Below are 55,817 nucleotides of genomic sequence, written 5' to 3' on the forward strand. Positions count from 1 at the left end.
GTGCAGCATGTTTGAATTTGTGGATGTCTTGGAGAAAGCGAAGATTGCACCCCATGATGTTAATGTAATCCTACATTCACCCCGTCATGCAGATATGTTGACGCTCATGCCCTCTTTGGTGCGGACGCGTCGTTTGTCAAAGCGACCAAGGATCGGGTGGGCGCACAGAGTAAGATGCTATTCATTGGTCTGTATCGCAATGAGGGAAGCGTTATGCGGACCCACGCTGATATTATGGATGAGCCTGAGGTTCAGTGGCTTTATCGTAGTTTTGGCGCATTTGATGATATGGCGGAGGCCTCGCCTGAGCGAACGCACCGCTGGTTTCATCTGGTGAGTGATGATCGGTTGGTGGACTTGCAGGGGAGATTGCTCATCGCTGCGCGTTTGACCCAGAATTATATCCGTCTTGCAGAAAATCTGGACGCTCCGGTCCTTGCGATACATGAAACGGGTGCATTTGATGCACCACCACCTGATTGGCGGGAAATGCAGCTTTCGGCAGCGGTAATACAAGAGCTTCCGCAGGGATGGGCCGCGCGCCTTCGTGAGTGGCGCGGCATATACCTGATAACGGATACTGTGGATGGTGCGCGCTATGTTGGGTCAGCCTATGGGGCGGACAACCTGCTCGGACGTTGGCAGCAACATGTGGCGGGGGCGCGCGGTGTGACTGTGGGGCTGGCGACGCGTGCGTCCAATGGGTTCCGGTTTTCGATCCTAGAGCGCCTGTCGCCGGATATGGAGCCAGAAGAGGTTGTCCGGCGAGAGCACACATGGATCAGAAGGCTTGATACGGTGGCGCATGGCTTGAACGTGTCGGATGATTTACAAGTGGATAATGGGTGACGCTACCACTGGAAGAACCCCCCGCCCTGCGGCATAGAGATGTATATGGAAGAGCCTGACCCAACCCTGCGCCCCGAGCGCCGACCCGAGGATGCGGACCGTGCGTTGCGTCCGCAAGGCTTGGACGAGTTTATTGGCCAAGCCGAGGCGCGCTCGAACCTGCGGGTGTTCATCGAGAGCGCCAAACAGCGCGGCGAAGCGATGGATCACACGTTGTTTCATGGCCCGCCCGGTTTGGGCAAAACCACGCTGGCGCAGATCATGGCGCGCGAATTAGGCGTCAACTTTCGCATGACCTCTGGTCCGGTCTTGGCCAAGGCGGGCGATTTGGCGGCGATTCTGACCAATCTGGAAGCCCGTGATGTGCTGTTCATCGACGAAATTCACCGGCTGAACCCCGTGGTTGAGGAAATTCTCTACCCCGCGCTGGAGGACTTCGAGCTGGATCTTGTGATTGGCGAAGGTCCGGCGGCGCGCACCGTGCGCATCGAGTTGCAGCCGTTCACCTTGGTGGGGGCCACGACGCGGCTGGGCCTGCTGACCACACCCTTGCGCGACCGTTTTGGCATCCCGACGCGGCTGCAATTCTATACCACAGACGAATTGCACGAGATCGTGCGCCGTGGTGCGCGCTTGCTGGGCATCCCCACGGCGGATGACGGCGCGTATGAGATTGCCAAGCGTGCGCGTGGCACGCCCCGGATTGCGGGGCGGTTGCTGCGCCGTGTGGTGGATTTTGCGGTTGTTGAAGGCGGGGGCAAAATCACGCGGGCACTGGCCGATAGCTCTTTGACGCGGCTAGGCGTGGATCATTTGGGGCTGGATGGCGCGGACCGGCGGTATCTGCGATTGATTGCCGAAAACTACCAAGGTGGCCCGGTCGGTATCGAGACAATGTCGGCGGCGCTATCGGAAAGCCGTGATGCGCTGGAGGAGGTGATCGAGCCTTACCTGCTGCAACAAGGCCTGATACAGCGGACCCCGCGCGGGCGGATGCTGGCGCAAAAGGCATGGGCGCATCTTGGGATGGCCGCGCCTAAAGGTAGAGATGACTTATTTGAAGGATGAGCTAGCCGTGGTTTTCGAGGTAACAGCGCAAAGCGTGGAGCGGATGTTTAGCCGCTCGGATGGAACCTATCAGTTTGCCCGTTGGGGCCGCCCGATTGCGCCTGTGGTGTTCGGGGTTGAGGACGCCACGGTTTCGGTGCTGAAAGGCGCGATCGAGGCCGTCTGCCGCTTGGCAAGCCATGAGATGGCCGAGACGGACCCGGAGCTAGGCGCCAACTTCATGGTGTTCTTCGTGCGCGACTGGCAGGAGTTGGTCGATACGCCAAACCTGGACCGGATGATCCCCGAGATGGGGCCGCTTGTGGAGCGGCTCAAGGCGGCGAATGCCAACCAGTACCGGTTGTTTCGATTCGGTGATGACGGGGCAATCAAGGCCTGTTTCGTGTTCTTGCGCATGGATGACGCCATGGCCGAAATCGCGGCGGATACCTTGTGCTTGGGGCAGGTGGTGCAATCCATGCTGCTTTGGTCTGACACGGCCTTTGCCGAGGCTTCGCCGCTGGCGATGACCGGGGATAATGTGGCGATCTTGAAGCCTGACGTCGCCAATGTGATCCGCGCGGGCTACGATCCGGTGATGCCTGTGGCGGCTGATGATGCATCGCATGCTTTGCGCATGGCGGCGCGGGTCGGGGCTTTGGTCTCGTGAGTGTGGGGACGCAATGAGAGGCAGCCTCAGGCGCAAAGCAATCGCCGTTTGCACAGACAAAATTTCTAAGAAGGGCGAGGGCGTCGGGCTGTCGTTTTATGCCTTCTTTGCCAACAAGAATGATGCGCCTGATGAGTTGCTGGAAGTCGCAACATGGTGGATCAAAACCCATAGGCTTGACCACTTTGAGAAGGCTGTCAAAATTCGGGCCATGATCGAGGCGGAGAAGTAAGATGAGCCATGTGTTCCAGCTGCGAGTTTACTATGAGGACACCGACCTTGCGGGCATTGTCTACTACGCCAACTACCTAAAATTTATTGAGCGTGCCCGCAGTGAATGGGTGCGCGGGATTGGCGTGGATCAAGTGGCCCTGAAAGCCGAGCAGGGGATCGTGTTCGCCGTGCGCCGCGTCGAGGCGGATTACCTGTCTCCGGGCAGGTTTGATGACCTCTTGGATGTGGTCACGCAGGTGCAAAGCCTCTCGGGGGCGCGGATCGTGCTCACGCAAAATGTCAGTCGGGGCGACGCAGTTTTGTTTAAATCGCTTGTTACACTGGTTTGTGTGGGCAGTGATGGCCGCCCAACGCGACTTCCGGCGGATATTCGCCAGTTGATGCAACGGTAACGGGAATTTTCCTGCCCCTGACACGTCCCGTATAGCAAAATGCGGGCGTTGCGGTTATTCTACCTCTAATCAAGCCGCACAAAGCGGTAATAACAAGGCGAGCAGGTTATATGGAAGCTGAGGCAATAGGCCTCGCCAGCGACGTGGACTTTTCAGTTACGGCGCTTTTTTGGCGGGCAACTTTTATCGTTAAAATGGTGATGATGCTGTTGATCGGGGCATCGTTCTGGAGCTGGGGCATCGCGGTGCAGAAGTTTATTAACTTCCGCGCGGCGCGCCGTGAAGCAGATGAGTTTGATCATGCGTTTTGGTCCGGCGAGCCGCTGGACGAGCTGTTTGACAAGGTGGGCGCGGACCCAGATGGCGCATCACAGAAGATTTTCGCGGCAGGCATGTTGGAGTGGCAACGCTCGCACAAAGAAGACGGCCAGCTGATTGCCGGGGCCTCTGCACGCATCGACCGTGCGATGGATATGGCGATTTCCAAGCAAGAAGAAAAGTTGAACTCGGGACTGACGTTTTTGGCCACAACGGGCTCCACCGCGCCGTTTGTCGGGCTGTTTGGGACCGTTTGGGGTATCAAAAACGCGTTTGAAGAGATCGCTATCGCCCAAAGCACCAATTTGGCAGTTGTTGCGCCCGGTATCGCGGAGGCGCTGGTCGCCACCGCTTTGGGGTTGGTCGCGGCTATTCCTGCGGTTATTTTCTACAACAAGCTGTCGGGGGACGCGGATAAGATCATGTCCAGCCACGAGGCATTCGCCGACGAGTTCACCACGATCTTGTCGCGCCAGTTGGACGCCTGATCCATGGCGGGCGGAACCATTCAAGGCGCAGCGTCAGGTGGGCGCAGAGGCAGGCGGCGCAAAGGGCGCGCCAAGCCGATGTCGGAGATCAACGTCACGCCATTTGTGGACGTGATGCTCGTGTTGCTGATTATCTTTATGGTGGCGGCACCGCTGCTTACCGTCGGTGTGCCCGTTGAATTGCCTAAAACGGCGGCTTCTGCATTGCCGACCGAGCAGGAAGAACCGTTGACGATCACAGTGGCGCTGGATGGGCAATTGTCGATCCAGAACACCGAGATCGCAGATGAAGACTTAGTCGGGCGGCTGCGCGCCATCGCAGCAGAGCGCGACAATGATAAGGTTTTTCTGCGTGCCGATGGCGCGATCCCGTACGAGCGCGTGATCCAAGTGATGGGCGCGCTTAATAAGGGCGGGTTCTCCAACATTGGCTTGGTGACAGATACGGGTGGCCCGACGCTTGATGGGTCTGCCTCTGCCGGGCAGGGCGGGTAGCGCGCCCATGCGCTTGCCTCCAAATACCGGACTTTATGTGTCGGGCGCGGGCCATGCGGCCTTTATCCTCTACCTAATTGTAGGGGGGCTGTTTGTCGCGCGCGAAACGGATTTGGACGTGGTTGTTAGCACTGTGTCGATCCTCTCGGGAGAGGAATTTGCCGCGATGCAGCCGCAATCTCCGGGCGAGATAGACGCGCCGCCTGCGCCAGAAGTGGCCGCCGAGGTGGACCAGCCTGCACCTGCGGTAGAACCGGATACCCCCCCCGAACCAGCCCCCACACCGGAGCCGATCGAGCAAGTCCAGCCAGAACCGGAACCCGTTATAGACGAGCCAGTTGCGCCGGAGCCAGAACCGGTGCAACCAGAAACGCCCGAAGCTCCAGACGTGGATGGCGACCCGGGGGCTACATTGATTTCCCCGGATGCGCGTCCGATCCCGCGTCCGGCGCAGCGCGTGGCCGAGGAGGTGGTAGACGCGCCTGAGCCGGACGTGACGATTGCCGAGGTGGATCAGGCCGCGACTGCGCCCGCGCCGGAGGCAACTCCGGTGGAGGAGGCGCAAGAGGAAACGGCCCGCGAAGAGGCCACGACCGAGATCGTGACCGAGGCCGACGAGCCATCCGCCTCCGCGCCGAGCAAGTCTTTGCGGCCGGGGCGTAAACCCAAGCCGCCCGCCCGGCCTGCGGCCCCAAGCCTTGCCGATAGCATTAATAACGCGGTGAATGAGGCGAATACGCAGACCGCCGCCTCTGATAATGTCAATCCGGGCGGCGGGACGGCTTCGCCGATTACCCGGCAGGAAAAAGGCACCTTTATTTTGGGGATCCAGAAATGCTGGAATGTTGGTGTTTTGGGCACGGATGCGCTGGCGGTTTCGGTCGTTGTGGGCTTCCAAATGGATAAGAGCGCAAAACCCGTCGCAGACTCGGTGCAGATGATTTCGGCCAAGGGGGGCAGTGGCTCGGCGGTTGATCGGGCCTATGGTGCTGCGCGCCGTGCGATCCTGCGTTGCGGGGCCAAAGGCTACAACCTTCCCCTCGACAAATATGACCAATGGCGTGAAGTGGAAGTCAGCTTTAATGCCACGAATAAAGAGATCCGATGATAAAAACGGCGCAAATCTGCTCGCAGGCAGCACGATCAGGCATTGGTTGCTTGCAAATGGCGGTCTGCGCGAAAAGGATACGACTATGATTAAGATGTTCCTCACCTGTCTGGCTTTTGTAGCACTTCTAGGTGCGGCTCAGGCCGAGCCGTTGCGTATCGAGTTGGACAGCCCCAACATTGAGCCATTGCCATTTGCCGCGCCTGCTTTCGTGCCGGAAGGTGGCGGGGCGGAGCAATATGCGCGCGATCTGGCCTCGGTGGTGGCGGCGGATTTGCAAGGCTCTGGCCTGTTTCGCGCGATCAGCCAAGACGCGTTCATCAGCCAGATCACCAGCTTTGACAGCCCCGTGCAATATGCTGACTGGAAGGCGATCAACGCGCAGGCTTTGATCACCGGTGCTGTCAGCGTGACGGGGGACGGGCAGGTTGTGGTGAAGTTCCGCCTGTTTGATGTCTTTTCCGAGGATCAATTGGGCGAGGGGCTGCAATTTGTAGGCTCCACCAAAGGGTGGCGGCGTATGGCGCATAAGGTGGCCGATGCTGTCTATTCACGCATCACCGGCGAGGGCGGCTATTTCGACAGCCGCGTTGTGTTTGTCTCCGAGACCGGGCCGAAAAATGCCCGCCTGAAACGGCTGGGTATTATGGATTATGATGGTGCGAACCAACAGTTCCTGACCGATGCGCAGGCGATTGTGTTGGCCCCGCGCTTCTCGCCGAATGGCGACCGGGTTTTGTACACGTCGTATGAGAGTGGCTTCCCGAAAATTTATGTGCTGGATGTTGCCTCTGTTGGGCGTCGGGTGTTGCAAGATCAGAAAGGCACGATGAGTTTCGCACCACGCTTTGCGCCGAACGGGCAAGATGTGGTCTACTCGCTGAGCACCGGGGCGAATACGGACATCTACAAGCTGAATTTGGCCTCCGGGGCGCGCACGCAATTGACGTTCAGCCCTGCGATTGAGACCGCGCCCAGCTATTCCCCCGACGGCACGCAAATTGTGTTCGAGAGCGACCGCTCCGGCACTCAGCAGCTATATGTGATGAGTGCGAGCGGTGGGGAGCCGACGCGGATTTCCTTTGGGCAGGGGCGTTACGGGACGCCGGTTTGGTCACCGCGCGGTGATCTCGTGGCGTTTACCAAACAAAACCGCGGCCGGTTTCATATTGGCGTGATGCGCACTGATGGCTCGGGGGAGCGGCTGCTTACCGCGTCATTCCTGGACGAGGGCCCAACCTGGTCGCCGAATGGCCGCGTGATCATGTTCACCCGAGAGACGGCAGGGTCCGGTGGGTCTTCGACGCTGTATTCGGTGGATATTTCCGGGCGCAACTTGAAGGCGGTGCAAGCCAATGCCTCTGACCCAAGCTGGTCGCCTTTACTGAAATAAACCGTGCGATTCCCTTTGGCGGGAAGCCATGCTAGACTTGCTCTAATCGAGCCAATAATGACCCATAAGGATCACATCATGAAAACGCTTACCAAGGTTGCTTTGCTGACCGCTTCACTGGCGCTGGCAGCCTGTGCCAAAAGCCCGTTTGACCGCAGTGGAAACGGGGTGGACACTGGCGCTGGGGGAGTTGGAAACGGTGGGGTCTCGACCTCTGCCCTAGACCCGTCCAGCCCGGCATATTTCAATCAAACCATTGGCGATAAAGTGCTTTTCGATGTGGATCAGTCCACGCTAAATGACACCGCTCGCACCACTTTGGGTCAGCAGGCTGGCTGGCTGAAAACCAACACGAGCTATACTGCGATCATCGAGGGCCATGCTGATGAGCAAGGCACCCGTGAATATAACCTTGCTTTGGGCGCGCGTCGTGCGGCTGCGGCACGCGATTATTTGGTGGCCAATGGGGTCGCTGATAACCGGTTGCGCACGGTGACATTCGGCAAGGAACGGCCATTAGAAGTGTGCTCGACCGAGGCGTGCTATGCGAAAAACCGCCGCTCCGTGAGTGTGATTTCCGCCGGCGTCGGCAGTTGATAGGCTAAGAATATGCGCAAGGTTCTACTGGTTTTAAGTTTCGTTTTATCTGTGGGGCCAGTGGCCGCGCAAGACACGAGCCTTGCGGATATTCGCGCAGAACTGGGGCAGCTAAATACGGCGATCCTCAGCCTGCGTAGTGATGTGTCTTCGGGCAATACTGGCGGGCTGGTGATCACGGGCGATACGTTGCAACGCATTGATGCAATTGAGGCTGGTTTGTCGCGGCTTACCTCCAAGACCGAGGGTCTGGAAAACCGGATCAACCGGGTGGTGACAGATGGCACTAACCGGATCGGCGATCTGGAATTTCGCTTGGTCGAGCTGGAAGGTGGCGATCTGGGAAGCCTCGGTGAGACACCGACCTTAGGTGGTGATACAGGGGCCGCGGTGCCGGGAGGCGGCGTGCCTGCCGCGACACCTGATATTGGTGGCGGCGCAGAGTTGGCTATCTCCGAGAAGGCAGATTTTGAGCGGGCGCAGGAGGCGCTCGCATCCGGTGACTTTCGCGGCGCCGCGCAGCAGTTTACGGCCTTTAATGAATCCTACCCGGGGGGGCCTCTAGCCTCTGATGCGTTCTTTCTGGCGGGGCAATCTTTGGCCAAGCTTGGCGACTGGAATAATGCGGCGCGGTCATACTTAGAAAGCTTCTCCGGCTCGCCAGAGGCCCCGCGTGCGCCTGAGGCACTGTTTCGCTTGGGGCTGGCTTTATACGAGTTGGGTCAGGCGGAAGAGGCCTGCCTGATGTTGCAGGAGGTCGGGGTGCGCTACCCTGCATCGGATCAGGTTTTACCGGCCAATTCGTCGATGCGTAACCTCGGGTGCCAGTGACCACGCCACAGCTACCTAACCACTTTTTCGAGCAGATTGCGGCCGGGCAGACGCTGGGCGTTGCTGTCTCGGGGGGCAGCGACAGTATGGGGCTTTTGCACCTCTTGTTGCAGGCAGGTGCGAGTGTGACTGTCGCAACAGTGAACCACCATTTACGCGAGGAAGCTTGTGATGAGGCCGAGGCAGTGGCTCAATTTTGTGCGCGGCACGGGGTTGAGCATGATGTGCTCGACTGGCGTTGGAGTGGTACTGGGAACTTGCAAAGTGAAGCGCGCAGTGGTCGCTATGATCTGCTGGCGCATTGGGCCGCGCAGAATGATATTGCACATATCGCGCTTGGCCACACGGCGGATGACAATATCGAGACCTTTGTGATGGGCCTCTCGCGCGGTGCAGGGCTGGACGGGTTGTCGGGCATGCGGCACAAATTTACGCGGCATGGCGTGACGTTTCACCGCCCCTTGCTACGCGCACGGCGAGAGCAGATTCGCGATATGCTTCGGGGTGCAAACGTAACCTGGAGCGATGATCCCGGTAATGACAACCCCAACTACCAACGTGTTCAGGTACGCCAAAGCATGGCGGCTTTTGCTGCGGCGGGTGTCGACCCTGAGATGATCTTGACGTCTGTGGGGCATCTGCATTCTGCGCGTCACGATTTTGAGATTGATCTGACTGAAAAGTTGGCGGGGCGGTTTCGGCTGGATCACGGAGATTTATGTTTTGATCTGCACTGGTTGGAAAATTTACCTCAAGGGGCACTTCGCCGTGTCTTAAATGCGGCTTTGCGGTTCATCTCTGGGCAGGATTATCCGCCGCGCGCGGAAAAACTTAACCGATTTATGGCGGGTTTGCGCCGAAAGTCGGTGGTCCATGGCTGCGTGCTCACTGTCAAAGATGAGGGCCTTCGGATTGCGCGTGAACATGCAGCGGTGGCGCTACTTCGTGTACCAAGTGAAGCCAAGTGGGATCGTCGTTGGCAGGTCGTTGGAAAGCACGGAAAGACAACTGAAATTAGGGCCTTGGGTGAAGATGGTATTGCGCAGTGCCCGAATGGGTGGCGTGAGTTGAACTTGCCTAGATCAACGGTTTTAAGTTCTCCGTCGGTTTGGGACGGGGCGAAATTATTGAGCGCTCCATTGGCTGGATGGGGTAATGGTTGGGGGCTAAGTTTGTGCCAAAGTGAAAATGACTTCAGTGAGTCCATTTTATCGCATTGAATATGCGCAACTTATCCCTATTTTAACGATAACTGCGGTAAGTGGCGTAAGTGTTTGCGCTAGAGCCGGTCTGATTTAGGAGAATACCCTTGGGCAACGCGAGAAATTTCGCTTTTTGGATCGTGCTACTTTTGCTGATCCTCGCTCTTTTTAACCTGTTTAACGGCGGGCAGTCGACGGCAACCTCGCTTACTATCCCGTATTCGGACTTCATTTCGAGGGTTGAGTCCGGTGATGTGAGCGAAGTGACGCTAGATGGTGAAAAGATTTTGATTCGCTCTGGCACTGAGCAGTTTGTGACCGTTAAGCCTCAGGGTGTGGATGTCACTCCTGTTCTGCTAAATAACAATGTTGCGATTGAGGCTAAGCCTCAGGAGCAAAATGGTATTCTCGCCTATGCGGGGACGTTGCTGCCGTTTCTTGTGATCATCGGTATTTGGATTTTCTTCATGAACCGGATGCAAGGTGGCGGTAAAGGCGGGGCGATGGGCTTCGGCAAGTCGCGCGCCAAATTGCTGACAGAAAAGCAAGGTCGTGTGACCTTTGATGATGTTGCGGGCATTGATGAAGCCAAAGACGAGCTTGAAGAGATCGTCGAATTCTTGCGCAACCCGCAAAAATTCTCGCGGTTGGGCGGTAAAATCCCTAAAGGTGCGCTGTTAGTGGGGCCTCCGGGTACTGGTAAAACGCTGCTGGCGCGTGCGATTGCAGGCGAGGCTGGCGTGCCATTTTTTACCATTTCCGGTTCTGATTTTGTAGAAATGTTCGTTGGTGTTGGTGCCTCGCGTGTTCGTGACATGTTTGAACAGGCCAAGAAAAATGCGCCTTGCATTGTGTTTATTGACGAAATTGATGCCGTTGGACGATCTCGTGGTGCCGGATACGGTGGCGGGAACGATGAGCGCGAGCAAACGCTTAACCAATTGCTGGTAGAGATGGATGGATTTGAGGCCAATGAGGGTATCATTATTGTTGCCGCGACGAACCGGCCGGATGTTCTAGACCCGGCTTTGCTGCGTCCGGGGCGTTTTGACCGGCAAGTTCAAGTGCCCAATCCTGATATCAAGGGTCGTGAGAAAATCTTGCGAGTTCATGCGCGTAAAGTGCCGCTGGGCCCTGATGTGGACCTTCGCATTATCGCGCGTGGCTCTCCTGGGTTTTCTGGGGCTGACTTGGCGAACTTAGTCAATGAGTCGGCTCTTCTTGCAGCCCGCTTGGGGCGGCGGTTTGTGACGATGGAAGATTTTGAAAGCGCCAAAGACAAGGTTATGATGGGAGCGGAGCGCCGTTCCATGGTGATGACTGAGGATGAGAAAAAACTGACAGCCTACCATGAAGCCGGACATGCGGTTGTGGGGCTGAATGTGCCACAACACGATCCCATCCATAAGGCGACAATTATCCCGCGCGGACGCGCATTAGGGTTGGTGATGAGCCTGCCGGAGCGCGACCAACTGTCGGTCTCTTTCACTAAGTATAAGTCCAAGATCGCGATGGCGATGGGTGGTAAAGTTGCGGAAGAATTGATTTTTGGCAAAGAGAACGTCACTTCTGGGGCCTCATCAGACATTCAACAAGTGTCTAAAATCGCACGGGCAATGGTCACACAATTCGGGTTTACTGAGGAATTGGGGCATGTGGACTACGCCAATGAGCAGCAAGGTTATCTTGGAAATTATGGCGGTGGCGCCAATCACTCTGCCGCGACGCAAAAGCTGATTGATGACAAGGTTCGTGAGATCGTTGACGAAGGTTATGAAACGGCTAAGCGAATTTTGACCGAGCAATCCGTGGATTTGGAACGCCTTGCACAAGGTTTGTTGGAATATGAAACCCTGACCGGGGCCGAGATTTCAAAGGTTATCGCAGGGAAACCTTTGAACCGGGGGGACGATGAAGAGGACGACACGCCGGAAGGTGGATCAACCTCAGTTGCTGCGATCCCAAAAACGCGAAAACCTAAAACGCCTAAATCTGATGGCGGAATGGAACCTGAACCTTCTGCCTAATTACATTAGATTTTAAAAGGCCCCGCAGATTATGCGGGGCTTTTTTGTGCGAGTAATAGCTTCTGATCTCGATTGAAGGTTAGTGCCGCACATGGTTGACTTGCGCTGATGATTTGTATGGGACTGACCAATGCCAGCACTGATAAAAACGGAATTCCACGGAGTGATTAGATGGCTTGGAGTGGTCAAAACCCGCTCCGAGGCTTTGCGATCTGAGCCGGTTACGGAGGCCCTACTGGCATTTGAAGGTATGGCTGGTGAAGATCACGGCGGGCTGTCGCGGGCATCGTGTAGCCGTGTCGTTACGCAATACGAAATAGGAACGCAAATCCGGAATGTGCGACAGCTTTGCATTGTTTCAGCAGAAGAAATGGCAACTGTTGCCGAGGAAATCGGGGTGGATGCCTTTAACCCCGCTTGGTGTGGCGCGAACATTGTGATCGAGGGTATCCCAGATTTTTCGCACATTCCCCCTTCCTCTAGATTGCAATCATCAAGTGGAGCCACATTGACGGTTGATATGCAAAACCGCCCTTGTAATTTGCCTGCTCCGGTTATCAATGAAGACGCGCCGGGCCACGGAAATGGGTTTAAGGCGGCGGCTAAAGGGCGGCGTGGTATCACCGCGTGGGTAGAGCGCGAGGGGGTGTTACGGGTTGGTGACACGATAGTTTTGCACATCCCAGATCAACGTGAATGGCCCCCTATGGCGGGGCTTCACGCTGCGACTGAACCGCAAACTTAGGCCGGATGTTTCCTATTATAACCTGTATAATCGGTTGAGGCCGATTCCAGCTCCATAAATGTCGGAAACGCAGGATGCCTACAGGCCAGACCCCGATATAGGCGGAGTATAAACATTGCGCCGCAGCGTGAATGCGCGGGCTTAGGGGAGAGATGCTATGAGTTTCAAGACCGATATCGAGATTGCCCGCGAGGCCTCCAAACGCCCGATTCAAGAGATTGGGGCCAAGTTAGGCATCCCTGAAGCTGACCTATTGCCGTTCGGTCATGATAAGGCAAAAATTTCCGCTGAGTTCATTGCAGCCCAGAAGGGAAAAAAGGACGGGAAACTGATCCTTGTGACCGCGATTAACCCGACGCCTGCTGGCGAGGGGAAGACCACCACGACCGTGGGTCTTGGGGATGGCTTGAATGCTATTGGTAAAAAAGCGGCTATTTGCATCCGTGAGGCATCGCTTGGGCCTTGCTTTGGGATGAAGGGGGGCGCGGCTGGCGGTGGATACGCTCAGGTCGTGCCAATGGAGGAAATGAACCTGCATTTCACGGGTGATTTTCACGCAATTACCAGTGCGCACAACCTGTTGTCGGCAATGATTGATAACCACATTTACTGGGGTAATGAGCTGGAAATTGACGAGCGTCGGGTGGTCTGGAAGCGTGTTCTTGATATGAATGACCGTGCGTTGCGTGATTGTGTCACGTCGCTTGGCGGCGTTGCGAATGGATTCCCGCGTCAGACTGGGTTTGACATCACGGTGGCCTCGGAAGTCATGGCGATTTTGTGCCTGTCCAACGATCTCGATGACCTGAAGAAGCGTCTGGGCGACATTATCGTGGCCTATCGCCGTGATCGCTCACCAATTTACTGTCGTGATATTAAGGCTGATGGAGCAATGACGGTACTGTTGCAGCAAGCAATGCAACCTAACCTCGTGCAGACATTAGAGAACAACCCGGCGTTCGTGCACGGGGGGCCTTTCGCAAATATTGCGCATGGCTGTAATTCGGTTATTGCGACAACGACAGCGTTAAAGCTGGCCGATTATGTTGTGACCGAGGCAGGGTTTGGGGCCGATTTAGGGGCTGAAAAATTCATGAACATTAAGTGCCGCAAAGCGGGGCTTGCACCGGATTGCGTGGTTCTGGTTGCGACGGTGCGCGCAATGAAGATGAATGGCGGTGTCCTGAAAGCTGATCTGGCTGCGGAAAATGTTGAAGCGGTTAATGCTGGATGCTCCAACCTCGGACGCCACATTGAGAATATCAAATCCTTTGGTGTGCCTGTTGTTGTGGGTATTAATCACTTCTCTGGGGATACCGATGCCGAGATTGCTGCGGTTAAATCTTATGTCGAGAGCCAAGGGGCGGAAGCCATTGTGTGTAAGCACTGGGCGCATGGGTCTGAAGGCATTCAGGAAATGGCAATTCGAGTGGCAGAGATAGCCGATAGTGGCGCGTCCCAATTTGCCCCGCTGTATAGTGATGAGCTGAGCTTGATGGAGAAGGTCGAGACAATTGCCAAGCGTATTTATCGCGCGGATGAAGTCTTGGCCGATAAGAAAATTCGCAGTCAACTGAAGCAGTGGGAAGATGCTGGTTATGGCCACTTGCCGGTTTGTATGGCGAAAACGCAGTACTCTTTTTCGACAGATCCAAACTTGCGCGGCGCACCGGTGGGACATTCTTTGCCGGTCCGTGAGGTTCGCCTGTCGGCAGGGGCCGGATTTGTTGTTGTCGTCTGTGGTGAAATTATGACTATGCCGGGCTTGCCACGGGTTCCTTCTGCCGAAGCTATTATGCTGAATGATGCTGGTGACATTGAAGGCTTGTTCTAAGATATGATGCGCGGGGGGAGGGGCATTTGCCCTATCCCCCGCGCCGCTGCCGTCTGTGGCGGTAGACAGTTTAATATGGATGGAGACGGGTGAGATGAGCGCACAAATAATTGACGGAAAAATCTTCTCGGCCAAAATTCGGGCGCGAGTTGCCAACCACGTAACCAAACTAAAGGCGGACCATGACCTAATTCCGGGACTGGCGGTTGTGCTGGTAGGGGAAGATCCGGCCAGCCAAGTGTACGTGCGCTCCAAGGGGAAGATGACAGTCGAGGTGGGCATGAAATCGGTCGAGCATCGCCTCGATGTGGATACCTCTGAGGAAGACCTTCTGGCATTGATTAAGTCTTTGAATGAAGATGCCAGTATCCATGGTATTTTGGTGCAACTCCCTTTGCCTAAACATTTGAACGAAGATCTTGTTATCACTTCGGTTGACCCTGCAAAGGATGTCGATGGGTTTCATATCTCAAATGTTGGGCTCTTGGGAACGGGGCAAAAATCAATGGTGCCGTGCACGCCTTTGGGCTGCTTGATGATGCTACGTGACTTTCACGGATCTTTGTCGGGGCTGGATGCGGTTGTGATTGGGCGCTCAAATATTGTGGGGAAACCAATGGCGCAGCTGTTGCTTGGCGATAGTTGCACCGTGACGATTGCCCATTCGCGGACCAAAGATTTGGCAGGTGTCGTTGGCCGTGCGGATATTGTTGTCGCGGCTGTTGGACGCCCCGAGATGGTGCCCGGGAGCTGGATCAAACCGGGGGCCACGGTGATTGATGTTGGCATCAACCGCCTAGACGCGCCTGAAAAGGGCGAAGGAAAGACCCGTTTGGTGGGGGATGTGGACTTCGATAGTTGCGCAGCAGTTGCTGGCGCGATCACCCCTGTTCCGGGCGGGGTTGGGCCGATGACGATTGCGTGTTTGCTGGCAAATACGGTTACGGCGTGTTGCCGTGCCAATGGTCTGGCAGAGCCAGAGGGGCTGACGGTTTAACATTTGCGCGGCGCTGCCTAAAGGCGCTTTGGGTGAGTGGCCGGATCAGTGTTTGATCTCTTCGTCTTTCACATACATGTTCGCCCAAGCACGGTCGATAAGCTCCGGAGTCATCTGGAGCGGGATGCCGTCGTATTCACATACAGCAATCATCTGATCGATTAGAAAGTTTGCATGGTAGTTGGCGTAGACGTTGTCGATGCCGGGGTATCTGACCTTTAACAAGTGGATCAGTGCCGCTTCGTTGAGCGGCATTTTCTTTTTCTTGGCAACCATGGCGAAGACCTTCAGAAATTCCTCCTGAGTAGGGCCATCAATTTTGATCTTGAAGAAAATCCGACGCAAAGCCGCGCCATCGAACATTTCATTGGGATGGAAGTTGGTCGAGAAAATCACAAGGGTATCAAAGGGAACCTCAAACTTTTCGCCAGATTGCAGCGTCAAGATATCGTACTCGGCCTCCATCGGAACGATCCACCGGTTGATCAAGGCCTGCGGCGGCTCTTCTTGGCGTCCAAGGTCATCCACGATGAACACGCCGCCGGTGGCTTTCAGCTGTAGGGAGGCTTGGTAAGTGCGCGAGGTTGCGTTGTAGTTCAGGTCAAGCATGCTTAGCATCAACTCCCCCCCCGTCATAACAGTGGGGCGCTCGCACATCAGGTAGCGTTTGTCGTAGCGATTGTCGGTGCGGCGCAACGACGTGGTTTGCGCGGCTTCATCCTCTATTGGGGTGTGCACAATCGGGTCATAGAGCGTCACGACCTGTCCCGCGTATTCAATGCATTGCGGGATGTAGATGACGTCGCCCAAAGCGTCGCGGATGCCGTTTGAGATGGCAGATTTACCGTTGCCGGGAGGACCGTAGAGAAGGATAGAGCGCCCTGAACTTACCGCCGGGCCAAGATTGTCAAGCAAGTCCGAGGGCAAGATCAGATGCCCCATGGAGCCTAGCAATTTTTCGCGTGTAATCTGGATGTCGCGTACCGATTGCCGCTTCACTTGTTCTCTGTACATGGTCAAAGGTACAGGCAGGGCGCCATAATATTCGGACTGTGAAAGGGCGTCGAGAGCACGGGATTTCCCGGCGTCGGACAATTGAAATGCCATCTCAGACCCGGATCCCGCATGAAGCGTGCCCTGCGCCTCGATAAGCTTTTGCTCACGGGCAATTTCGACCAACTGTTGTGTCAGGGGCAGTGATAGGCAAATCGCCTCGGACATGTCGGATACATGTTCCAAGTTTTTGCGGAACACGGTTTTCAACAAAATATCGCGCATCATAACGATGCTCAAACCGGTGTCGCTCAAAGACTTCGGGGACGCCGGGGCCTGAACGCCGGGGGTTGTGTGCATGTTCATCTGCTTTGCCTCATATGCCGATTTTTCGGCTTCTTTTCACAACTTTACCAATTTTGCGGCGCTCAAACAACAAAAACCGAAGCGGCTTCAAATAGCACGCTACCTGAGTTAGCCTTTCAGAGTAATGAATGCCGCCACAAGAGCGGAATACGAGGATATTGGGCATGGATGATGGTGTGGGACGAGCTGGAGCAAGGCTTTTTATCGTTTACCTTCTAGGGCTTGTTGCTCTGTTAGGCGGCTTGGCGCTGGCCAAGGGGGGGCTGTACGTCGATCGCCATGAGGGTGACACCTTGCACTTGATCGAAATCGTTTTGCGCATGGCGGACGGGCAATGGCCACATTTGGATTTCGTTACCCCGTTGGGTATATTGGCTTTCTTACCGATTGTTGCGTTCGTCTGGATTGGGTTTGGCGTTGGAACTGCCATCATATTGAGCCAAATTGCAGTCGCAATATTGCTGGTTCCAATGGTGTGGTGGCTTGGCCGTAGCCGCCTGACGAGTGGGATGGCTTACGGGCTTGGTGCGCTGGTCATGGTGATGACCTTGGCGATGATCCATGGGGAATCTGCGGCCTCTATTTCGCTTTCGATGCACTATAATCGTTGGGCTTGGGCCTTTGCTTTCATCGCCATTTTGATCGCCGTTCTAGAGCCAAAAAGAGCAACGAACCAATGGGTGGATGGGGTAATCCTTGGGGTGGCGTTTAGCTTTTTCGTGATGGGTAAAATTACGTATGGCGTGGCTTTTGCACCCGGTGTGGCGGTGGCACTTGTTTTGCGGGGGCAATGGAAGGTTATTGCGGTCGCCTTGGGGGGTGTTGCGATATTTGCCGGGGCGGTGACTGCTTTGGCGGGGGTGGGCATTTGGGCCGCTTACCTTGGCGATTTGGCCTTGGTGGCCAGCACAGATATTCGCCCGCGTGCGGGGGTGGACATAGGGACGCTGCTGACCGCACCGCAATATGTTTTAGGCAACGCAATTTTGGTGTTGTCGATCGTTGTTCTCCGGCGTGGGGTGGACCCGCGCATGGGGTTGATTTTGATCTTGCTTGGACCGGGAATGGTCTACGTCACCTTCCAAAACTATGGAAATGATCCCAAGTGGTTAGCACTTTTGCCTATGATGATCTTATCGGTGTCGAGGGCCCCTCAGGTTATCGCTTTGGCAGTGATTTCATGTGCATTGATCGGGCCGTCATTCCTGAATATGGCAGTCAGCCCGGCACGCCACCTTGCTACAAAACCGGATACTTACGCGCCCTTGTTCGAGGCCACGCCGTTTGCGGACCGCCACACAGATTTATACACGAAATCAGAGCGGGCAAACCGCATATTGGTGCGCAAACCTATGCAGTTTGAAAGTGCGAACCTAGCATATTTGAACGATTTGGCGGACCACACCCCGGCGGCCCAGTTCCTTGGGGAAGAGTTGGCACCATGTGCACAGACGCTTGGGTTGATCGGGGTTGCCAAAGCCATGGCGCGCGATTTGGATGAGGCGGGTCTGTCGGAAGGGCGCTCAATATTCGTGGCTGATACTTTCGGGAACTTGTGGATGTTTGGCGGCTTGGAACCAACTCAAGGCGCGGCGCCTTGGTACTATGGTCACCTGACTGGGTATGATGCGGCTGACTACTTTTTGATCCCGACCTGCCCGACGACGCCACTCGCCTACCGATCTATACTAAGCGAAGTCGAGGCGCGCGGAGAGGTGCTCAAAGAAGTTCGGCGGACAGAGCTTTATACGCTCTACGCGCGACCTTAAAATAGGGCGGTACGGGCGAGATATAGGATCAAAGTCGCGGCCAAAGGGAGGCCCATTGGAAAGTCTCGTGTCCGCTCCCAGCTTTCCCAGTTTGGGGCAAGTTTGCGCAGGGGGGTGATGCGAGCGACGCGATGCAAGATGAAGGCAACGATAGTGGTGAGGGCAAAGAAAGCCGCGACCACCGTGATATCGGCAACGGCCACAAAGGGGGCCATCGCGGCAGCAAATTTGGCATCTCCCGCGCCGACAACACCCGTTACAGTCATCAGAAATCCAACCGCCAGTACAACAGCGAAATGCGAGAAGCGCCAGCCGTAGTCGGCCAGGGGCAAAGTCGCGACACCTACAATTGCAAAGACAACAAGCAAAGCTAGGACGGCTTTGTTTGGGATTTTCATGCGTGCCAAATCGCTCCACGCGACCCATAAGCAGATGAGTGTCGCAAAGGGCAGGGCCCAAAGAGCGAAGGTTGTCATAGTGTTAGCTTTCCAGCGTACGTAGGGTGCGTATGGCTGCTTCGAAGTGTTGCGGGTGGATTTCGATAGCTTCCTCTAGCAAGGTTTTACCGGTTTCTACGTCACCTTGCTTGATGGCAGTTAAACCCATGGTGTGAAGCAGCTGAGCGCGTTCAACCTGTGTGAGCTGAATCAGGGGAAGCGTGTAATTTTTGCGTGCACCACGCGCCAGAACCATGTTGTTCTTGGCGGTGAATAAACCAGGATCATAGGTGATTGCTTCGCCAAACAAGCGCTCGGCGTCATCATAGTCACCTCTGGTCAACTTGGAGAACCCCCAATTGTTCAACACAGCGCCGGGGGTCGTAGTCAGACCGACCGCAGTCTCGTAAAAGCTATCGGCCTTTTTCCAGTCTTTGTTGGTATCAGCGATAATAGCTTCAAGGCGATAGCGCTCAAATGTCTCAAAAGTCGGTGGCACCACATTCAGTGCTTTTTCGGCTTTTTTCCATTGGCCTTGGCGGATTAGGGCGCTGGCGTAGTTGATGTGGTCATCGTTGGTCACTTCGGGGTGTTTGACGATTTTCCCCCAAATCACACCGGCCTCTGTTGCGCGTTTGGCGCGCAGGAGAGATTTGCCAAGCCCGCGTTGCAGGTCAATCCGGTCGGGATCTTCTCGGCTGGCTTTTTGAAAGTAGACCACGGCCTCGTTCGGGTCGGCGACCGTCAACATAATGTCGTTGAGGTTGCTTTCATCAATAACATTAACGTTTTTGAGGGTTTTACTGTAGGCACCTTTTTCGGCTTTTTCACAAGCGGTCAAGGCTACGATGCTGATAAGACACAGCATTCCTGTCTTCATGTGGCGCATTGGGCGTCCTCTACTCTGCTCTCAAGTGCCTTTTAGATCATGGGGCCTGCAAAAGCAGGTAGCGACCGTTTCCACGCCGCACCAAGTCGAAGGCTTTATCTTCTTTTTTAGAAGTATACGCAGGGTTTTCAATTTTTGCGAGCGCGCGGCGCAGGTTTTCACGGATTTCGTCCGAATTGCCACTATCCAGCGCGAAAGCGGTTTTGAATACACGGCTGGCTTCGCCAATGCGACCGGTCTCCATCAAGATAACGCCTAGGTTGTTCCAAGCGGGAACGAAGGTTTCATCCTTCTTTATGGCGCGGCGTAGAAGTTGCTCAGACTGACCAAGACGGCCGAGACGCAGGTTCGCGGAGCCTAGTGCGCTCAGAACGTCTACTGTGGTGCCTTGCTCGCCCGCAGCACGAAAGTAGGATTTCAAAGCCAACTCATATTGCCCCGCGGCCATAAGCGTATGTCCTACGCTTAGCCCATCAACTCCATTTAACCGGGTGACATCGCCACTTGGTGGAAAAGGACTAGCCCCCTCGCCAAGCAAGGGGGCCTGTTTCTCGCAACCTGCGAGACATAGTCCAAGTACAATTGAGCCCACCCAATACCGCATAATTACCCACCGCCACCATTTAGGTTTTTATATATGTCGTAGATCGACGGGCCGATCAAAATAATCAAAAGTGGTGGCAAACAGAACATCATAGTTCCCAGCGTGAGCTTGGTAGGCAACACGTTGGCTTTCTCTTCTGCCCGCATGACGCGTTTATCACGCATCTCTGAAGCATAGACGCGAAGGGCGTCGGCGATGGATGTACCAAAACTGGTTGACTGGATTAGCACGGTCACAAAGCTTGAAACATCCGGCACGCCTGCGCGCTCCGCCATATCGCGAAGTACTGTGATGCGATCTTTGCCGGCTTTCATCTCGTTGGAGACGATTTGGAACTCATCGGCCAAAGCTGGGTAGCCTGCGCGAATTTCTGCCGCGACCCGAATGATCGACTGATCAAGGGCTTGGCCCGCTTCAACACAAACAAGCATCAGGTCAAGGCTATCAGGAAAGCCACTTTCGATCTCTTCTTGACGTTCTTGGCGGCGGCGTTCGATCCAGTATTTCGGCAGATAATACCCCGCGCCACCAGGGATCACGATTGCCAAGATTAAGTTGCGTGTCGACATGTCGTCGCCAGCAAGAAATAGGACGTAAAACAAGCCTAAGGTGAGAAAGAGCAGCCCCAATGCAAATTGAGCAAAGTGAAATGTCCGTACAGCTGTTTTCTGTTTGTACCCGGCTTGAAGCAGTTTGAGCTTCATGCCAGCAAGCTCTTCGACGTCTTGGGGCTCCAAAAAGGTCGCGTATTTGTCGAGCTTGTCGGTGCCGTTGTCGGTGCGCAGTGACGTGGCACCCGACTTGGAGGCGCGCCCGTTTGCGCGCGCGACTTCTGCGCGGATACTGTCTAGCGGATCTTTGCGTTTTTTAAGCATGATCGGCAGGGTCACGAGTATCATGACAACCCCAAGGAGACCAACGATAAGCAGCGGGCCTAACTCGCCAAACATCTCGATGAGTTTGTTGTTGATGACTTCAAAATATTCCATCTCATTATACCTTGATGTTGACCATGATGCGCATGAAAACCACGTTTACCACGAGGAATATGCCCACCACGATACAGGCCGGAATGAAGAATTCGGTCTCTTTTACTTCGGTGTAGTAGTCCGGCTCCATGATGTTAATTGCGATCAATGCCATAAGCGGGAACGCAGAGAGGAACATGCCAGACCACTTCGCTTCAGCGGTAATTGCCTTCACGCGGCGAAAGAGTTTGAAGCGGGCACGGATCACCTGAGACAATCCGTGTAAAATCTCGGCCAAGTTACCACCTGATGTTTGCTGAATGGTCACGGCCACTGCGAGGAATCGTAAATCTTGCATATCCATCCGCTCGGCCAAGTGTTTCAAGCTCTCAGAGACGTCACGGCCATAGGCGCTTTCATCTGCGATGAGGCCGAACTCGGTTCCCAATGGGTCGGCAACCTCTTTGGCAACGATGTTAATGGCAGATGCAAACGGGTGACCAACGCGCAAGCTGCGCACCATGAGTTCAATCGCGTCGGGCAACTGTTCTTCCATTAATTCAAGGCGTTTTTTGCATTTGTTATTGACCCAAACATAGACGGCACCAACGCCCATCGCGAGCGAGATCAGGCCGCGAACCGGAGCCGCAGCTTCGGTCATTTGGCTCAAAACCACAAAGATTACGATTGCGAGACCGAACATCATGCCGATCAGCGCCATTGGCGTGAAGGCGATGTTGGCGCGCAGGGCCTTGTCGGCAAGCATTGAATAAAGCGGAATACCGCCCGAATTCATGTGCTGGTTCATCTCCTTGCGGAGTTGTTCGAGGACCTTTTCGCGTGATCCGCCCTTCGAGATCATATCGAGACGGCGGTTAACCTTGTTGTTCAGGCTGATCGATTTGCCAAAGACAACAAGGTAGACACCCTCGATCAACATCAGAACGGCAACAAAAATTATACCGTAGAGAATTGGTTCAAAACTGATTTCCATGCCTAATTACTCCGCTGCTATCGGTTCGTAGATCGAGGCAGGTAGGTCGTAGCCCCATTGTTTGAACCGATCAGAATAGTGCGAGCGCACACCGGTAGGCGTGAACTGGCCAATGATTTTGCCATCAGGTTGCAGGCCCAAACGCTGAAAGCGGAAGACCTCTTGCATCGAGATAACATCGCCTTCCATGCCGGTGATCTCGGTGATTGAAACCATGCGGCGCGAGCCGTCTTGCAAGCGCGAGGCCTGCACGATCAAGTTCACGGCAGAGGAAATTTGCGCGCGCACGGCTTTAATCGGCATCTCAATGCCGGCCATGGCGATCATGTTTTCTAGGCGCGACACACTATCGCGCGCCGAGTTGGCGTGGATCGTGGTCATGGACCCATCGTGGCCAGTGTTCATCGCTTGAAGCATGTCGATAACTTCTTCGCCACGCGTCTCCCCCACGATAATGCGGTCTGGCCGCATACGAAGGGCGTTCTTCAAGCAGTCGCGTTGCGATACTGCGCCTTTGCCTTCGACGTTGGCCGGGCGGCTTTCCATACGGCCGACGTGGACCTGTTGGAGTTGCAGCTCTGCCGTGTCTTCGATCGTTAGAATGCGCTCGGAATCGTCGATGAATGAAGACAGTGCATTCAGCGTTGTTGTTTTACCAGAACCAGTACCGCCCGAGACGATAATGTTCAGGCGGCAGGCAACGGCGGCCTGCAAAAAGACTGCCATTTCCTCAGAAAAGGCGCCGAATTTTACGAGGTCGTCAATGCCGAGTTTTTCTTTTTTAAACTTACGGATAGAGACGAGAGATCCATCCACCGCGATGGGTGGAACCATGGCGTTGAACCGTGAGCCATCTTTCAGGCGCGCATCCACATAAGGGTTTGATTCATCAACGCGCCGACCTACGGCGGATACGATTTTGTCGATGATGCGTAGCAGGTGTTTTTCATCTTTAAATCGTGTGTTGGTTAGGGTCAGCTTACCGTCGCGCTCTACAAACACGCGGTTGGGGCCATTCACCAAAATATCGTTGACCGTTTCGTCTTTTAACAGAGGTTCAAGCGGGCCAAGGCCGGTGACCTCGTCATATAACTCTGCGTGAAGTGTTTGACGTTCTTCGCGCGTTAAAATGACGGATAATTCTTCCAGACCCTCGGCGCAGATCGCGACGATTTCTGCCTTAAGGTCCGCTTCCGGCGCGTTTTCCAATGCGGCAAGGTTCAAGTTGTCGAGCAGGCGGTGGTGCAACTCAGAGCGCACTTCTTCCAACCGCTGGCGGCGTTTAAGTTCTTTGTCTTGCGCGATAACCTCTGCTGGGGCCACCGGAGGCTTTTCCTCGGGCTTACGCATGGACTTTGAAGGGGCCACAGCCGCTTTTGCTGGGGCAGGAGCCGCTGAGGGAGCCGATTTTACTTGAGAATCGGACGCGCTGTTGGATTTTTTATATCGTGAAAACATACTCGTAACCCTTTTATTATCCTGTGGCTTCAGCTTGATTTACGCTGTGCAAAGACTGAGCCAACTTCGCGATCTCTTTGCGAAGGGGGTTCTTTGTAGCGGTCTCGACTAAAGGCAATCCATGGTCGCAGCTTTGGGCTACTTGTTTGCCGCCATCGGGCATGTGCAACTCAATATCAATGTCCAAGCTTTCGGCCATGCGTTTGGCACGGCTTTTGCCGGATAAATCGGTGAATTTTGGGGCCCGATTTAAGACATAGCGGATCTTTTCATATGGCAAATCTTCGGCCTTGAGGGCACGGATCATGCGCAATGTGTTTTGGGCCGACCGCAAATCAAGTTCCAACATGCCAAAATAAACATGGGCCATGCCTAATACGGTCTCGGTCCATTGCACCAAGGTCGAGGGCATGTCGATAATGACATAGTCAAAATTGCGTTGCGCGGTGCGAACTAGTTTCTCGATATCTTCCGGGCTAACCATATCAAGCGGGATCATATCGGCAGGGGCCGTCAGAACATGCAACTTGTCATTGAAGGCCAGAAGCGTTGCCTTAAAGGCATCATCATCCATGCTGTCGATATCGGATAGCATCTCCAGGACAGCTTCGCGTCGTGGAAGATCTAGATAGGTTGAGGCTGACCCGAATTGGAAGTCGAGGTCCAACAAGCAGACGCTTACATCAGCTTTTTTGTCGACGGTTGCCAATTCCCAAGCGAGGTTGATTGCAAAAGTAGATGCACCACTGCCGCCGGCGAGGCCATGCACTGGCAAAATCACACCGTCATGAGTGCCTGTTTGGCCGGTGGGCGTCTGCGGGGATGCGGGCGCACTGGTTTCGGCTGGAATTTCAGCCACCAAGGCAGGCGTATTGATCCGCTCTATCGAGTCGTGCAACGCACCTTCGGGAAGCGGGTAGGGAACGAAATCATCGGCTCCAAGTTTTAGCAGTTGATGCAACGCGATAGGCGAGACATCCTCTGCGATGAGGATCACTTTGATTTCAAGTTCTTTAGCCTGCTGGATGATGTCACCAACTCTTGTCAGGTTATCTTCATCAGAGGTGTCAACGGCGACGGCGATGAACTGAAGTTCAGATGCGTCGGGTTGGGCTAGATATGTGTGAGCGTCGTCGAAACTTAGGTCACCCCAAGCTTCGCCAAGCTCTGTCTCCATATCCTCGATCAAAAGATCGAAGTTTTGCACGTCGCGGGCGACGGTACAGGCCGTAATCGGGGCCGGTTCGGTTTTTAATGCTACACTGCTCGTCATGCCTACAATCCCATGTGACCAAATTCGGCCGGGTTCGTGTTACCGGAGGCATTTTCGTTAAAGTAATTGCCCCCGCCAACTGTTTGCGGAATTTACACCAACATGCCGTCTTAGCGCGGATTGTGGCTTATCTCATAACAAGGAATGCTTAGGAAAAGGGGCAAGAATACGGCGAAATTAGCGAAAAACTGAGGTATTATTTCCGTTATTGCACTATTCGTTCGCGAGCCAGTGTTTCGTCGCTTTTGCCAGACTGTACATATTCGCGGTAAACAACGATCCCGTACTTCCCGTTTAACACCATTGGGTGGTTTGCAACGAAGCCGGAAACCTGCGTGATAGTGCGACGATTCCGACGTTCTGCGTTCTCGGTGACGACCAGAGGGCGTGTTTCACCGAAAGAGGCCACTGCGTCTAAGCGGCTTCGGCTAATACCCTGAGATGTAAGAAAGTTAACAGCTGCTTTGGCGCGTCGTAGCCCCAAAGATTTATTGGCAGCATTAGAGCCAACCAAATCAGTATGTCCGAAGACGCGGAAGGTAACCTCAGGAAATTGGCGAATCCAATTTGCCTGATCCAGCAAAGCGGCGCGCGCATTTGCATCAAGGTGGGACGAGTTGAACTCGAAATTCACTTGGGTATTTACTTCGGCGGTAAACCGGCGACCAAGGCTTTCCGCAACGGAGATTGATCCGTTTTGAATGAGCGTATTGGTCATGGTTGGATTGCCAAAGCCACCTTCGTCCAAAAAGCCACCCGCCTCGCCGTCAAAGACAGCTTGCGATGAAGAGCAGGCGGTTACGCCGAGTGAGAGCGCGGCGAGTAAAGCAAGAGATGAGGAAGTTCTAAGCATCTGATATTACTCCAAAACATAGCCGTAAGAGCCGGAAAAGTCTTGACGCGCGACTTCACCAACGGTTGAGCGGCGCGTACGTATTTCGCGTGCTACTTTGCCTCTTAGAAAGAAATCGCGTTCGGACGGGGGACGGATGCGGTCGGTTGAAACGACCAAACCGTCGCCGCGTGTGGGCGAAACAAGGTGAGCCGTAATGATGACCACAAGCTCTGATTGACGACGCTCATAATTGGCGCTGCGAAACAATGCGCCCAAAACGGGGATGTCACCCAGCCATGGCACTTGGCCTGCAACGTCGCGGAAGTCGTCCTCTAATAGGCCCGCAATTGCAAAGCTTTCACCGTCACGCAGCTCAACCGTGGTGGAAGAGGCTCGTTTCGAGAAGGCGTTGACTGTGAAACCGTCATTTTGGACCACAACTGTCGGGTCGATCCCGGATACAGCAGTGTCGAGTTTGAGGCGGATGATATCTTCATCCAGAACTGTTGGTGTGAAATTCAACTCCACCCCGAACGGTTTGTAGCTGATGCTCACCGAGCCATCGTCAGATACAGGGATAGGATATTCGCCACCAGCAAGGAATGTCGCTTCCTGACCCGATAGTGCTGTCAGGTTTGGCTCGGCCAAAGTGCGAACCAGCCCTTTTTGCTCTAGCGCTTCCAGAACAACCATGGCGCGCAAGCTGCCGCTGCCAAAGCCAAAGGAAAACACGCCGTTGCGTTCGCGGGTTGAGGCAACAGAGCCAGCAACTGCCCCGGTTCCGAGCGCGGCCCCAAGGTTGGCAGAACTTTGAAGTGTATTGGTAAAGCCATTCGCGCCGAAACTGCCGCCAGCAGTTTGAAAGCCGAGGCTGGCCGACAAATCTTTGGAGACAGAGCGACGCATCTCGGCGAACCGGACTTTTAGCATAACTTGTTGCGTGCCGCCGACGCTCATTAAGTTAGATACGGCCTCGGGCGCGTAACGCTCGGCCAAATCAAGGGCGCGGTCCAGTTTCGCAATGCTGGAGACAGTGCCAGATAATACAAGGCCGTCATTTGCCGTGCGGACTTCGATTTTCTCACCTGGTAAGATTTCACGCAGGCGCTCTTTGAATTCCGATAGATCGGGGGCCACGCGAACAGATACGTTGGTGATCAAACGACCATCAGGCCCAAGCAAAGTAAGGGTCGTGCGTCCGGGAGATTTACCAAGTACGTAAATCGTGCGGTCAGACAGGGTAGCTATGTCCGCGATTGCCGGGTTGGCGACGGAAAGCTCTGCAAATGGTACGTCACTTTCGACAACAACGGCGCTGTTAATTGCGACGTTAAGTTTGCGCGCTGCGGATTGGCTGGTCACTGTTAGGTTTTGTGCAAACCCAGCTTCCGGAACGAAAGATGCCAATGCGAGGCCAAATAAGCCTGCGCAGATAAACTGCTCAATTTTCATTGTGATCTGCCTCTCTGATCACTAAGGGGAACGGGTCTTTTGCCCATTTTGTAGACACCATGCGCGAAATCGATTTTTATTGCAAGAATCAGGTGTTTACCGCGCGTCTTTTATGTGGACCTGTCGCAACACCACGCAATTTATGGTGGTCGAATAGGGAACGGCACCCATATAGGGTGCCGTAAAGGGAGCTTGGGTGCCGCGCTTTAGTTTGAGCACGCAATAGGCACTTCAATCACGTCAGCCCCTTTGCGGGTTTTGATCGTGCAGACTTTTTCAGCCTTAGCCGTGATTGCCGTTTCTTCCTGAATGCCCAAAAGCTGGTTTTGATCAACCTCGACAGAGGCAACTTCCGCCACATCTCCTGCGCCAACTAGGGATAAGGACAAACGACCCGTTGATTGCGCTTGTGCCAAAACGCCAACCTTAGAAGGGGTCGTGGCAACTGTAACTGTCCGTGCGATTGTCGGTGCGGAGCGGTCGCCGTCGGCGATTTGATCAACTGCCAAGAGTTTCAACCGGGTCTCGATGAGCTTGGTGACCTCGCGGCCACGGCTGTCGCCAGTCCAGTAGACGTCTACATGGTCGCCGGGGCGTAGAAAGCCGGACACGCCGGAAGAGACGTCCACACGTAATGCAAAAGCGCGCATACCTTTGGCAAGGCGCGAAGATACACCTGCGTCCTCGCCTGGGGCGGTGACTTTTAAAGCCAAAACAGCTTCGTCTTTTTCCATCACACGCAGAACAGTGCGCAATGCACCTGATGGAGGGAACAGATCTTCACCTTTTTGGAACGCACCTTCAGGGATAGCGTTGTTTGGCCAAGCGATGATTTGCACGTCTTCTTTGGTGAGGGCCTCGCCATAAGCCATTTGGCGTTTGACCGTGAAAACGGCCTCTAGGGGAACATGGCTTTTCAGTAATTTCTCTTGAGCCGCGTTTTTCGCCTGATATTGGTCGAAGCGGTTTTTGGCCATGAATGCGGCAAAGCCCGCCAAAGCGATCCCGACCACTAGCACTAACCCAAATAACATCCGCATGGTTTGCCCCTTTATAATAGCTACGGTCCTGCCATTTGCTGACAGGTTTACTCGTCTTGGGGCTAGTATTGTTGCCAAATACGGCAAAATGGTGGAGCGCGCATGGATTTACTGCGGCAAACAGGGGAGGGTGCCAATCAGAACGAGGTGCTTATCAGCTGGCTACTCAGGGTTGTATCTACGTCCCCGGTCAGATCCTCGGTTCCGTCGATCACGACCCCCATAGAAGCCAATGCGAGACCAATTACCCCTGCTGACAAGATGACCCAATCCACGGTCACCGCACCAGATTCATCTGATAAGAAATGGGGTACTTGATAAAACATGAATATCTCCGCGGGTAAGGATTGGCTGGACGTGCTGTTGGGTGTAACTTTTTGCACTCAATTAAGGTTAAATTTAGAAGAAATAAGGCATTCCCGCCTTAATTCAGTGCTATTCGGGAAACGGATCGTTTCCGAAGGTTACTCACTTCTTGTCTGTTAGGTTTAGTTCTTCCCATGAAAAAGGCCGCACTCCGAAGAGCGCGACCCAATCTTGAAATAGCCGGTTGGCTACGACTGACTTAGAAAGTAGTCGCGATACCTTGGCTAGTCAGTTGGTTTTCGATGTCGCCGGACAGGTCTTCCAGACCGTCGGAAACAGAAGCCATAACGGCGATGCCCAAACCAACGATGGCTGCGGTCAAAACAACCCAGTCAACGGTTACGGCGCCAGATTCGTCAGCTGCGAAATTTTTGATCATTGCGTTAAGTGTCATGTTGTATCCCTCCAAGGATATAAGTTTTAGTTTCCAAGTTAACCTTGACGTTTGAGTGATCCGGCCAGCCTCTGTTCTAGACCGTGTCACCGTCTTGGTATGCAGTCTGTATCCCCCTCAATCTGGGCAGGAATTGGGCATAAATGGTGCGATTTTTAGTAACTTTTATTTTATTTTTGAGAGTCTTAAGGGGATTTTAGGGCTGAACGAAAAAAGGCCGCACTCCGAAGAGCGCGACCCAATCTTGAAATAGCCGGTTGGCTACGACTGACTTAGAAAGTAGTCGCGATACCTTGGCTAGTCAGCTGGTTTTCGATGTCGCCGGACAGGTCTTCCAGACCGTCGGAAACAGAAGCCATAACGGCGATGCCCAAACCAACGATGGCTGCGGTCAAAACAACCCAGTCAACGGTTACGGCGCCAGATTCGTCAGCTGCGAAATTTTTGATCATTGCGTTAAGTGTCATGTTGTATCCCTCCAAGGATATAAGTTTTAGTTTCCAAGTTAACCTTGACGTTTGAGTGATCCGGCCAGCCTCTGTTCTAGACCGTGTCACCGTCTTGGTATGCAGTCTGTATCCCCCTCAATCTGGGCAGGAATTGGGCATAAATGGTGCGATTTTGAAGCACGTCCTAAAATCTGCATAAAACTTTCAAGTCTTTGATTTTAAAGATATAATTTAGAATATTTTAATATTCATGCAGAAGGTTGTTGCCTGTGTTGCGACAATGGCGGCACGGTCCGTATTATTGTCTTCACCTGCCAGTAGTATCGCCCTTATTTTTCTGCAAGACTACGAGGAATAATAACAACAACGACAGGTCGGGCAGGCTCATGTCGCTATCAATTCGAGGACTTCTCCTCCTGATGTGCCTAGGCATCGGGCTTCCTGCGCAAGCTGCGGAGTTGAAACCGGCGTTTGGTGGAAGCTTTACCTTCAAGAAAATCAAACCTCCGTCGAAGGCCTCTAAAAAGCGGATCACAATTCAAATAGAGCCAAAGGCGGTTGTGGCTAGAAAGCCCACCTCTTCAAAAGATGCGGATAAAGCGCCGGCACCCTCGCAAGTGGATTGGTTCTGGGCCGCAGTTTCACCGTCGGTCGAGGCAAGCGGGCCGGGGCGCTTCAGCAAAGCGGTGGCCAGCCTTGGCAAGGCACCTAAAGGTAAGGGCGTCGCTGCCCCGCGTTTGGAGACCATGCAGGCCATCGCAAAGGCGCATGGGACGGCTATACTTATAGAGACGTTAAATAAGAAAATTTCTCCGGCCTTCGTTTTGGCGCTGATCTCGGTTGAATCGGGCGGGCGGGCCAGTGTCGAGAGTAACAAGGGCGCGCAGGGGTTGATGCAATTGATCCCAGCAACCGCCGCGCGCTTTGGCGTGACTGACAGCACGGATCCTGCGCAAAACATCAAAGGCGGGGTGGCCTATCTGGAATGGCTTATGAACGAGTTTAAAGGCGACCCGATTTTGGCGCTGGCTGGCTATAACGCCGGAGAGAACGCTGTGAAGAAACACGGTGGTGTTCCTCCTTACGCCGAGACGCGGAATTACGTGCCGAAGGTTCTTGCGGCGTGGAAGGTTGCTAGGGGGATGTGTCTGACACCGCCGGAGCTTGTTTCTGACGGCTGTGTGTTCCGAACGAAAGGTTAACCTGTGATGGACGACAAACCCTTGGTCCTTGATGTGGACGGCACGTTTTTGCGCACTGACATGTTGTTGGAATGCTTTTGGTCTGCCATGGGACGGGCCCCTTTGCGCACGCTACGCGTCGCTGTGACCCATTTTAAGGACCGTGCGCGGCTGAAATCTGAGCTGGCAAGCCTGGCGAATTGCCGTGTAGATTTGATGCCGGTTGATGCCAATTTGGCAGAATTGGCACGCGAGGCGACAGCGCAGGGGCATGAGGTCATCTTGGCCTCGGCCTCGGACATCTCACTGGTCAAGGACCTTGCGCAGCATCACGGCCTGTCGGAGCAGGTCTTCGCCTCTGATGGTGTGACCAACCTGAAAGGTGCAGCAAAGTCAAAGGCTTTGGTCGCGGCCCTTGGCGAGCGTGGTTTCCATTATGCGGGCAATGAAGCCACCGATCTAGAGGTTTGGCGTCAAGCGGATGAGGCGATTATCGTGGGGAATGTCTACGGTGCCGCCGATGAATTGGGCCAAGCGGGGCATTCGGTCACGCAACTTCCCTCAGGCTGGTCTTGGGCCAGCTTGATGAAAGCCATGCGGCCGCACCAATATGTAAAGAACGTGTTGTTACTGTTGCCGATCATTGCGGCCCATAATTTTGGCTGGTCGGCGTTTTGGCCTGTGCTGTTGGCAATGGTGGCCTTTTCGGCCGCCGCCTCGTGCATCTATTTGGTTAACGACTTGCTGGATTTGGATGCGGACCGTTTGCACCCCACCAAATGTCGCCGCCCGTTCGCCAGCGGGGCTTTGCCGCTGATGGTGGGGATGAAGGCGGTGATCGGGCTGGCGGTTGTGGCGCTGGGCGTTGCGGCTGCGTTGAATGTGGCGTTTTTGGGCGTTGTGGTGCTCTATATGGTCTTGTCGTTGGCCTATTCGCTAAAACTCAAGCGGATGCGCTGGGTCGATATCGCGACGTTGGCTTCTCTATATACTCTGCGCGTTGTTGCGGGGGCAGCGGCGGCGGAGGTCTATGTGACCGGCTATATGTTGGTGTTCATCTTCCCGGTCTTCGTCACCTTGGGCTGCGTGAAGCGCTTAACAGAGTTAACGCTGGCCACGTCAGACGCGCGGTTGCCGGGGCGCGGCTACGGGCGGCCTGACCGCTCTGACCTGCTTAACGTGGCGGGTCTGGGGATGTTTGGCGCGCTTTTGGTGTTCTTCTTGTATTCGTTCACCGATCAGGCGCGCTCGCTATACCCGACGCAATGGTTGCTATGGGTGGCCTTGCTGCCCATCGGCGGGTGGCTGTTTCGGATGGTCTCGCTTGGCTATAAGGGCAAGCAAGACTACGACCCGATTGTTTTCGCCATGCGGGACCGCCACGGTATTTCGCTGATCTTGTTCACCCTGACACTGATGTTTTACGCGGCAGGGCTGTTTCACAAGGCGTTTGGCTTCTAGACGCTTAGTTTTTTGAACACGCGTTCAGGGATCCTTGTTATGATCCCCATAATCAGCCGCCAGAACCCCGGCGCGTAGATCACATCCTTGCGTTTCTCGACCGCGCTCAGGATATCGCCTGCAATTTTATCGGGGGTGGCGACAAGGAACATCCCCTCGATCCCCCACGTCATTGCGGTGTCCACAAAGCCGGGCTTTACCGTGACCACATGCCCGCCGGAGCGTGTCAGGCGGTTTCGCAGGCCACTTAGGTAGGTGTGAAATCCGGCCTTGGCCGAGCCGTAGACATAGTTGCCAATGCGGCCTCGGTCCCCCGCGACGGAGCCGACGCCTACGACAGTGCCGCAACCGCGGTCTTCCAATGTTGGGGCGATGGCTTGCAGGAAGGCCGCGGGGCCTGCGTAATTATCCGTGACCACGCCCGCGATCAGGGACGGATCGGCGTCGATGGCGTCTTGCGTTGGCATGGAGCCGATGAAAACGGCAACATTGATGGTGCCTTCAAGCGTTGTTGCTTGGTCGATAAGGGCTGTGAATGTCGTCGCGTCGCGCGCATCAAAATGCACGGCTTGGGCCAGCGGCGCGCCGCGCAACGCGCAATCCGTAGCACTGGCTTCCAGATCAGTCATGTCGCGTCCCGCAAGCAAGACCTGCGCGCCATTCTCAGAGACAGCACGGGCAAAGGCGCGCGCCATGGAGGACGTTGCGCCCAAGATTATCCAAGTATCGGTCATGCGTGGCTCCGGATTTTCAGGCGGCGGGTTTGGTCGGTCTCATAGGCGCCGTCGGGGTCTTGTTTGTTGGCGATGGTGGCGAACTTAGTGACCTCTGGGTACATCGCTGCGAGGCGCTCGGCTTTCAGGGTCGCGTCTTTGGCCAGATACACGCGGCCGCCGGATTTCTCGGTCATTTCTTCCAGCTCGGCAATCAATGTCTCGACGCGACCGCGGTTGGGGAAGTCCACGGCAAGGGTATATCCTTCCATCGGGAAGGACATCAGCCCGGCGCGCCCTGACCCCATGCGCTTTATCACGGCCAAAGGCGAGGCGAGGCCCGCGTGGGCGATTTTATCGAGCATGGCGCGCAATATGGCAACTTGCGCCACGGGAACGACGCATTGAAACTGGTGAAACCCGCGCTTGCCGTAAAGGCGGTTCCACGCGTTCAATTTGTCCAACGGGAAGAAAAATTCGGTGATTGGCTTCACGCTGGTGCGGCCTTGTTCCGGCACGCGGCGAAAATACAGGCCGTTGAAAGCCCGCACGATCGGGCCGGAGAGCGCCCATTTTGGCGCGTCGAACGGCACGGATTTGGACCGCTTGGCATCAGGGACCAGACCGTATCCGGTTTCGGCCTCTTCTAAAATGCCACGCCCCAAGGCGTCACCCTGCGCGGTCGCGTCAATCCAGCCGACGGTGTAGGTGGACTGCGAGGCGTCCAGCGCCTCGATGAATTGCTCGAACCCGTCGATCCGGCGCTCGGTCACCATGATCACGTCGCCCTTGCAGGGCAGCAGCTGGATTTTGGCGGAGACGATGACGCCAGTTTGCCCCATGCCACCGATGGTCGCGCGAAACAGGTTTGCCCCTTTGGTCAGGCTGATTTTCTGGGTCTTGCCACGGTTCATCAAGGTGATCTCGGTCACATGTTGCCCAAAAGATCCCGCGCCATGGTGATTTTTGCCGTGAACATCATGGGCAATGCAGCCGCCGATTGTCGCAAATCCGGTGCCGGGCATAACACTTGGTAGCCAGCCGTCCGGGGCAAAGCGGCGGGCGATGTCGCCAATGCGTGCGCCTGCTTCGACCTCTAGAATTCCGGTCTCGGGGTCGAAGTTCAACAAGCGATCCAAGCGGGTCATATCAATAGCGTCACCGCCGTTATTGAGGCATGAATCCCCGTAAGAGCGGCACATGCCGATTGCGGGGGCAGGGGTGTCAGCCTGTGTGGTGGCCAGTGCGGACACCCGCTCGGGGCGGGCAACACGACCTGTAGATTTCAAAACGCGGCCCCAGCCGGAGTAACTTAGGTTGTTCCAGATCATATCGTTTTCATCTTACGTGAAAGGGTTTCGGCGAATGGGAAGGTCAGCATCCCAAGGGCGATAGCATACCAAAGCGTGGTGATGCGAATGACTGTGGTGGCGGCCAAAGCGACATGTAGCGGCACGCCGTTCATGGATAACATGACCATCATGGTGGCCTCGGCCCCGCCCAAGCCGCCCGGCGCACCTGTTAGGCCGCCAGCCAGTGTCGAGAATAGAAAAATGACGGTGGCGGTTGCAAAGCCCACATCGGCGTTCATCCAATGCAGCAGCAGGAATAGGGCAAGCCCTTCGGCGGCCCAGCCAATAGCGCTAAGTATCATGGCGGGACCAGAAACCTGGAGGGCGCTAAACAACCCCATGGAGCGCGCGGCTTGGCGCAAGCGGGCGAACGGGCGCGGCCAACGGCGCAGGGTGCCAAAAGCGGCCTCAACAAGTTTCACCAAAAGGGTCGGGCGCGTCACGATAACAGCAGCCCCAATTGCGATGATCGCCACGGGAGCTGCGCTAAAGATGCCCTTGCCCGATACAAGAACCGCGATCCCCAAGACCCCCCCCATGGAGGCCAGATCAAAGGCGCGGTCGGCGAGTGTCAGGGGCGAGACCCGCTCGAAGCTCCAGCCGGTCATTCGGGTGATCCAGCGCAGGCGCACCAACTCGCCAACGCGGCCGGGCGTTATCGTCATGGCAAAGCCGCCAACGAAGTGCAAAACTGAATACCGTAGGGGTAATGGCAGGCCAAGGCGGCGAGCCAGAAGATGCCAGCGTGCCCCGCGGATTAGGTAGTTGATGAGCGAGAGCGCTAGAAGGGCGGCGACCTGCGCAAGGCTTAGTTTGCGGAACTCGGCCATCGTTTCCTGCCAACCCGTTGCGCTGATCAATCCGGCTAATCCGGCAGTGAAAAGCGCCAGTAGCCCCCACAATACCAACCGGTCACGCCAAGAGCGTGTGGGCGCACCCGCCATTGGGGTGATGGGAGGTAAGTTATTTTCAACCATAATCATTACCCCCGTGCGCTAGCGACAAAATGGGGCAAGAATATGAAACTGTTTCCAAATTGAAAACACCAGTGAAACTTGCGTTACCTAATCCGTTCAAACTTCGACACGTCGGTTCTGTTGTCAAAGAAAGGCACGCTTTCGGGCGGGGTGTTTGTGGTGGCTAGGGCCTCGACCTCGGCCAGCACAACCTCGGTAATGAACGGCAGGTTTAGGGCGCGTGCTTGTGTCAGGGGAACCCAATGCAGGTGGCGCAACTCGTCGCTGGCGTGGGAAAAGTCATCGAGGTCGGATGCTATGGCATGATCCGCATTGGCCAGAAAAAACCGCGCGTCAAACCGGCGCGGGCGACCGGGTGGGGTAATTGCGCGGAAAAAGTAGCGCAGCCCTTGTGCGGTGTTTAGCGTCAGGCCGGTTTCTTCCCATGTCTCGCGAAGGGCGGCTGCCAGCAGGGCGGGGCCAAGCGCGCCCAACCGGGTCAGGCATTGCGGCGACGGGTCACCCGGGAGTTTGAACGTCGCGTCCTCTGGATCTACGGCCCCGCCGGGGAAGACGTATTTATTTGGCATGAAGGCCGCGTTCTTGCCGCGCTGGCCCATGAGAACCTTCGGCGAGTGCTCTACGTCACGCAGTAAAATGACGCTGGCGGCGTCTCTGATTGGGATGTCGGTCATGGGGGCACTGTGGCGCGTGCTGCCCATGGATTCAACACATATCGCGTTTGGTGTTTAAGTGGTGTCAGTGCCGCCAAAACCATGCATGCGCTTGGCCCATTGCAAGGCCACAAGCCCCCCCTTGAGGCGCGGGAGCAAATATAAAGACAAAGCGACGCAGCCGACACCGAAGATGGCAATCACAACCAACGGCTCAGGCTCAAACGTGAAGAATGTCCACAGCAACGTCGGTGCCATGATGTGGCCGACGATCAGAATGGTTAGATAGGCGGGACCGTCGTCGGCGCGGTGGTGGCTCATGCGCTCTTGGCAGATCGGGCATTCGTCACGCACCTTTAGGTAACTCGAAAACATCGGGCCTTGCCCACATGACGGGCAGCGGCGACGCCAGCCGCGTAACAGTGCCGGTTTGACGCTGCGTTCCGGTGCCGTTGTCTCTTGTGTCATGTGTTTGCGCCTTTTGGGGATGCACCAATCTTGAGAGGCACAGAGTAATTCACATGGTGACTGGATGTCTTGCGTCGGGTTGTCGCAACTCTTTTTTTCAATTTGGTGCGACGGAATGCGCAGGGCGGTTCGTTAAAGGTGCATAACGCGGCTCAAACAGGGCAGCGAATGAAACAAAACCGGAGATTAAAACATGGCTATCATGGCAGGTAACTTGAAATTCAAATTGGCCCTTGCTGGGCTTGGTGTGGCTTTGGCGATGGCCCCGGTTATGGCGCAAGCAAAGGGTGGCGAAGGCCGCGGCCACGGCCCGCGCATTAGCTTCGAGCAGTTTGATGCCAATGGCGACGGCAGTGTGACGCAGGCCGAGATGGAGGCGCATCGCGCGGCTCGTTTCACGGATGCGGATGCAAACGGCGATGGCCAGATTTCGCAAGCCGAGCTGGAGACCCACATGGAAGCCGAGAAGAGCAAGCGGATGTCTAACCGAGCCGCCAAGATAATCGAGCGGCTGGACACCAACGAAGACGGCTCCTTGAGCAAAGATGAGTTGGCGAAAGCTGGCGGCGAACGTAAAGGCAAAGGCGACGGGTTCTCGCGGATGGACAAGGATGGCGACGGCTCTGTTTCCAAAGAAGAGTTCGATGCAATGGGCAAGAAGCATATGGGCCGCAAGTGGGCCAAGGGCGGAAAAGGCCCTAAGGGCGGCAAAGATTGTCACGACAATAACTAAGTTTGTGCGAGGCGGCCCTTCAAGGTCGCCTCCACCCTCGACTTGCAGTAACTTTGTTCTGGATGGATATGGCTCTCGATCAATCGGATCAACCTGATGATGATGCCTTGCTGGTGCTATTTGCCAATGGTGATGCGGCAGCGGCCGGGGCTTTGACGCTGCGGTTGTCCCCGAAGGCGTTAAGTTTCGCACGGCGTATGCTGGGTGATTTGGCCGAGGCCGAGGACGTTGTCCAGGAGGCTATGTTGCGGTTGTGGCGGATTGCGCCCGACTGGCGGCCGGGTGAGGCAAAGCCTGCGACGTGGCTGTTTCGGGTGATTAATAACCTGTGCATTGACCGGATTCGCAAACGACAAAAGGTGAGCGTTGGCCTTGAAGCTGTGGCGGAACCCGCAGATCCGACCCCATCCGCCGAGGCGAGGATGATACAATCTGACCGAATGGCGGCGCTTGATGCAGGCCTTGCAAGCTTGCCTGAGCGTCAACGCCAAGCGGTTGTGCTGCGCCACATTGAGGGGCTACCAAACCCTGAGATTGCGCAGATTATGGATGTTAGTGTCGAAGCTGTTGAAAGCCTGACAGCGCGCGGCAAAAGGGCGCTTGCGCAAGCACTGGCCCCGCAAAAAGAGGAGCTGTCCTTATGACTGGGAAGCATGATCAAATGCACGGCCTTGATGAAGCACTGGATGATTTGTTTGCACAAGCGCGCAGTGATGCCTTGGTGCCGTCGAAAGATTTTCTGGCTCGGGTGTCCCAAGATGCCAGTGAGGTGCAAGTGGGGTTCCACTCGGATGGCGTGATACAACGCACCCCCGATGTGCCGTGGTGGAAGCTATTGCTTGAAGAAATAGGCGGGGTTCCGGCGCTTGGTGGTATGGTCGCCTCAGTCTGCATGGGGATATATTTAGGGGTGGTGAACCCCGATCTTGCAGATAGCTTGAGAGCCGTGGACAACACAGATGTGGCCGAGGCGGAGGGGGTTATGACCCACGCTCTGCTGGGTGATTTGTTTTGGGTTGAAGAAGGGTAATGGCGATGAATGAGACTAATAAACGTCGTGGGCGCTGGGTGCGAATTGCCTTAGGGCTATCGCTGGCCGTTAACTTGCTGATCTTGGGTTCCTTCCTAGGTGCGTTCCTTGTTGGTGGCCCTAGTGGCCGGGACAAAATGTCGGAGCGGCGCGGCGGGAATGTTGCGATTGGGATTTATGGTCATGCGCTCGAGAAATCTGACCGACGCAAGATTGGTAAACGGCTGCGGCAGGATCGTGATTCAAAGAAGGGCGACATGCGGGCGGAGTTAGGAAAAACAACGCGTGAGGCGACGGCGTTGCTGTTGCAGGATCCGTTTGACAAAGATGCTTTTGCGGCTTTGCTGCAACGCCAGCAGGGTACGATCAAAGGGCGCTCTGACCAGATGCAAACTGCGCTGGTAGAGCATGTTGCGGCTATGTCGCCAGAAAAACGGACGGCCTATGCCGCGCGGTTGACCGAAATTCTTGACCGTGGTCCCCGTCGAAAATAAGCAGCTATATTAAATGGCTGTGACCTCTATGCGGCAGATGCGCATATGGAGACAATGTTGCGCCCGCGTGACTTCGCTGCATATAATTCCTGATCAGCTTGCTCAAGCATCGCCGAAATGGATTGTGCGCCGTCGTGGAGCACAAGGCCAATACTAACAGTCACACTTAGCGGTGCCGGATTGCCTTTGACACGAATGCTTAAATCCCTGACAGCGCGCCGCAACCGGTTTGCCGTAGCGGTGGCTTGCTCGCGGTCGGTGTGCGGTAGTGCGACTAAAAACTCTTCGCCACCGGTGCGGCAAATCAAATCCCCTTCGCGCAGATTATCACGTAGTGCTTCGGCGATGACGGTAAGTACTGTGTCACCGGCCCCATGTCCAAAGCGGTCGTTGACGTCTTTGAAGTGGTCGATATCGAGAGCTAAAACCGCAAATTGGCGGCCGGAATCATGGCTTTCACGGTGCATTTCACTTAGTTTTCCGGTTGCGAAGCGTCGATTGTGAAGGCCGGTTAGGGGGTCTGTGATGGCTTGCTTCAAACTGTCATGAACAACTTGTTTTCGCCGTGCCACCGTAGAGAAAATTCTGGCTTGGTGTTCAATTCGCGCTAAAACTTCATCCTTATGTGTGGTCTCAAAAAGGGCCTCGTCCGCCCCTAGGTCAAACGCGCGGGCCAATTGTGACGGGGTCGCGGATTCTAGGGCTAAAATTATACGTGCCCCATGTAGTCGAGCCCGTGATTTCATTTGCGACAAGATCGAGAGCGCCCGTTCAGTCATGCCGTGCTCCGCGAATAACATGATAACGCTGGGTTCGCGAGTTAAGGTATCGGGTTGCATGAGGACTGGAAGTTGCACCATCTCAATCGTGCCAGTTTTGAGCTTTTCGGCGAGAAGCGTTTCAATGAGTGGGCTCCACGGGCCATATGTCGTGCCGGTTTCGAGTTTGGCAACGCGGGAAATGGCAATCTTAACAAAATTTTTCGCGCTTGAGCTTCTTAGGGTAGGTGACCATTCCGACTGTTCTGCCGGTAATTCCAACTCGTGAATGCGGGCGCGATCTCGCATTGAATTTCGAAGCCGCGCCAGTAGAACCTCTTCTGGGACTGGACGGGCAATGCAATCACTGGCCCCGGCACGGAGGCAACGGTCTGTGATATCAATGGGTTCGGGCTGCTCATAAACGTCATGCATGAACAGATATGATATGGCCGTAGGGTTTGTTGAGCGTCCAGCGGAGACCCATTTCAAAGCACAATTGTCGTCTTCGGTTATTAAAAGGGTGGAGATTAAGATTGCTTCGAATGGGACCCGAGCTATAATTTCACGGGCTTGCTGGATGCTGTCAGCCACACTTACTTCATAATGTGCGATGCCAAGTTTGGCCTTCAACACAATTCTGTTTGTTGGAATCGGGTCTACAATGAGCACGCGGCCAGCCATGCTTGTCACCTCCTGAGGTCGGGAATCGCCTCTTGCTTGCCCGTAGTGTGATCTGCGATGTGTTAAAAAACCATTTACCAAGCTGGAGCCTTGTGATGACCCCACAAAAAGCGGAGGAACTGGCCATAGTCGCCCTTGGGTGGATCGCCGCGTCGGATGACTTGATGGGGGTGTTTTTGGGGGCGACTGGATCGTCGATTGATATGGTCAGATCGCAAGCGACAGACCCGGAGTTTCTGGGGTCTGTCTTGGATTTTTTGCTAATGAATGATGAGTGGATCATAGGTTTTTGCGATGCCACTGCTTTGGACCGACGCCAACCTATGATCGCTCGCCAGTTACTGCCAGGGGGGGGCGTACCCAATTGGACTTGATTGGGATAGGAGCAAGCTTTCAGCCGTTTTTTCGAGCGCTTTGAGCTTAAAGCGTTTGGCCCGTTGGCACGGGCGCCCCAACGATCTCTAGCAACAAGTTCCGAGTGTTCTGTTGGGTCATCTCAATGGGGTTCCCGCCTGTGCTGGGGTCGATCAACGCACCTGCAACGATGTGGTCAATGTCGGGGTTTTCAATCCCCAGACCGGCCAGCGTTTTTGGAATGCCAAGTTGGGCGTTGAGATCGTCCACATAGGCGCAGAACCCCTCAAAACCACCTGAAATACCGAGATAGGCGGCGGCTTGCCCCATAACGCCCTCAATCGCGGGCTTGTTGAATTGCAGCACAGCGGGCATGCAAACCGCATTCGTTGTGCCGTGATGAGTATGGTAAATCGCGCCGATTGGGTGGGATAAGGCGTGGATCGCGCCAAGGCCTTTTTGGAATGCTGTAGCCCCCATCGCGGCGGCGCTCATCATGTGGGCGCGCGCCTCGATGTCGGTGCCGTCGGCATAGGCGCGAGGCAGGTAGTCTTTGACCAGCCGCATGCCTTCAAGCGCCATGCCTTGCGACATGGGGTGATAATGCGGCGAGCAGAACGCCTCGACGCAATGGGCGAAGGCATCCAGTCCGGTGCCTGCGGTGATAAAGTTGGGCATGCCCACGGTAAGTTCCGGGTCACAAATGACGACTGCTGGCAGAAATTTTGGGTGGAAAATGATCTTCTTTTCTTGCGTCACAGAGTTGGTGATGACAGAGGCACGCCCAACCTCGGAGCCAGTGCCGGCCGTTGTTGGCACGGCCACGATGGGAACGATTGCATCCGCATCGGCGCGGGTCCAATAGTCGCCTATATCCTCAAAATCCCACAGGGGCCGCGTTTGGCCAGCAAGGAAGGCAACCAGTTTTCCTAGGTCCAAGCCGGAGCCGCCGCCAAAGGCCACCACGCCGTCATGCCCGCCATCATTGAAGGCCTTCACGCCAGCGGCGGCGTTCTTTTCATTGGGGTTCGGGTCTACGTCGCTGAACATAGCGCGCCCCAAGCCTGCGGCATCTAGAAGGTCCAGCGTTTTGGTGGTGATTTCCATGCTGGCCAACCCGCGATCGGTGATCAGCAGCGGCTTTTTGATGCCAGCCACATGGCAAGCGTCGGCAATCTCGTTGATGCGGCCTGCACCGAAGCGAATGGCGGTTGGGTAGGACCAATTGGCGGTATAGTTCATGGCGTCAAGCCTTCTTGAAGTGGTATGATTTTGGGCGCGTAAGATTGTGATAGCCGATTACGGATAAGCCACCTCCGCGTCCGGTGTCTTTGCATCCCGTCCAGCACAATCCGGGGTCCAGATAGTCGGCGCGGTTCATGAAAACGGTTCCGGTTTCCAACTGATCGGCAATGCCTTCGGCGCGCGCAGCATCTTGGGTCCAGAGCGAGGCGGTTAGGCCGAACTGGCTGTCATTCATCAACGCGATGGCCCCGGCGTCGTCTTTGACAGGCATAATCCCGACAACTGGTCCGAAACTCTCGTCACGCATCACGCGCATGGAGTGGTCCACGTCTACCAATATTTGCGGCATCAGATAAGCGCCGCTGTCTTGCGGAAATAGTGCGGGGTCGATCAAGGCTTTGGCCCCTGCGGCGATTGCCTCGGAGGTTTGCGCGCGGACTTCATTGGCAAAACGCACATGCGCCATTGGGCCAAGGGTCGTGTCCGGGTCCAGCGGGTTGCCGAGTTTGTAGGTGTTCACGATGGCCGTGGCCTTCTCAATGAACGCATCGAACAGGTTGTCCGCGACGTAAATCCGCTCGATCCCGCAGCAGCATTGCCCGGAGTTGAACATTGCCCCGTCGATCAACGTATCCACGGCTGCATCAAGGTTGGCATCCTCCATAACATAGCCCGGATCTTTGCCGCCCAATTCCAGCCCCAAGCCGGTGAAGGTGCCACAAGCGGCCGTCTCCATCGCGCGACCACCACCAACGGAGCCGGTGAAGTTCACGAACCCAAAGGCGCGTGCTGCGATTAAATCGGAGGTGGTTTGGTGGTCTAGAAAGACGTTTTGGAACACATCCTCGGGGATGCCCGCCATGTGGAAGGCTTTGGCTAGGCGCTCGCCCACAAGTGGGGTTTGCGAGGCATGTTTCAACATCACCGCATTGCCCGCGATCAGGGCGGGGGCGACGGTGTTGATGGCCGTCATGTAGGGGTAATTCCACGGGGCGACGACCAAAACTAGGCCGTGAGGCACGCGTTTGATCGTACGGTGAAACGCGTCGCTATCCTCGACCACAATCGGGGCAAGGGCTTCTTGCGCGATCTCGGCCATGTAGCTGGCGCGCTCGTTAAAGCCGCCGAACTCGCCGCCATAACGTACGGGCCGCCCCATTTGCCATGCCAGCTCGGTCACGATCTCGTCGTTCATCTCGCCGATGATGGCGACGCCAGCTTGCACCAGCGCGATACGCTCGGATAGCGGGCGCGCGGCCCATGCGGTTTGGGCGATCTTGGCGCGCGCGACGGTGGCCTTTGCGTCAGAGGCGGATAATGTGGGTCGCTCGGCATAGATCGCGCCGTCAATCGGGGAGATGCATTGGATCATTTTCTCAGGCCCTCTCAAAGCCGCGGGCGATTTCCCAATCGGTGACCGCCTTGTCGAATTCTTCTTGTTCCCACTCGGCTGCGCGGGTGTAGTGCTCGACCACATCGTCGCCCATGACCGTGCGCAGGAATGTAGAGTTGCGCAGTGTTTCAGTCGCCGCGCGCAGGGTTTGCGGGATGTCGGAGGCCTTGGCATCTTCATAGACATCGCCCGTTGTTGGGGCTGCGAGCTCCATCTTGTCCTCGATCCCTTTGATCCCCGCGGCCAGCATGACGGCCTGTGCGAGATAGGGGTTCAAATCCGAGCCCCCGATGCGGCATTCCACGCGCACGCCTTTGGTGCCAGCGCCGCATAGGCGGAACCCGGCGGTGCGATTATCCACGGACCACACGGTCTTGGTCGGCGCGAATGTGCCCTTGGAAAAGCGTTTGTAGCTGTTCACATAGGGGGCCAAAAAGTAGGTGTAATCGGGCGCATAGGCGATCAGACCTGCCATGTAATGGCGCATCAGATCGGACATTCCCAGCGTGTCGGATTTGTCTACAAAGACAGGCGTGCTGCCGTTCCAAAGCGATTGATGCACATGCGACGAGCTACCAGTGCGGTCTTGGTGCCATTTGGGCAAGAAGGTCGCGGCATGGCCTTGCTGCCACGCGATTTCCTTGATGGCATTCTTCGCAATCGTATGGTGATCGGCGCAATCAAGTGCGGCGGCGTAACGGATGTTTAACTCTTCTTGGCCAGCCTCAGCTTCGCCTTTGGAGTTTTCAATCGGGATGCCTGCCGCATAAAGGTGATTGCGGATCGGGCGCATGATGCTCTCTTCCTTGGTGGTCTGGAAGATGTGGTAATCCTCGTTGTAGCCACTGATCGGGTTAAGAGTGCGGAAATCGGATTTGCGGATCTCGTCAAGGCTTTGCTCGAACAAGAAGAACTCCAACTCGGTCGCCATCATAGCGGAAAAGCCTAGGTCTTCGAGGTGTTGAATTTGCTTTTTGAGCACTGCGCGCGGTGAATGGGGGACAGGTTGATGGGTATGATGGTCCAGCACATCGCATAGCACCATGGCGGTGCCTTCCAGCCAAGGTACAAGGCGGATTGTGTCTAGATCAGGCTTCATCACGTAGTCGCCATAGCCGGACTGCCAGCTGGTGGAGGCATAGCCGTCGGGCGTCGCCATTTCCAGATCAGTGGCCAACAGATAGTTGCAGCAATGGGTCTCGTTATAGGATGTCTCAACGAAGTTCACTGCGTGAAAACGCTTGCCCATGAGGCGGCCCTGCATGTCCACAAGACAGGTTAGAACGGTATCAATCGAGCCATCACTGACGCGAGATTTCAGGTCATCAAAACTTAGGGTGCCGGGCATGTTTGTGTCCACTTATCAAAGGGGTTGGGGGCACAGTGTGTGCGCCCCCAACATATGTTTAGCCGTAACGGTAGGGGCGTCCAGCCTTGACCATATCGGCGTTGTACTTCTTGAAGATATCGACCACGCGGCGCTTCACGTCGGACTCGGCTGCGATCTCTTCCCAGAACTCAAGTGCAGAGGCTTCAACAGTTGCCCATTCTTCATCAGGGATGGTGGTCAACTTCATCTTGTCGCCATTGACGCGCAGGTTGGCCTCACCGCCCCAATACCACCACTGACGGTAGTAATGCGACTGGTCACAGCAAACACGGAACAGGGTTTGCAGGTCTTCTGGCAGCTCGTTCCAGCGATCCATATTGGCGTAGAATGAGCCAGCCCAAGCGCCCGAGATGTTGTTGGTCAGGAAGTAGTTGGTCACGTCGGCCCAACCCACGGTGTAGTCCTCGGTGATGCCGGACCATGCGATGCCGTCCAGCTCTCCGGTTTGGACTGCAACCTCGATATCTTCCCATGGCAGGTTCACTGGAACCACACCGAACTGTGTTAGGAAACGGCCAGCAGTTGGGAAGGTAAAGATCCGCTTGCCTTTGAGATCGGCCAAGCTGTGGATCGGATCTTTGGTGGCGAAGTGGCACGGATCCCAAGCACCGGCAGAGATGTGTTTCACGCCGACTTTGGAATATTCTTCGTCCCAGATTTCATTCAAACCATATTGGTTGAACAGCACTGGCACATCGAGCGAATAGCGCGATGCAAACGGGAAGTAGCCGCCAAATACGGTGACATCGGTGGGCGATGCCATGGAGTCGTCATCGGATTGCACCGCGTCGATTGTGCCGCGCTGCATGGCTTGGAATAGCTCGCCCGTGGGGACCAACTGATCTGCAAAGAACAGCTCGATCTGCATACGGTCGCCCGCAATTTTGTTGAACATTTCAATGGCTGGCACGATCACATGCTCGGCCAGTGCGCCACCTGCATAGGTTTGCATCCGCCATTTGATTGTTCCTTGAGCCAGCGCTGGCGTAGCAAGTGCCGCCGCTGCGGGTGCCACTGCGGCCCCTTGGATAAACTTGCGTCTTGTTGTCATGTCTTCTCTCCTTCGTTGGGTGTGCGACCGCTTTATGCGGCTCTTCTAGGGTTTGTTATAAACGTAATCTGGTAGCCAAGTCGCGATGCCCGGAAAGACCGTGACCAGTGCCAAGGCGAGCACCATGATCAGCACAAACGGGGTGATCGAGCTGTAAATATCGCGCAAGGTAATCTCGGGCGGGGCCATGGCGCGCATCAAGAACAGGTTGTAGCCAAAGGGCGGCGTCATATAGGCGATCTGCGTCGTGATCGTGTACAAGATGCCGTACCAGATCAGATCAAAACCCAACTCACCGACCAGCGGCACATAAAGCGGGGCGACGATCACCAGCATAGCGGTGTCGTCCAAAAATGTCCCCATCAGGATAAAGCTGAGCTGCATCAGGACCAAGATCATCCACGGGCTAAGATCAAGCCGGTCAATGAATAGGCTCTCGATGGCTTTGATCGCGCCGAGCCCATCGAACACTGCGCCAAAGGCTAATGCCGCAAGGATAATCCACATAAACATGCAAGTGATGCCAAGCGTATTGCGCACCGAATTTTCGAACACCTCGCGGGTCATACGCCCCTTTAAGACTGCCGCCACGAAGGCCGCCAAGGCCCCGATGGCGGAGCTTTCGACCAGCGACGTCCAACCGTTCACGAAAGGCACCATCATCACTGCAAAGATGATGATTGGCAGCAAACCCGCCCGAAGCAGGCGCATTTTTTCGGCGCGTGGAATGTCGCGCTCACTGGCCGGCAGAACCGGACCCAGCACCGGATTGATCCGACAGCGGATCACGATATAGGCGATGAACATTGCCGCCATCATCAGGCCAGGAATAACGCCTGCGAGCCACAGTTGCCCAACAGGTTGGCGGGCGATCATTGCATAAAGCACCAACACGACCGAGGGCGGCACAAGGATGCCGAGGCTGGAGCCAGCTTGGATCACCCCCGTCACCATGCGCTTGTCATAGCCGCGTTTCAACAACTCTGGCAGAGCAATGGTCGAGCCGATCGCCATGCCCGCCACGGACAGGCCATTCATTGCCGAAATCAACACCATCAGGCCGATCGTCCCGATGGCAAGCCCGCCGCGCAGCCCGCCCATCCAGACATGGAACATCTTGTACAGATCATCCGCAATCTTGCTCTCGGACAGCACGTAGCCCATGAAAATGAACATCGGCAGCGTCAGCAGCGGATACCATTTCATCAGCTTCATCGCCGCGGCAAAGCCAATGTCGAAGCCGCCCCGGTCGCCCCAAAGCAGCAGGGAGGCGACGACGGCAATAAATCCAATGGCCCCGAATACCCGCTGGCCGGTGAGCAGCATCAGCATCATGGACGAAAACATTAAGGTGGCGATTAACTCATGGGACATCAGATCGTTTCACCTTTTAGTCGAAGCACATCTTTCAAAAACTCCGAGACACATTGTAAAAGCATCAAGAACATCCCAAGCACCATCACCGTTTTGACCGGCCACATGTAGGGGCGCCAAGCGGTCGAGGAGCGCTCCATCCGGCCAATCTCTTCGGAGCCGCTGAGCAAGCCGCCGAAAAACGAGAACGGTTCGCTGCCCCAGTACCCCAGCGAGTAGGCGGTGGAGGCAACCGCCCCATAAAGCAGCACGCAAAGGTAGAAAATCAGGAGCAAGACGGTGACAAGATCGACCCACGCTTTTTTGCGTGGTGACCACTCCCCATAGAGCAAATCCATGCGCACGTTGGAGCCCAGTTGGATCGAATATGGCCCGCCCAAAATATAGTAAGCAACCATGATGAATTGCGCCATTTCCAACGTCCAAAGGCTGGGAAGGAAGAAGGTTTTACTGATCGACGACCAAAGCAAAACCCCCATTAAGACGAAGATACCATACATCATCACCCGCCCAAGCCGGAAGTTTATCGCATCAACTGTGGACACGAAGCGGCGCATTAGGCTGAGCATTGCATGTCCCCATTTGATCGAACTTGGGACAGCGCATCAGCGATCCAATCCGCAATCATATCTGCCATTTGAAGTTGCTCTGGCACGGTTTGGATCAGGTCGTTGCGCACTTCCAGCATGACGTTCAAATGCCCGTTCGGGATCGCATGTTCTTGCAACGTGTGGGTGACACCGTGCTTTGGCCCATAGGGCAGGTTGCGCTCGACCTTAGTTGTTGTGTGCGCGGGGGCGCAGCTCAGCATGGCGTCTGCCAAACGGCTATCGCTGTCGTGTAATATACCGATTTCGACGGGCCGGAATTTGCCGTGATAGATCGGAGTGAAGCTGTGGATCGTGACGACGACCGGATCAGTGGTGCTGGTGAGCTTGCCCGACAGCGCGGCCCTGAATGGCTCGTAATAGCGCGTGGTCCGTTCCGTGCGCTGCGCCTCGCTTAGGGATGCGTTCCCCGGAATATCAATGACCTCGCTGCGCGCAGGCATTGCGTCTTCAGCACTGGGGGGGCGATTGCAATCATAGACCAACCGCGAGACCGCGCCCGCAATCAAACTGGCGTCCAGTTTCTCGGACATGCGCCGCGCCAACCCCATGGCCCCGATGTCCCAAGCCGCGTGGCTTTTGCGCATGTCCGCCGGAAGACCCAGATGATTGAAGGAGGCAGGAATGACATGGGAGGCGTGCTCGCAGACCAGCACAATGGGCGACCGACCGCCAGAGTTCAGAATCTGAACCTGCCGTGCACTTTCTTTGCTGCCACTCTGTGTCATTGTTCCCCCATGAGTTACAAAGTGCTTGCCAGATGTAGATTCTGTCAACACAATTCTGTAAAATTTATAACAAGATTAAATTTCTTGTTATTTTTTCGATCAAAAATGAGGCAATTTATGTCAGACGCAGCGCTTACAATTTCAGATCGGATACAGCATAAGTTTGATGATCTTACGCGGGCCGAGCGCCAGCTTGCGCACTCGATCCTTGAGAACTATCCGGCGTCAGGACTTGGGCCGTTAACTGCGCTGGCCAAGGACGCAAACGTATCGGTTCCAACCGTCGCGCGCATGGTGCAAAAGCTTGGTTTTAAAGGATATCCCGAGTTTCAGGCCGAGCTTCGAGAGGAGTTGAAAGCCAAGGTGAAAAACCCGATCGCCAAGCATGATACTTGGACCGAGGGCGCGCCATCCGAGCATATGTTGAACCGTTTCACCGATGCCGTGATCGACAATATTCGCCACACGCTGGGGCAAATTGAGCCTGAAAAATTCGACAAAGCTTGTGCAATGGCGGCGAATGTGGACACCCGTTTATACATCGTCGGGGGGCGCATTACGCATACCCTTGCCGAGTATCTGTTCCTTCATACGCAGGTTATCAGACCGAATGTTACCCATATTCAAACCACGTCGAATGCTTGGCCGCATTACCTTTTGGATGTCCAAGAGGGGGATGTGTTCATCATTTTCGATATGCGGCGCTATGAAAACAACACCTTAAAGTTGGCGGAAATGGCCCATGCCAAGGGGGCCAAGGTGATCCTTTTTACCGACCAATGGCGCTCGCCTATTCACCAGTTTGCAGACATTAGTTTCAGCAGCCGTATTGTGGTGCCGTCGGCTTGGGACTCTGCCGCGACCACCTTGCTTTTGGTTGAAACCATGATCTCCACAATGCAGAATTTAAACTGGGGCGATACCAAGGACCGGATGGAATCGCTGGAAGATATGTTTGATCAAACCAAGCTTTTCCGCAAATTCACCTAAACTCCAGAGCGGCTATTGCTGCGGTTTGATATTCACAAAAGTCAGGATTGCAAAGGCGGAAATGGCCCAGATGGCTGAGAGCTGAACGGCCATACCAAAGCTTATGAATTGCGCGACGAGCCCCATCATCGGGCTGGCAATCAGCGCCCCGAGGAACAGGCTATTCATATATAGAGACGTGGCACGGGCCATCCGTCCCTGCGCAAAACCTTGCAAATAAGTCAGCCCGACGGCGGCGAATACCCCGTAGTAAAGCCCCTCAAGTGCGGCCCCGAAAACAAGCTGCGGTATCGTTGTCACCCGTGCGAGCAAAAAGAACGTACAGATCGCCAAAAGGGCTGCAATGCGCAGGGCATTGCGTGCTCCGAAGCGGGCCATAATGGCCGGAGCAAGCAAAATTGCTATGATCTCAACGCAGGTTTTGACCGACAGTGACACACCGGGCGCATAGGCAGGTAGCCCGGCTTCGCGGATGTAGAATAGGGGCAAGGCGCTCATGGACATTGCGTGCGCCATGGCAAAAGCCAAACACACACCTGCGGCAAACCATAAGGCCGGGTTTTTCCCGTTGGGCGCAGTGCTCACCGGCTTTGGTGTCATGGGGGCGGTATGGGTCGCGGCTTTGTGCAGTACGGCCCACCAAAACATTGCCCAGAGGCCGCATAAACCAAGGGCAAATTTGAAAACTGCAAAAGGGCCTAAAACACTGGCGATGTAGAAGCTGGCCGCAGGTGCGATCATCCAACCCAGTGACGTCATCGCGCGCAGATAAGAATTGTAGCGCGCGATGTCTAGCCCATCGCGCTCGGCCAGAAGGCGGCCGAAGCTATACATTGATGTGACGGCGGCATTGGACACCGCAAAGCAAGGGCTGGCAAAGCAGACCAGCACCCAATAGCTGGGCATTAGTAAGATCGAGGAGACGGCAAGGCCGAATGCAACTATGGAGGTCAAAACGAGGGATGACACTGGCATCCCGCCATCAATCCATTCCCCATATTGGCGGTTAACAAACAGCGTCAGAGTGAGGGTGGTCATCGCATATATGCTAATCATCCATGGGTCTTTGCCCAGGGTCTCGACGATATAAACCGCCATATACGGAACGATTGCGGCGTTGCAAACCACCCCAGATAGCAGCAGTAAAAGAGTGGCTTTCGCCTGACGATGTAGTGGGGCTGCACCCGCCATCAGAACGAATTTTTCTCGTCGGCTAGGGCCTGAAAGAACCAGCGTTGAAAGACGAACACAAGGGCCAAGGGCGGTAGAATTGACAGCATGATCAATGCCATTCCCGGTCCGCTTTCTTGTCCGATCAGACGAATGCCACGGACCAAGGTGTAGTGGTGCTCGTCGGTGCTGATCATCAGGGGCCAAAGGTATTGGTTCCAGCCGATCATGAAAGTCACGATGAAAATAGCCCCGCCCCGGCGCCATGATAGAGGTACGATGAAATCAACGAAGAAACGCAGCGGCCCTGCGCCGTCCAGCTTTGCGGCCTCTAGGTACTCATCGGGGAATGTCAGAAATAATTGGCGGAAAAACAATGTGCCAAGAGCCACCGCCAACGTGGGTAAGACCATGCCCAGATGGGTGTTGATCAGACCCAATGTTGCTGTGACCTGAAAGGTGGTGATGAAGCGGCTTTCGAGCGGTAGGAGCAGTGTCGCTAAGGTTACCCAAAAGAGGAAATTTGCGACTGGGAGCTTGAAATACACCAGCGCATAGGCTGCGAGCAGCGAAAACAATGTGGTCATGAGTGCCACGCCTGTTGCGATAATGAGCGAATTTTTCATCATATCAAGCGCCGTGATCTGGTCGGTAAAACCAGCCTGAAGCAGCAACACTTGAGTGTAGTTTTCAATGGCCCGAGTGCCGGGAATTATTTGCAAACCATCCCGGATAAGCAAAGAGGTCTCGTGGCTTGAAGAGGCTAGAATGATGGCGACAGGAAGGATTAGAAACGCGAGGCCAGTGAGCAGGATAAGATGGTTTCCCGCCTTGCGCAGCATTTGGGTTACACCTTGAATGCCGTCTGGGACATGGACAAAAGCTCGTCGAAAATTTCGGGTGCAGAGGCAATCACCCGCCCACCATTTGCCAACATATCATCAGCGCTTTGGGTCTCGATGCGACCGCCAGCCTCTTGGATCAAAAGCTGGCCCGCGAGGCAATCCCATGCGTTCATATGTGGCTCAGTGTAGCCGATCAACCGCCCGGCGGCCACATAGGCGAGCATCAAGCCGCCCGATGCGTTGCGGAAAAATATACCGCCGCGCTCGGATAAATCCGCAATCAAGTCGGAGGCCATATGCGTTGCGGTGCGCCCGTTCATGCCGACGCCGACGCTGCCGTCGTTCAACCCGTCGGTGGTGGCGACGGATATTTTCGTGTCATTAAGAGACGCGCCTTGACCATCAGCGCCCCAAAACATCTCATTTGTGGTGGGCTCGAAAATCACCCCGATTTTGGTTTTATCATCGTGCACACAGGCCAAGATTACACACCATTGCGGGATGCCGCGCACAAAATTTGCGGTGCCGTCGATCGGGTCGATAACCCATGTCCAGCCTGACTTGGAGGCCACGTTTCCGTGCTCTTCCCCCACGATCCCATCATCGGGGAATTGGGCGGTGATCCGGGCGCGCACGAATGTTTCGACCTCCAGATCGGCATTGGAAACGAGGTCTTGCGTACCCTTTGACTTGATGTCGAGGGCGGATATATCGCGAAAGAATGCAAGGCCCATTTCCCCGGCATCGCGCGCAATTTCCTTCGCTGCTGACAATCTACCGTCGATCATATCAAGCGCTCTCCAGTATCTTTGCGGAACACGAATGCAGTTGCGGGATCAAAGCCAAGGTTCAGGGTGGCGTCAATTTCAGGCAGCATTCCTTTGTCAGCTTTCAGGCAAATTTCCAGCTCTTCGCCCTCGTCGTTTAGAGCGCCCTCTAGGGAGCCGTAGATCAGGTTCTCGCCGCCGTGCTGTTCTACCAAATCGGCTCGCATGGAAAATTGGCCATCAGATTTCACATGGAGAACGTCAGGGCGCACGCCCAAAACTAGATCAGTATCTTCAGGTAGGTTTTCGAACCCAGTCAACTTCAGGCTGCCGTTGTTGAGAGCAGTGCCATCAAAAGTGACTGGAATGAGATTGATCTGCGGCGCGCCAATAAAGGAGGCAACAAACAGCGTCTTTGGATTGGAATACAATTCCATCGGTGCGCCCATTTGCTCGACCATGCCTTCATTGATGACGGCAAGTCGGTCGGCAAGCGTCATGGCCTCGGTCTGGTCGTGGGTCACATAAATGCTGGTGACGTTCATTCGACGCTGCAAGCGCTTAATCTCGATGCGCATCTGGACGCGTAACTTGGCATCGAGATTGGAGAGCGGCTCGTCAAACAGGAACACTTGTGGGTCGCGCACAATAGCCCGGCCCATTGCGACGCGTTGACGTTGGCCACCCGAGAGTTGATTGGGTTGGCGGTCAAGAAAGGCGTCAATTTTGAGCATTTTGGCGGCATCCGTGACCTTCTTGTCGATCTCGGCCTTGCCCATTTTGCGATTTTTCAGGCCGTACGACATGTTCCCGCGCACAGACATATGCGGATAGAGGGCGTAGTTTTGGAACACCATGGCGACATCACGCTCCGAGGGAGAGACGTCGTTAACCACGCGACCACCGATACTGATCTCACCGCCAGAGATAGCCTCTAGGCCCGCGACCATACGCAGCAATGTAGATTTGCCGCAGCCAGAGGGGCCAACAAAAACAATCAGCTCCCCGCTTTGGATTTCCATATCCACACCGCGAATAGCCTCGGCCCCGTTTGGATAGGTTTTACGAACGGCTTTTAGTTCAACACCCGACATTATTTCTCACTTTCGACGAGGCCCTTAACGAACCAATTTTGGAAGACCAACACGACCATCACCGGCGGCAAGGTTGCCAGAATGGTGAGTGCAAAGGCTTTTTGGAATTGCGGCAGCTCGCCGCCTTCGCTCAAGACTTGATAGATTTGTTTGATGCCGATCACCAAGGTGTAATTTTCTTCCTTGGTGGTCATAATTAGCGGCCACAAATACTGGTTCCAGCCAACCACAAACATGATGATCAGAATCGCGGCAATCATCGTTTTCGACAGCGGAACCAAGATATCAATGAAGAAGCCCCACGCAGTAGCGCCATCCAATCGGGCGGCCTCCAGCAACTCATCAGGGACGGACCGGAAGAACTGCCGGAAAAAGAAAGTCCCCGTCGCGGAGGCAATGAGCGGTATGATCAAACCGGCGTGGGTGTCCAAAAGTCCCAAATCGGCGACGACTTTATAAGACGGGATGATGCGCACCTCTAACGGCAGCAACAAGGTCATGAAAATGACCCAGAATAGCGGCACCGCAAGACGAAACCGAAAATAGACAATCGCATAAGCCGCCAACATCGAAATGATGACCTTGCCCACTGCAAACCCAACCCCAAGGATTAGGCTATTTTTCAGCATCACCATGGCGGTGACCTTCTTCATTACCCCACCTTCGACGAACAACACCTCGTTATATGTCTCGAAGAAATGCCCGCCCGGCAGGATTTGCAAGCCTTCGCGTAGGATCGTTTCGGGCGCGTGAGTTGATGTGGCAAAAGCGATCCAAACTGGCAGCGTCATAAAGAGCGCGCCACAGATTAGGATGGCATGTGTTGTGATTGTGGAACGTGTCATATCAGTAATGCACCTTCTTCTCGATGAAGCGGAACTGGATAACGGTGAGCACCAAAACCAAGAGCATCAACACCACTGACTGCGCGGAAGACCCCCCGATATCTGCACCACGGAACCCGTCTTGGAACACTTTGAATACCAGCGTTGTTGTGGCTCCGCCGGGGGCACCTTGGGTCGTGGTATCAATGATCCCGAAGGTCTCGAAAAAGGCATAGGTGATGTTGATCACCAGCAAAAAGAACGTCGTCGGGGCCAGCAGTGGGAAGGTGATGGTCCAGAACCGTCGAGTTGAACTTTTGCAGTCTAACACTGCGGCTTCATTCACCGATTTAGGGATCCCTTGCAGGCCGGAGAGGAAGAAGATGAAGTTGACGCTGACCTGTTTCCAAACCGAGATAAGTATCACGACGAAGCCCGCATCAACAGGGTCAAGCTTATGGTCAAAGTCAAACCCGACAGCGTTCATAAAGCCGTACAGGTCACCGATTAGAGGGTTAAACATCAGGTTCCCCATAAGGCCTGCGACCGGTGGTGCGATGGCGTAAGCCCACATCAGAGATGTCTTATAGGTGCGCGCACCGCGGATCACTTCGTTGGCTTTTACCGCGAGCAATAGGGCAAAGCTCAGAGATAAGAACGTGACCAGAGTTGAGAAAATCATGGTGAACCCAGCGGCTTGCAACCATGCGCTTGAGAACACCGTATCGGTATAATTTCGGAACCAGACAAACCGCGAGGACAGGCCGAATGCGTCCTCAAGCAGAAATGATTGGTAGATAGCCTGACCAGCAGGCCAGAGGAAGAAAATGGCGATAATCAGGATTTGCGGCGCCACAAAAAGGTAGGGAATAGGGCTGTGCTCGAATTGAACGCGCTTCATTGAATTGAACTTTCCGGGTCTTCAAAAAACTGGCCAGCGAGGATGCCCCGCTGGCCAGAAAGAAGTGTTTAGTTGACGGTGTCGTTGAAGCGCACAAGCAGTGCGTTGCTCTCTTTCTCCATCTCCTCAAAGGCCTCATCTATAGTAGATGAGCCTGAGAAAATATTGTCGAATTGCTTATACATTGCCTCGCGGATTTGCACGTAATAGCCAAGGCGGTAGCCCTTGGTCCACTCGCCGCCCGGTTGAGACAATTGCAAAATACCAACTTCGGCATCAGGCGTTGTTTCGTAGTAACCATCAGCTTTGGCCATGTCGTAAGCCGCTGTTGTAACCGGAACGTAGCCGGTTTCTTTGTGCCAGAAATACTGCATTTCAGGGCTGGTCAGGAAGGCAAGGAAGTTTGCTACGCCCTTGTTTTCTTCTTCACTTTTACCAGCCATTGCGAACAATGCGGCGCCACCGATAAATGTGCCCTTCGGCTCATCGATAACGGATTTCCAGTATGGCAGATAGGCTGCGCCAAATTCAAACTCAGCAGACTTTTTCAGGCCACCGAATGAGCCGGAAGATCCGAGCCACATGGCAGTTTTTTGCTGAACAAACGCGTCTTGGTTGTCACCCCAGCCGCGACCGTAGAAGCCGTACCAGTCTTTATCCAACCACTCTTTCACCTTCCCCCAGTGCATCTTCATCTCGGGGTTATTGTAAAGAATTTTCACATCTGTCGAGTCATACCCATTGTTGCCGGTGGCAAGCTGTAGGTTGTGACGGGAGTGGAAATTTTCCGAGAAAATCCATGGGCTGTGGCTTTGAGAAAGCGCTTGATAGCCTGCCTCTTTGATTTTCGGGGCCATCTCTTCGAACTCTTCCCATGTGGCGGGAGGGGCATCGAAGCCGGCTTTGCTCAGGATGTCTTTGTTGAAGTACAAAAGCGGTGTCGAGGCATTGAAGGGCATACCGATCATTTTACCCGCACTGTCGGCGTAAAAGTAGCGCACGCCTTCGATATAATCTTCGCTGTCAAAGCCCCCGGCATGCTCGGCCATCAAGTCGGCCACTGGT

General features: G+C 55.1%; 59 protein-coding genes (1 of these 59 cut by a window edge). 25 read left to right on the forward strand and 34 right to left on the reverse strand.

The features are described 5' to 3' along the window. Positions 1 to 213 precede the first annotated feature (213 nt). From AC3Y7R_RS12585 to folD, 16 genes are all read left to right on the forward strand, one after another. Complete coding sequence (locus tag AC3Y7R_RS12585) at positions 214 to 849, forward strand: GIY-YIG nuclease family protein (RefSeq protein ID WP_490042396.1); 636 nt, start codon at positions 214 to 216, stop codon at positions 847 to 849. A gap of 45 nt (positions 850 to 894) precedes the next feature. Then, complete coding sequence (gene ruvB, locus AC3Y7R_RS12590) at positions 895 to 1,917, forward strand: Holliday junction branch migration DNA helicase RuvB (protein ID WP_490042397.1); 1,023 nt, start codon at positions 895 to 897, stop codon at positions 1,915 to 1,917. Beyond that, positions 1,898 to 2,566: a hypothetical protein gene (locus AC3Y7R_RS12595; protein WP_490042398.1), complete on the forward strand. Its 669-nt coding sequence runs from the start codon at positions 1,898 to 1,900 to the stop codon at positions 2,564 to 2,566. Before ruvB ends, AC3Y7R_RS12595 begins: the two co-directional genes overlap by 20 nt. Before the next feature lie 13 nt (positions 2,567 to 2,579). Then, on the forward strand, positions 2,580 to 2,798 hold the full coding sequence (locus AC3Y7R_RS12600; protein ID WP_490042399.1) for a DUF6500 family protein: 219 nt from the start codon (positions 2,580 to 2,582) through the stop codon (positions 2,796 to 2,798). A 1-nt stretch (position 2,799) separates the two neighbouring features. After that, positions 2,800 to 3,192, forward strand: a complete 393-nt coding sequence (ybgC, locus tag AC3Y7R_RS12605; RefSeq protein WP_490042400.1) for a tol-pal system-associated acyl-CoA thioesterase — start codon at positions 2,800 to 2,802, stop codon at positions 3,190 to 3,192. Positions 3,193 to 3,302: 110 nt separating this feature from the next. Then, complete coding sequence (gene tolQ / locus AC3Y7R_RS12610; protein WP_490042401.1) at positions 3,303 to 3,998, forward strand: protein TolQ; 696 nt, start codon at positions 3,303 to 3,305, stop codon at positions 3,996 to 3,998. Between the two features lie 3 nt (positions 3,999 to 4,001). Further along, a complete protein-coding gene (tolR, locus tag AC3Y7R_RS12615; protein ID WP_490042402.1) occupies positions 4,002 to 4,493 on the forward strand; it encodes a protein TolR in 492 nt (163 codons plus the stop codon). 7 nt (positions 4,494 to 4,500) lie between these two features. Next, the gene (locus tag AC3Y7R_RS12620; protein WP_490042403.1) at positions 4,501 to 5,601 is read left to right on the forward strand and encodes a hypothetical protein; all 1,101 of its coding nucleotides are present in this window, start codon (positions 4,501 to 4,503) and stop codon (positions 5,599 to 5,601) included. 85 nt (positions 5,602 to 5,686) lie between these two features. Further along, positions 5,687 to 6,994 (forward strand): Tol-Pal system beta propeller repeat protein TolB, encoded by a 1,308-nt coding sequence (gene tolB / locus AC3Y7R_RS12625; RefSeq protein ID WP_490042404.1) that lies wholly within the window; start codon positions 5,687 to 5,689, stop codon positions 6,992 to 6,994. 78 nt (positions 6,995 to 7,072) lie between these two features. Then, positions 7,073 to 7,591 carry a peptidoglycan-associated lipoprotein Pal gene (gene pal, locus AC3Y7R_RS12630; RefSeq protein ID WP_490042405.1) on the forward strand — a complete coding sequence of 173 codons (519 nt, stop codon included), beginning with the start codon at positions 7,073 to 7,075 and terminating at the stop codon, positions 7,589 to 7,591. A 12-nt stretch (positions 7,592 to 7,603) separates the two neighbouring features. Then, positions 7,604 to 8,422: a tol-pal system protein YbgF gene (gene ybgF / locus AC3Y7R_RS12635; protein WP_490042406.1), complete on the forward strand. Its 819-nt coding sequence runs from the start codon at positions 7,604 to 7,606 to the stop codon at positions 8,420 to 8,422. Beyond that, a complete protein-coding gene (tilS, locus tag AC3Y7R_RS12640; RefSeq protein ID WP_490042407.1) occupies positions 8,419 to 9,642 on the forward strand; it encodes a tRNA lysidine(34) synthetase TilS in 1,224 nt (407 codons plus the stop codon). The genes ybgF and tilS overlap by 4 nt, the downstream gene beginning before the upstream one ends. Positions 9,643 to 9,731: 89 nt before the next feature. Next, complete coding sequence (gene ftsH / locus AC3Y7R_RS12645; protein WP_490042408.1) at positions 9,732 to 11,651, forward strand: ATP-dependent zinc metalloprotease FtsH; 1,920 nt, start codon at positions 9,732 to 9,734, stop codon at positions 11,649 to 11,651. 130 nt (positions 11,652 to 11,781) lie between these two features. Next, the gene (locus AC3Y7R_RS12650; RefSeq protein WP_490042409.1) at positions 11,782 to 12,396 is read left to right on the forward strand and encodes an MOSC domain-containing protein; all 615 of its coding nucleotides are present in this window, start codon (positions 11,782 to 11,784) and stop codon (positions 12,394 to 12,396) included. Between the two features lie 157 nt (positions 12,397 to 12,553). After that, the gene (locus AC3Y7R_RS12655; RefSeq protein ID WP_490042410.1) at positions 12,554 to 14,230 is read left to right on the forward strand and encodes a formate--tetrahydrofolate ligase; all 1,677 of its coding nucleotides are present in this window, start codon (positions 12,554 to 12,556) and stop codon (positions 14,228 to 14,230) included. Positions 14,231 to 14,324: 94 nt separating this feature from the next. Beyond that, a complete protein-coding gene (folD, locus tag AC3Y7R_RS12660; RefSeq protein ID WP_490042411.1) occupies positions 14,325 to 15,227 on the forward strand; it encodes a bifunctional methylenetetrahydrofolate dehydrogenase/methenyltetrahydrofolate cyclohydrolase FolD in 903 nt (300 codons plus the stop codon). Between the two features lie 45 nt (positions 15,228 to 15,272). Here the strand turns inward: folD and AC3Y7R_RS12665 are convergent, their stop codons facing one another. Then, a complete protein-coding gene (locus AC3Y7R_RS12665) occupies positions 15,273 to 16,586 on the reverse strand; it encodes a DUF8689 domain-containing protein (RefSeq protein WP_490042412.1) in 1,314 nt (437 codons plus the stop codon). 164 nt (positions 16,587 to 16,750) lie between these two features. On the opposite strand from AC3Y7R_RS12665, the gene AC3Y7R_RS12670 reads away from it, so the two are divergent. Next, entirely contained in the window at positions 16,751 to 18,355 is a 1,605-nt protein-coding gene (locus AC3Y7R_RS12670; protein WP_490042413.1) for a hypothetical protein, read from the forward strand. Here the strand turns inward: AC3Y7R_RS12670 and AC3Y7R_RS12675 are convergent. From AC3Y7R_RS12675 to AC3Y7R_RS12735, 13 genes are all read right to left on the reverse strand, one after another. Continuing rightward, a complete protein-coding gene (locus AC3Y7R_RS12675) occupies positions 18,352 to 18,831 on the reverse strand; it encodes an A24 family peptidase (RefSeq protein ID WP_490042414.1) in 480 nt (159 codons plus the stop codon). The genes AC3Y7R_RS12670 and AC3Y7R_RS12675 overlap by 4 nt on opposite strands. A 4-nt stretch (positions 18,832 to 18,835) precedes the next feature. Next, positions 18,836 to 19,681 carry a tetratricopeptide repeat protein gene (locus tag AC3Y7R_RS12680; protein ID WP_490042415.1) on the reverse strand — a complete coding sequence of 282 codons (846 nt, stop codon included), beginning with the start codon at positions 19,679 to 19,681 and terminating at the stop codon, positions 18,836 to 18,838. A gap of 37 nt (positions 19,682 to 19,718) precedes the next feature. Next, positions 19,719 to 20,285 (reverse strand): tetratricopeptide repeat protein, encoded by a 567-nt coding sequence (locus AC3Y7R_RS12685; protein ID WP_490042416.1) that lies wholly within the window; start codon positions 20,283 to 20,285, stop codon positions 19,719 to 19,721. Positions 20,286 to 20,287: 2 nt separating this feature from the next. After that, positions 20,288 to 21,274, reverse strand: coding sequence for a type II secretion system F family protein (locus tag AC3Y7R_RS12690; protein WP_490042417.1), 987 nt, complete (start codon positions 21,272 to 21,274; stop codon positions 20,288 to 20,290). Positions 21,275 to 21,278: 4 nt separating this feature from the next. After that, positions 21,279 to 22,247, reverse strand: a complete 969-nt coding sequence (locus tag AC3Y7R_RS12695) for a type II secretion system F family protein (RefSeq protein ID WP_490042418.1) — start codon at positions 22,245 to 22,247, stop codon at positions 21,279 to 21,281. 6 nt (positions 22,248 to 22,253) lie between these two features. Further along, a complete protein-coding gene (locus tag AC3Y7R_RS12700; protein WP_490042419.1) occupies positions 22,254 to 23,705 on the reverse strand; it encodes a TadA family conjugal transfer-associated ATPase in 1,452 nt (483 codons plus the stop codon). A 16-nt stretch (positions 23,706 to 23,721) separates the two neighbouring features. Continuing rightward, complete coding sequence (locus AC3Y7R_RS12705; protein WP_490042420.1) at positions 23,722 to 24,978, reverse strand: CpaE/TadZ family protein; 1,257 nt, start codon at positions 24,976 to 24,978, stop codon at positions 23,722 to 23,724. Positions 24,979 to 25,183: 205 nt separating this feature from the next. Beyond that, positions 25,184 to 25,831, reverse strand: coding sequence for an OmpA family protein (locus tag AC3Y7R_RS12710; RefSeq protein ID WP_490042421.1), 648 nt, complete (start codon positions 25,829 to 25,831; stop codon positions 25,184 to 25,186). A 6-nt stretch (positions 25,832 to 25,837) separates the two neighbouring features. Then, positions 25,838 to 27,265 (reverse strand): type II and III secretion system protein family protein, encoded by a 1,428-nt coding sequence (locus tag AC3Y7R_RS12715; protein ID WP_490042422.1) that lies wholly within the window; start codon positions 27,263 to 27,265, stop codon positions 25,838 to 25,840. Positions 27,266 to 27,471: 206 nt separating this feature from the next. Further along, positions 27,472 to 28,305, reverse strand: a complete 834-nt coding sequence (cpaB, locus tag AC3Y7R_RS12720; protein ID WP_490042423.1) for a Flp pilus assembly protein CpaB — start codon at positions 28,303 to 28,305, stop codon at positions 27,472 to 27,474. A 137-nt stretch (positions 28,306 to 28,442) separates the two neighbouring features. Further along, a complete protein-coding gene (locus tag AC3Y7R_RS12725) occupies positions 28,443 to 28,631 on the reverse strand; it encodes a pilus assembly protein (protein ID WP_490042424.1) in 189 nt (62 codons plus the stop codon). A gap of 239 nt (positions 28,632 to 28,870) precedes the next feature. Then, positions 28,871 to 29,065, reverse strand: a complete 195-nt coding sequence (locus AC3Y7R_RS12730; RefSeq protein ID WP_490042425.1) for a Flp family type IVb pilin — start codon at positions 29,063 to 29,065, stop codon at positions 28,871 to 28,873. A 272-nt stretch (positions 29,066 to 29,337) separates the two neighbouring features. Beyond that, complete coding sequence (locus AC3Y7R_RS12735) at positions 29,338 to 29,532, reverse strand: Flp family type IVb pilin (RefSeq protein WP_490042425.1); 195 nt, start codon at positions 29,530 to 29,532, stop codon at positions 29,338 to 29,340. Between the two features lie 401 nt (positions 29,533 to 29,933). Between AC3Y7R_RS12735 and AC3Y7R_RS12740 the strand changes: the two genes are divergently transcribed. Further along, a complete protein-coding gene (locus tag AC3Y7R_RS12740; RefSeq protein ID WP_490042426.1) occupies positions 29,934 to 30,716 on the forward strand; it encodes a lytic transglycosylase domain-containing protein in 783 nt (260 codons plus the stop codon). A 6-nt stretch (positions 30,717 to 30,722) separates the two neighbouring features. Continuing rightward, positions 30,723 to 32,156, forward strand: a complete 1,434-nt coding sequence (locus AC3Y7R_RS12745) for a UbiA family prenyltransferase (protein WP_490042427.1) — start codon at positions 30,723 to 30,725, stop codon at positions 32,154 to 32,156. On the opposite strand, the gene AC3Y7R_RS12750 is transcribed toward AC3Y7R_RS12745, so the two are convergent. From AC3Y7R_RS12750 to AC3Y7R_RS12770, 5 genes are all read right to left on the reverse strand, one after another. Continuing rightward, a complete protein-coding gene (locus tag AC3Y7R_RS12750) occupies positions 32,153 to 32,890 on the reverse strand; it encodes an SDR family oxidoreductase (protein WP_490042428.1) in 738 nt (245 codons plus the stop codon). The two genes, AC3Y7R_RS12745 and AC3Y7R_RS12750, sit on opposite strands and share 4 nt — an antisense overlap. Next, positions 32,887 to 34,200 carry an FAD-binding protein gene (locus AC3Y7R_RS12755; protein ID WP_490042429.1) on the reverse strand — a complete coding sequence of 438 codons (1,314 nt, stop codon included), beginning with the start codon at positions 34,198 to 34,200 and terminating at the stop codon, positions 32,887 to 32,889. The genes AC3Y7R_RS12750 and AC3Y7R_RS12755 overlap by 4 nt, the downstream gene beginning before the upstream one ends. Next, a complete protein-coding gene (locus tag AC3Y7R_RS12760; RefSeq protein WP_490042430.1) occupies positions 34,197 to 35,204 on the reverse strand; it encodes a lysylphosphatidylglycerol synthase transmembrane domain-containing protein in 1,008 nt (335 codons plus the stop codon). The genes AC3Y7R_RS12755 and AC3Y7R_RS12760 overlap by 4 nt, the downstream gene beginning before the upstream one ends. Before the next feature lie 77 nt (positions 35,205 to 35,281). Next, on the reverse strand, positions 35,282 to 35,872 hold the full coding sequence (locus AC3Y7R_RS12765) for an NUDIX hydrolase (RefSeq protein WP_490042431.1): 591 nt from the start codon (positions 35,870 to 35,872) through the stop codon (positions 35,282 to 35,284). Positions 35,873 to 35,926: 54 nt separating this feature from the next. Continuing rightward, a complete protein-coding gene (locus AC3Y7R_RS12770) occupies positions 35,927 to 36,319 on the reverse strand; it encodes a DUF983 domain-containing protein (RefSeq protein ID WP_490042432.1) in 393 nt (130 codons plus the stop codon). 193 nt (positions 36,320 to 36,512) lie between these two features. Here AC3Y7R_RS12770 and AC3Y7R_RS12775 point away from each other — a divergent pair, with 193 nt between their 5' ends. From AC3Y7R_RS12775 to AC3Y7R_RS12790, 4 genes are all read left to right on the forward strand, one after another. Continuing rightward, the gene (locus AC3Y7R_RS12775) at positions 36,513 to 37,052 is read left to right on the forward strand and encodes an EF-hand domain-containing protein (RefSeq protein ID WP_490042433.1); all 540 of its coding nucleotides are present in this window, start codon (positions 36,513 to 36,515) and stop codon (positions 37,050 to 37,052) included. A 62-nt stretch (positions 37,053 to 37,114) separates the two neighbouring features. Next, complete coding sequence (locus AC3Y7R_RS12780; protein WP_490042434.1) at positions 37,115 to 37,696, forward strand: RNA polymerase sigma factor; 582 nt, start codon at positions 37,115 to 37,117, stop codon at positions 37,694 to 37,696. Further along, positions 37,693 to 38,082 (forward strand): hypothetical protein, encoded by a 390-nt coding sequence (locus AC3Y7R_RS12785; protein ID WP_490042435.1) that lies wholly within the window; start codon positions 37,693 to 37,695, stop codon positions 38,080 to 38,082. The genes AC3Y7R_RS12780 and AC3Y7R_RS12785 overlap by 4 nt, the downstream gene beginning before the upstream one ends. 5 nt (positions 38,083 to 38,087) lie before the next feature. Then, positions 38,088 to 38,576 carry a periplasmic heavy metal sensor gene (locus AC3Y7R_RS12790; protein ID WP_490042436.1) on the forward strand — a complete coding sequence of 163 codons (489 nt, stop codon included), beginning with the start codon at positions 38,088 to 38,090 and terminating at the stop codon, positions 38,574 to 38,576. A 26-nt stretch (positions 38,577 to 38,602) separates the two neighbouring features. Here the strand turns inward: AC3Y7R_RS12790 and AC3Y7R_RS12795 are convergent, their stop codons facing one another. Beyond that, positions 38,603 to 40,018, reverse strand: coding sequence for a diguanylate cyclase (locus AC3Y7R_RS12795; RefSeq protein ID WP_490042437.1), 1,416 nt, complete (start codon positions 40,016 to 40,018; stop codon positions 38,603 to 38,605). Positions 40,019 to 40,113: 95 nt separating this feature from the next. Between AC3Y7R_RS12795 and AC3Y7R_RS12800 the strand changes: the two genes are divergently transcribed. Continuing rightward, positions 40,114 to 40,392: a DUF3572 domain-containing protein gene (locus tag AC3Y7R_RS12800; RefSeq protein WP_490042438.1), complete on the forward strand. Its 279-nt coding sequence runs from the start codon at positions 40,114 to 40,116 to the stop codon at positions 40,390 to 40,392. Positions 40,393 to 40,438: 46 nt separating this feature from the next. Here the strand turns inward: AC3Y7R_RS12800 and AC3Y7R_RS12805 are convergent, their stop codons facing one another. From AC3Y7R_RS12805 to AC3Y7R_RS12835, 7 genes are read right to left on the reverse strand one after another with little or no spacing between them, the layout of a single operon-like run. After that, the gene (locus tag AC3Y7R_RS12805) at positions 40,439 to 41,614 is read right to left on the reverse strand and encodes an iron-containing alcohol dehydrogenase (protein WP_490042439.1); all 1,176 of its coding nucleotides are present in this window, start codon (positions 41,612 to 41,614) and stop codon (positions 40,439 to 40,441) included. A gap of 4 nt (positions 41,615 to 41,618) precedes the next feature. Next, complete coding sequence (locus AC3Y7R_RS12810) at positions 41,619 to 42,989, reverse strand: aldehyde dehydrogenase family protein (protein WP_490042440.1); 1,371 nt, start codon at positions 42,987 to 42,989, stop codon at positions 41,619 to 41,621. 4 nt (positions 42,990 to 42,993) lie between these two features. Next, positions 42,994 to 44,358: a glutamine synthetase family protein gene (locus AC3Y7R_RS12815; protein WP_490042441.1), complete on the reverse strand. Its 1,365-nt coding sequence runs from the start codon at positions 44,356 to 44,358 to the stop codon at positions 42,994 to 42,996. 58 nt (positions 44,359 to 44,416) lie between these two features. Further along, positions 44,417 to 45,451 carry a TRAP transporter substrate-binding protein gene (locus AC3Y7R_RS12820; protein ID WP_490042442.1) on the reverse strand — a complete coding sequence of 345 codons (1,035 nt, stop codon included), beginning with the start codon at positions 45,449 to 45,451 and terminating at the stop codon, positions 44,417 to 44,419. A gap of 45 nt (positions 45,452 to 45,496) precedes the next feature. Next, positions 45,497 to 46,825 (reverse strand): TRAP transporter large permease, encoded by a 1,329-nt coding sequence (locus AC3Y7R_RS12825; protein WP_490042443.1) that lies wholly within the window; start codon positions 46,823 to 46,825, stop codon positions 45,497 to 45,499. Then, positions 46,825 to 47,394: a TRAP transporter small permease subunit gene (locus tag AC3Y7R_RS12830; RefSeq protein ID WP_490042444.1), complete on the reverse strand. Its 570-nt coding sequence runs from the start codon at positions 47,392 to 47,394 to the stop codon at positions 46,825 to 46,827. The genes AC3Y7R_RS12825 and AC3Y7R_RS12830 overlap by 1 nt, the downstream gene beginning before the upstream one ends. Then, entirely contained in the window at positions 47,382 to 48,161 is a 780-nt protein-coding gene (locus AC3Y7R_RS12835) for an N-formylglutamate amidohydrolase (RefSeq protein WP_490042445.1), read from the reverse strand. The genes AC3Y7R_RS12830 and AC3Y7R_RS12835 overlap by 13 nt, the downstream gene beginning before the upstream one ends. Before the next feature lie 117 nt (positions 48,162 to 48,278). On the opposite strand from AC3Y7R_RS12835, the gene AC3Y7R_RS12840 reads away from it, so the two are divergent. Next, positions 48,279 to 49,151 (forward strand): MurR/RpiR family transcriptional regulator, encoded by an 873-nt coding sequence (locus tag AC3Y7R_RS12840; protein WP_490042446.1) that lies wholly within the window; start codon positions 48,279 to 48,281, stop codon positions 49,149 to 49,151. A 12-nt stretch (positions 49,152 to 49,163) separates the two neighbouring features. On the opposite strand, the gene AC3Y7R_RS12845 is transcribed toward AC3Y7R_RS12840, so the two are convergent. The 7 genes from AC3Y7R_RS12845 to AC3Y7R_RS12875 form a co-directional block, all read right to left on the reverse strand. Further along, complete coding sequence (locus tag AC3Y7R_RS12845; protein WP_490042447.1) at positions 49,164 to 50,342, reverse strand: MFS transporter; 1,179 nt, start codon at positions 50,340 to 50,342, stop codon at positions 49,164 to 49,166. Continuing rightward, entirely contained in the window at positions 50,342 to 51,163 is an 822-nt protein-coding gene (locus AC3Y7R_RS12850) for an ABC transporter permease subunit (protein ID WP_490042448.1), read from the reverse strand. Before AC3Y7R_RS12850 ends, AC3Y7R_RS12845 begins: the two co-directional genes overlap by 1 nt. A gap of 5 nt (positions 51,164 to 51,168) precedes the next feature. Further along, a complete protein-coding gene (locus tag AC3Y7R_RS12855; protein WP_490042449.1) occupies positions 51,169 to 51,954 on the reverse strand; it encodes an inositol monophosphatase family protein in 786 nt (261 codons plus the stop codon). Then, complete coding sequence (gene ugpC / locus AC3Y7R_RS12860) at positions 51,951 to 53,027, reverse strand: sn-glycerol-3-phosphate ABC transporter ATP-binding protein UgpC (protein WP_490042450.1); 1,077 nt, start codon at positions 53,025 to 53,027, stop codon at positions 51,951 to 51,953. Before ugpC ends, AC3Y7R_RS12855 begins: the two co-directional genes overlap by 4 nt. Beyond that, complete coding sequence (locus AC3Y7R_RS12865; protein WP_490042451.1) at positions 53,027 to 53,872, reverse strand: ABC transporter permease subunit; 846 nt, start codon at positions 53,870 to 53,872, stop codon at positions 53,027 to 53,029. Before AC3Y7R_RS12865 ends, ugpC begins: the two co-directional genes overlap by 1 nt. Position 53,873: 1 nt before the next feature. Then, positions 53,874 to 54,752: an ABC transporter permease subunit gene (locus tag AC3Y7R_RS12870; protein WP_490042452.1), complete on the reverse strand. Its 879-nt coding sequence runs from the start codon at positions 54,750 to 54,752 to the stop codon at positions 53,874 to 53,876. 68 nt (positions 54,753 to 54,820) lie between these two features. Continuing rightward, positions 54,821 to 55,817 carry the 3' portion of an extracellular solute-binding protein gene (locus tag AC3Y7R_RS12875; RefSeq protein WP_490042453.1) on the reverse strand. Its footprint extends 299 nt past the window's final position, so 997 of the gene's 1,296 nt are visible here — the last part of the coding sequence; its start codon lies beyond the right edge, outside the window; its stop codon occupies positions 54,821 to 54,823.

This window comes from Litoreibacter sp. (assembly GCF_058136045.1).

Coding starts and splice junctions, on each gene's coding strand:
- tolR (WP_490042402.1), top strand. CDS start 4,002: ATGGCGGGCGGAACCATTCAAGGCGCAGCGTCAGGTGGGCGCAGAGGC.
- AC3Y7R_RS12705 (WP_490042420.1), bottom strand. CDS start 24,978: ATGACGAGCAGTGTAGCATTAAAAACCGAACCGGCCCCGATTACGGCC.
- ybgC (WP_490042400.1), top strand. CDS start 2,800: ATGAGCCATGTGTTCCAGCTGCGAGTTTACTATGAGGACACCGACCTT.
- AC3Y7R_RS12770 (WP_490042432.1), bottom strand. CDS start 36,319: ATGACACAAGAGACAACGGCACCGGAACGCAGCGTCAAACCGGCACTG.
- tolB (WP_490042404.1), top strand. CDS start 5,687: ATGATTAAGATGTTCCTCACCTGTCTGGCTTTTGTAGCACTTCTAGGT.
- AC3Y7R_RS12740 (WP_490042426.1), top strand. CDS start 29,934: ATGTGCCTAGGCATCGGGCTTCCTGCGCAAGCTGCGGAGTTGAAACCG.
- AC3Y7R_RS12680 (WP_490042415.1), bottom strand. CDS start 19,681: ATGCGCCACATGAAGACAGGAATGCTGTGTCTTATCAGCATCGTAGCC.
- AC3Y7R_RS12690 (WP_490042417.1), bottom strand. CDS start 21,274: ATGGAATATTTTGAAGTCATCAACAACAAACTCATCGAGATGTTTGGC.
- tolQ (WP_490042401.1), top strand. CDS start 3,303: ATGGAAGCTGAGGCAATAGGCCTCGCCAGCGACGTGGACTTTTCAGTT.
- cpaB (WP_490042423.1), bottom strand. CDS start 28,305: ATGCGGATGTTATTTGGGTTAGTGCTAGTGGTCGGGATCGCTTTGGCG.
- AC3Y7R_RS12845 (WP_490042447.1), bottom strand. CDS start 50,342: ATGGCGGGTGCAGCCCCACTACATCGTCAGGCGAAAGCCACTCTTTTA.
- AC3Y7R_RS12595 (WP_490042398.1), top strand. CDS start 1,898: ATGACTTATTTGAAGGATGAGCTAGCCGTGGTTTTCGAGGTAACAGCG.
- AC3Y7R_RS12650 (WP_490042409.1), top strand. CDS start 11,782: ATGCCAGCACTGATAAAAACGGAATTCCACGGAGTGATTAGATGGCTT.
- AC3Y7R_RS12835 (WP_490042445.1), bottom strand. CDS start 48,161: ATGACACAGAGTGGCAGCAAAGAAAGTGCACGGCAGGTTCAGATTCTG.
- AC3Y7R_RS12795 (WP_490042437.1), bottom strand. CDS start 40,018: ATGGCTGGCCGCGTGCTCATTGTAGACCCGATTCCAACAAACAGAATT.
- ugpC (WP_490042450.1), bottom strand. CDS start 53,027: ATGTCGGGTGTTGAACTAAAAGCCGTTCGTAAAACCTATCCAAACGGG.
- AC3Y7R_RS12820 (WP_490042442.1), bottom strand. CDS start 45,451: ATGACAACAAGACGCAAGTTTATCCAAGGGGCCGCAGTGGCACCCGCA.
- AC3Y7R_RS12850 (WP_490042448.1), bottom strand. CDS start 51,163: ATGCTGCGCAAGGCGGGAAACCATCTTATCCTGCTCACTGGCCTCGCG.
- AC3Y7R_RS12790 (WP_490042436.1), top strand. CDS start 38,088: ATGAATGAGACTAATAAACGTCGTGGGCGCTGGGTGCGAATTGCCTTA.
- AC3Y7R_RS12805 (WP_490042439.1), bottom strand. CDS start 41,614: ATGAACTATACCGCCAATTGGTCCTACCCAACCGCCATTCGCTTCGGT.
- AC3Y7R_RS12600 (WP_490042399.1), top strand. CDS start 2,580: ATGAGAGGCAGCCTCAGGCGCAAAGCAATCGCCGTTTGCACAGACAAA.
- AC3Y7R_RS12710 (WP_490042421.1), bottom strand. CDS start 25,831: ATGCTTAGAACTTCCTCATCTCTTGCTTTACTCGCCGCGCTCTCACTC.
- AC3Y7R_RS12780 (WP_490042434.1), top strand. CDS start 37,115: ATGGATATGGCTCTCGATCAATCGGATCAACCTGATGATGATGCCTTG.
- AC3Y7R_RS12840 (WP_490042446.1), top strand. CDS start 48,279: ATGTCAGACGCAGCGCTTACAATTTCAGATCGGATACAGCATAAGTTT.
- AC3Y7R_RS12865 (WP_490042451.1), bottom strand. CDS start 53,872: ATGACACGTTCCACAATCACAACACATGCCATCCTAATCTGTGGCGCG.
- AC3Y7R_RS12760 (WP_490042430.1), bottom strand. CDS start 35,204: ATGATTATGGTTGAAAATAACTTACCTCCCATCACCCCAATGGCGGGT.
- ybgF (WP_490042406.1), top strand. CDS start 7,604: ATGCGCAAGGTTCTACTGGTTTTAAGTTTCGTTTTATCTGTGGGGCCA.
- pal (WP_490042405.1), top strand. CDS start 7,073: ATGAAAACGCTTACCAAGGTTGCTTTGCTGACCGCTTCACTGGCGCTG.
- ruvB (WP_490042397.1), top strand. CDS start 895: ATGGAAGAGCCTGACCCAACCCTGCGCCCCGAGCGCCGACCCGAGGAT.
- AC3Y7R_RS12685 (WP_490042416.1), bottom strand. CDS start 20,285: ATGCGGTATTGGGTGGGCTCAATTGTACTTGGACTATGTCTCGCAGGT.
- AC3Y7R_RS12825 (WP_490042443.1), bottom strand. CDS start 46,825: ATGTCCCATGAGTTAATCGCCACCTTAATGTTTTCGTCCATGATGCTG.
- AC3Y7R_RS12585 (WP_490042396.1), top strand. CDS start 214: ATGCGGACCCACGCTGATATTATGGATGAGCCTGAGGTTCAGTGGCTT.
- AC3Y7R_RS12815 (WP_490042441.1), bottom strand. CDS start 44,358: ATGCCCGGCACCCTAAGTTTTGATGACCTGAAATCTCGCGTCAGTGAT.
- AC3Y7R_RS12775 (WP_490042433.1), top strand. CDS start 36,513: ATGGCTATCATGGCAGGTAACTTGAAATTCAAATTGGCCCTTGCTGGG.
- AC3Y7R_RS12810 (WP_490042440.1), bottom strand. CDS start 42,989: ATGATCCAATGCATCTCCCCGATTGACGGCGCGATCTATGCCGAGCGA.
- AC3Y7R_RS12730 (WP_490042425.1), bottom strand. CDS start 29,065: ATGACACTTAACGCAATGATCAAAAATTTCGCAGCTGACGAATCTGGC.
- AC3Y7R_RS12750 (WP_490042428.1), bottom strand. CDS start 32,890: ATGACCGATACTTGGATAATCTTGGGCGCAACGTCCTCCATGGCGCGC.
- AC3Y7R_RS12675 (WP_490042414.1), bottom strand. CDS start 18,831: ATGACAACCTTCGCTCTTTGGGCCCTGCCCTTTGCGACACTCATCTGC.
- AC3Y7R_RS12800 (WP_490042438.1), top strand. CDS start 40,114: ATGACCCCACAAAAAGCGGAGGAACTGGCCATAGTCGCCCTTGGGTGG.
- AC3Y7R_RS12655 (WP_490042410.1), top strand. CDS start 12,554: ATGAGTTTCAAGACCGATATCGAGATTGCCCGCGAGGCCTCCAAACGC.
- AC3Y7R_RS12855 (WP_490042449.1), bottom strand. CDS start 51,954: ATGATCGACGGTAGATTGTCAGCAGCGAAGGAAATTGCGCGCGATGCC.
- AC3Y7R_RS12700 (WP_490042419.1), bottom strand. CDS start 23,705: ATGTTTTCACGATATAAAAAATCCAACAGCGCGTCCGATTCTCAAGTA.
- AC3Y7R_RS12745 (WP_490042427.1), top strand. CDS start 30,723: ATGGACGACAAACCCTTGGTCCTTGATGTGGACGGCACGTTTTTGCGC.
- AC3Y7R_RS12725 (WP_490042424.1), bottom strand. CDS start 28,631: ATGTTTTATCAAGTACCCCATTTCTTATCAGATGAATCTGGTGCGGTG.
- AC3Y7R_RS12755 (WP_490042429.1), bottom strand. CDS start 34,200: ATGATCTGGAACAACCTAAGTTACTCCGGCTGGGGCCGCGTTTTGAAA.
- AC3Y7R_RS12695 (WP_490042418.1), bottom strand. CDS start 22,247: ATGGAAATCAGTTTTGAACCAATTCTCTACGGTATAATTTTTGTTGCC.
- AC3Y7R_RS12870 (WP_490042452.1), bottom strand. CDS start 54,752: ATGAAGCGCGTTCAATTCGAGCACAGCCCTATTCCCTACCTTTTTGTG.
- AC3Y7R_RS12670 (WP_490042413.1), top strand. CDS start 16,751: ATGGATGATGGTGTGGGACGAGCTGGAGCAAGGCTTTTTATCGTTTAC.
- AC3Y7R_RS12785 (WP_490042435.1), top strand. CDS start 37,693: ATGACTGGGAAGCATGATCAAATGCACGGCCTTGATGAAGCACTGGAT.
- AC3Y7R_RS12735 (WP_490042425.1), bottom strand. CDS start 29,532: ATGACACTTAACGCAATGATCAAAAATTTCGCAGCTGACGAATCTGGC.
- AC3Y7R_RS12830 (WP_490042444.1), bottom strand. CDS start 47,394: ATGCTCAGCCTAATGCGCCGCTTCGTGTCCACAGTTGATGCGATAAAC.
- AC3Y7R_RS12620 (WP_490042403.1), top strand. CDS start 4,501: ATGCGCTTGCCTCCAAATACCGGACTTTATGTGTCGGGCGCGGGCCAT.
- AC3Y7R_RS12765 (WP_490042431.1), bottom strand. CDS start 35,872: ATGACCGACATCCCAATCAGAGACGCCGCCAGCGTCATTTTACTGCGT.
- AC3Y7R_RS12665 (WP_490042412.1), bottom strand. CDS start 16,586: ATGAACATGCACACAACCCCCGGCGTTCAGGCCCCGGCGTCCCCGAAG.
- folD (WP_490042411.1), top strand. CDS start 14,325: ATGAGCGCACAAATAATTGACGGAAAAATCTTCTCGGCCAAAATTCGG.
- AC3Y7R_RS12715 (WP_490042422.1), bottom strand. CDS start 27,265: ATGAAAATTGAGCAGTTTATCTGCGCAGGCTTATTTGGCCTCGCATTG.